The 57,671-nt window shown below is 47.4% G+C and carries 50 protein-coding genes, 1 tRNA gene and 3 pseudogenes (2 of these 54 cut by a window edge); 26 read left to right on the top strand and 28 right to left on the bottom strand.

The window, feature by feature from the left end; translation table 11 throughout:
• Positions 1-165, top strand: the 3' portion of a protein-coding gene (gene fadE, locus B0X70_RS05925) for an acyl-CoA dehydrogenase FadE (protein WP_217471119.1). It extends 2,271 nt beyond the left edge of the window; 165 of the gene's 2,436 nt are visible here — the last part of the coding sequence; its start codon lies beyond the left edge, outside the window; it ends in the stop codon at positions 163-165.
• Positions 166-1,098: 933 nt separating this feature from the next.
• Here fadE and B0X70_RS05920 read toward each other — a convergent pair.
• The 3 genes from B0X70_RS05920 to lysA form a co-directional block, all read right to left on the bottom strand.
• Positions 1,099-2,244, bottom strand: a complete 1,146-nt coding sequence (locus B0X70_RS05920; protein ID WP_336246314.1) for a DUF3396 domain-containing protein — start codon at positions 2,242-2,244, stop codon at positions 1,099-1,101.
• A 14-nt stretch (positions 2,245-2,258) separates the two neighbouring features.
• On the bottom strand, positions 2,259-3,620 hold the full coding sequence (locus tag B0X70_RS05915; RefSeq protein WP_217471118.1) for a VRR-NUC domain-containing protein: 1,362 nt from the start codon (positions 3,618-3,620) through the stop codon (positions 2,259-2,261).
• A 408-nt stretch (positions 3,621-4,028) separates the two neighbouring features.
• Positions 4,029-5,321, bottom strand: coding sequence for a diaminopimelate decarboxylase (lysA, locus tag B0X70_RS05910; RefSeq protein WP_036814721.1), 1,293 nt, complete (start codon positions 5,319-5,321; stop codon positions 4,029-4,031).
• Between the two features lie 124 nt (positions 5,322-5,445).
• Between lysA and B0X70_RS05905 the strand changes: the two genes are divergently transcribed.
• Positions 5,446-6,381: a LysR family transcriptional regulator gene (locus B0X70_RS05905; protein ID WP_036776880.1), complete on the top strand. Its 936-nt coding sequence runs from the start codon at positions 5,446-5,448 to the stop codon at positions 6,379-6,381.
• On the opposite strand, the gene B0X70_RS05900 is transcribed toward B0X70_RS05905, so the two are convergent.
• Entirely contained in the window at positions 6,364-7,278 is a 915-nt protein-coding gene (locus B0X70_RS05900) for a LysR family transcriptional regulator (RefSeq protein WP_046396561.1), read from the bottom strand. The two genes, B0X70_RS05905 and B0X70_RS05900, sit on opposite strands and share 18 nt — an antisense overlap.
• Before the next feature lie 105 nt (positions 7,279-7,383).
• Here B0X70_RS05900 and B0X70_RS05895 point away from each other — a divergent pair.
• A pseudogene (locus tag B0X70_RS05895) lies at positions 7,384-8,266 on the top strand (MBL fold metallo-hydrolase).
• Between the two features lie 31 nt (positions 8,267-8,297).
• Positions 8,298-8,939 (top strand): DsbA family protein, encoded by a 642-nt coding sequence (locus B0X70_RS05890; protein WP_217471117.1) that lies wholly within the window; start codon positions 8,298-8,300, stop codon positions 8,937-8,939.
• Positions 8,940-9,005: 66 nt separating this feature from the next.
• Here the strand turns inward: B0X70_RS05890 and B0X70_RS05885 are convergent, their stop codons facing one another.
• Positions 9,006-9,662 carry a prepilin peptidase gene (locus tag B0X70_RS05885; RefSeq protein ID WP_217471116.1) on the bottom strand — a complete coding sequence of 219 codons (657 nt, stop codon included), beginning with the start codon at positions 9,660-9,662 and terminating at the stop codon, positions 9,006-9,008.
• A gap of 293 nt (positions 9,663-9,955) precedes the next feature.
• Between B0X70_RS05885 and rsmE the strand changes: the two genes are divergently transcribed.
• The 4 genes from rsmE (at position 9,956) to ruvX (ending at position 12,739) form a co-directional block, all read left to right on the top strand.
• Positions 9,956-10,687 (top strand): 16S rRNA (uracil(1498)-N(3))-methyltransferase, encoded by a 732-nt coding sequence (rsmE, locus tag B0X70_RS05880; RefSeq protein ID WP_217471115.1) that lies wholly within the window; start codon positions 9,956-9,958, stop codon positions 10,685-10,687.
• A gap of 9 nt (positions 10,688-10,696) precedes the next feature.
• Positions 10,697-11,647: a glutathione synthase gene (gene gshB / locus B0X70_RS05875; protein WP_217471114.1), complete on the top strand. Its 951-nt coding sequence runs from the start codon at positions 10,697-10,699 to the stop codon at positions 11,645-11,647.
• 108 nt (positions 11,648-11,755) lie between these two features.
• The gene (locus tag B0X70_RS05870) at positions 11,756-12,319 is read left to right on the top strand and encodes a YqgE/AlgH family protein (protein ID WP_036814730.1); all 564 of its coding nucleotides are present in this window, start codon (positions 11,756-11,758) and stop codon (positions 12,317-12,319) included.
• On the top strand, positions 12,320-12,739 hold the full coding sequence (gene ruvX / locus B0X70_RS05865) for a Holliday junction resolvase RuvX (protein ID WP_036776891.1): 420 nt from the start codon (positions 12,320-12,322) through the stop codon (positions 12,737-12,739).
• A gap of 51 nt (positions 12,740-12,790) precedes the next feature.
• Here the strand turns inward: ruvX and B0X70_RS05860 are convergent, their stop codons facing one another.
• Positions 12,791-13,828 (bottom strand): type IV pilus twitching motility protein PilT, encoded by a 1,038-nt coding sequence (locus B0X70_RS05860; RefSeq protein WP_217471113.1) that lies wholly within the window; start codon positions 13,826-13,828, stop codon positions 12,791-12,793.
• Positions 13,829-13,849: 21 nt separating this feature from the next.
• On the opposite strand from B0X70_RS05860, the gene B0X70_RS05855 reads away from it, so the two are divergent.
• The 7 genes from B0X70_RS05855 (at position 13,850) to B0X70_RS05825 (ending at position 20,250) form a co-directional block, all read left to right on the top strand.
• Complete coding sequence (locus tag B0X70_RS05855) at positions 13,850-14,545, top strand: YggS family pyridoxal phosphate-dependent enzyme (protein ID WP_214040503.1); 696 nt, start codon at positions 13,850-13,852, stop codon at positions 14,543-14,545.
• A 25-nt stretch (positions 14,546-14,570) separates the two neighbouring features.
• The gene (gene proC, locus B0X70_RS05850; protein ID WP_036776894.1) at positions 14,571-15,392 is read left to right on the top strand and encodes a pyrroline-5-carboxylate reductase; all 822 of its coding nucleotides are present in this window, start codon (positions 14,571-14,573) and stop codon (positions 15,390-15,392) included.
• An 18-nt stretch (positions 15,393-15,410) separates the two neighbouring features.
• Complete coding sequence (locus B0X70_RS05845) at positions 15,411-15,959, top strand: YggT family protein (RefSeq protein WP_036776895.1); 549 nt, start codon at positions 15,411-15,413, stop codon at positions 15,957-15,959.
• 26 nt (positions 15,960-15,985) lie between these two features.
• On the top strand, positions 15,986-16,579 hold the full coding sequence (locus B0X70_RS05840) for an XTP/dITP diphosphatase (protein ID WP_217471112.1): 594 nt from the start codon (positions 15,986-15,988) through the stop codon (positions 16,577-16,579).
• Complete coding sequence (gene hemW / locus B0X70_RS05835; RefSeq protein ID WP_217471111.1) at positions 16,572-17,702, top strand: radical SAM family heme chaperone HemW; 1,131 nt, start codon at positions 16,572-16,574, stop codon at positions 17,700-17,702. Before B0X70_RS05840 ends, hemW begins: the two co-directional genes overlap by 8 nt.
• Positions 17,703-18,423: 721 nt before the next feature.
• Positions 18,424-18,957: a hypothetical protein gene (locus B0X70_RS05830; RefSeq protein ID WP_246593451.1), complete on the top strand. Its 534-nt coding sequence runs from the start codon at positions 18,424-18,426 to the stop codon at positions 18,955-18,957.
• Positions 18,958-19,209: 252 nt separating this feature from the next.
• Positions 19,210-20,250: an IS630 family transposase gene (locus tag B0X70_RS05825; RefSeq protein WP_217470325.1), complete on the top strand. Its 1,041-nt coding sequence runs from the start codon at positions 19,210-19,212 to the stop codon at positions 20,248-20,250.
• A 377-nt stretch (positions 20,251-20,627) separates the two neighbouring features.
• Here B0X70_RS05825 and B0X70_RS05820 read toward each other — a convergent pair whose 3' ends face one another.
• From B0X70_RS05820 to trmB, 5 genes are all read right to left on the bottom strand, one after another.
• Positions 20,628-21,593: a siderophore ABC transporter substrate-binding protein gene (locus B0X70_RS05820; protein WP_046396572.1), complete on the bottom strand. Its 966-nt coding sequence runs from the start codon at positions 21,591-21,593 to the stop codon at positions 20,628-20,630.
• A gap of 117 nt (positions 21,594-21,710) precedes the next feature.
• Positions 21,711-22,433 (bottom strand): YggN family protein, encoded by a 723-nt coding sequence (locus tag B0X70_RS05815; RefSeq protein WP_217471110.1) that lies wholly within the window; start codon positions 22,431-22,433, stop codon positions 21,711-21,713.
• 47 nt (positions 22,434-22,480) lie between these two features.
• Positions 22,481-23,407, bottom strand: coding sequence for a glutaminase B (glsB, locus tag B0X70_RS05810; protein WP_036776900.1), 927 nt, complete (start codon positions 23,405-23,407; stop codon positions 22,481-22,483).
• Between the two features lie 206 nt (positions 23,408-23,613).
• Positions 23,614-23,940, bottom strand: a complete 327-nt coding sequence (locus tag B0X70_RS05805; protein ID WP_036776901.1) for a YggL family protein — start codon at positions 23,938-23,940, stop codon at positions 23,614-23,616.
• On the bottom strand, positions 23,940-24,659 hold the full coding sequence (gene trmB, locus B0X70_RS05800; RefSeq protein ID WP_036776903.1) for a tRNA (guanosine(46)-N7)-methyltransferase TrmB: 720 nt from the start codon (positions 24,657-24,659) through the stop codon (positions 23,940-23,942). The genes B0X70_RS05805 and trmB overlap by 1 nt, the downstream gene beginning before the upstream one ends.
• Positions 24,660-25,038: 379 nt before the next feature.
• Here trmB and mutY point away from each other — a divergent pair, with 379 nt between their 5' ends.
• From mutY to B0X70_RS05780, 4 genes are all read left to right on the top strand, one after another.
• Entirely contained in the window at positions 25,039-26,079 is a 1,041-nt protein-coding gene (mutY, locus tag B0X70_RS05795; protein ID WP_110086611.1) for an A/G-specific adenine glycosylase, read from the top strand.
• Between the two features lie 29 nt (positions 26,080-26,108).
• On the top strand, positions 26,109-26,381 hold the full coding sequence (locus B0X70_RS05790; RefSeq protein WP_214040508.1) for an oxidative damage protection protein: 273 nt from the start codon (positions 26,109-26,111) through the stop codon (positions 26,379-26,381).
• 63 nt (positions 26,382-26,444) lie between these two features.
• A complete protein-coding gene (mltC, locus tag B0X70_RS05785) occupies positions 26,445-27,518 on the top strand; it encodes a membrane-bound lytic murein transglycosylase MltC (protein ID WP_036814749.1) in 1,074 nt (357 codons plus the stop codon).
• 160 nt (positions 27,519-27,678) lie between these two features.
• Positions 27,679-27,754, top strand: a tRNA-Phe gene (locus tag B0X70_RS05780).
• Positions 27,755-28,138: 384 nt separating this feature from the next.
• Here B0X70_RS05780 and B0X70_RS05775 read toward each other — a convergent pair.
• The 12 genes and pseudogenes from B0X70_RS05775 to B0X70_RS05725 form a co-directional block, all read right to left on the bottom strand.
• Positions 28,139-29,140, bottom strand: a pseudogene (locus B0X70_RS05775) (tyrosine-type recombinase/integrase).
• Between the two features lie 78 nt (positions 29,141-29,218).
• Positions 29,219-30,736 carry a conjugal transfer nickase/helicase domain-containing protein gene (locus tag B0X70_RS05770; protein WP_246593450.1) on the bottom strand — a complete coding sequence of 506 codons (1,518 nt, stop codon included), beginning with the start codon at positions 30,734-30,736 and terminating at the stop codon, positions 29,219-29,221.
• A 315-nt stretch (positions 30,737-31,051) separates the two neighbouring features.
• Positions 31,052-31,180, bottom strand: a complete 129-nt coding sequence (locus B0X70_RS25570) for a hypothetical protein (protein ID WP_256448170.1) — start codon at positions 31,178-31,180, stop codon at positions 31,052-31,054.
• A 66-nt stretch (positions 31,181-31,246) separates the two neighbouring features.
• A pseudogene (locus B0X70_RS05765) lies at positions 31,247-32,173 on the bottom strand (DUF1281 domain-containing protein).
• A gap of 129 nt (positions 32,174-32,302) precedes the next feature.
• A complete protein-coding gene (locus B0X70_RS05760) occupies positions 32,303-32,491 on the bottom strand; it encodes a hypothetical protein (protein WP_217471108.1) in 189 nt (62 codons plus the stop codon).
• Between the two features lie 88 nt (positions 32,492-32,579).
• On the bottom strand, positions 32,580-32,912 hold the full coding sequence (locus B0X70_RS05755; RefSeq protein ID WP_046975216.1) for a DUF3085 domain-containing protein: 333 nt from the start codon (positions 32,910-32,912) through the stop codon (positions 32,580-32,582).
• Positions 32,913-32,977: 65 nt separating this feature from the next.
• Positions 32,978-33,889 (bottom strand): hypothetical protein, encoded by a 912-nt coding sequence (locus B0X70_RS05750; protein WP_217470279.1) that lies wholly within the window; start codon positions 33,887-33,889, stop codon positions 32,978-32,980.
• A gap of 101 nt (positions 33,890-33,990) precedes the next feature.
• Entirely contained in the window at positions 33,991-35,949 is a 1,959-nt protein-coding gene (locus tag B0X70_RS05745; RefSeq protein ID WP_246593449.1) for a TA system toxin CbtA family protein, read from the bottom strand.
• Between the two features lie 70 nt (positions 35,950-36,019).
• Entirely contained in the window at positions 36,020-36,493 is a 474-nt protein-coding gene (locus tag B0X70_RS05740) for a hypothetical protein (RefSeq protein ID WP_217471106.1), read from the bottom strand.
• A 76-nt stretch (positions 36,494-36,569) separates the two neighbouring features.
• Positions 36,570-36,866, bottom strand: coding sequence for a hypothetical protein (locus tag B0X70_RS05735; protein ID WP_217471105.1), 297 nt, complete (start codon positions 36,864-36,866; stop codon positions 36,570-36,572).
• Complete coding sequence (locus B0X70_RS05730; RefSeq protein ID WP_217471104.1) at positions 36,866-37,243, bottom strand: hypothetical protein; 378 nt, start codon at positions 37,241-37,243, stop codon at positions 36,866-36,868. Before B0X70_RS05730 ends, B0X70_RS05735 begins: the two co-directional genes overlap by 1 nt.
• A gap of 13 nt (positions 37,244-37,256) precedes the next feature.
• On the bottom strand, positions 37,257-37,478 hold the full coding sequence (locus B0X70_RS05725) for a hypothetical protein (protein WP_021324418.1): 222 nt from the start codon (positions 37,476-37,478) through the stop codon (positions 37,257-37,259).
• A gap of 61 nt (positions 37,479-37,539) precedes the next feature.
• On the opposite strand from B0X70_RS05725, the gene B0X70_RS25565 reads away from it, so the two are divergent.
• Positions 37,540-37,668: a hypothetical protein gene (locus B0X70_RS25565; RefSeq protein ID WP_256448169.1), complete on the top strand. Its 129-nt coding sequence runs from the start codon at positions 37,540-37,542 to the stop codon at positions 37,666-37,668.
• 28 nt (positions 37,669-37,696) lie between these two features.
• Here the strand turns inward: B0X70_RS25565 and B0X70_RS05720 are convergent, their stop codons facing one another.
• Positions 37,697-38,104, bottom strand: coding sequence for an antirestriction protein (locus B0X70_RS05720; RefSeq protein WP_051560679.1), 408 nt, complete (start codon positions 38,102-38,104; stop codon positions 37,697-37,699).
• Positions 38,105-38,642: 538 nt separating this feature from the next.
• Complete coding sequence (locus B0X70_RS05715; protein ID WP_217471103.1) at positions 38,643-39,533, bottom strand: integrase domain-containing protein; 891 nt, start codon at positions 39,531-39,533, stop codon at positions 38,643-38,645.
• Positions 39,534-39,959: 426 nt separating this feature from the next.
• Here B0X70_RS05715 and B0X70_RS05710 point away from each other — a divergent pair, with 426 nt between their 5' ends.
• From B0X70_RS05710 to B0X70_RS05695, 4 genes are all read left to right on the top strand, one after another.
• Positions 39,960-40,151, top strand: a complete 192-nt coding sequence (locus B0X70_RS05710) for a hypothetical protein (protein ID WP_131817520.1) — start codon at positions 39,960-39,962, stop codon at positions 40,149-40,151.
• Between the two features lie 855 nt (positions 40,152-41,006).
• Positions 41,007-42,671, top strand: coding sequence for a ShlB/FhaC/HecB family hemolysin secretion/activation protein (locus B0X70_RS05705; RefSeq protein WP_217471102.1), 1,665 nt, complete (start codon positions 41,007-41,009; stop codon positions 42,669-42,671).
• 48 nt (positions 42,672-42,719) lie between these two features.
• Positions 42,720-52,061, top strand: a complete 9,342-nt coding sequence (locus tag B0X70_RS05700) for a two-partner secretion domain-containing protein (protein WP_246593448.1) — start codon at positions 42,720-42,722, stop codon at positions 52,059-52,061.
• A gap of 6 nt (positions 52,062-52,067) precedes the next feature.
• Positions 52,068-52,457: an SMI1/KNR4 family protein gene (locus B0X70_RS05695; RefSeq protein ID WP_217471100.1), complete on the top strand. Its 390-nt coding sequence runs from the start codon at positions 52,068-52,070 to the stop codon at positions 52,455-52,457.
• Positions 52,458-52,535: 78 nt separating this feature from the next.
• Here B0X70_RS05695 and B0X70_RS05690 read toward each other — a convergent pair whose 3' ends face one another.
• From B0X70_RS05690 to B0X70_RS25020, 3 genes are all read right to left on the bottom strand, one after another.
• Complete coding sequence (locus B0X70_RS05690) at positions 52,536-52,778, bottom strand: SymE family type I addiction module toxin (protein WP_217471099.1); 243 nt, start codon at positions 52,776-52,778, stop codon at positions 52,536-52,538.
• Between the two features lie 103 nt (positions 52,779-52,881).
• Complete coding sequence (locus B0X70_RS25025; protein ID WP_246593447.1) at positions 52,882-53,124, bottom strand: hypothetical protein; 243 nt, start codon at positions 53,122-53,124, stop codon at positions 52,882-52,884.
• The gene (locus B0X70_RS25020; protein WP_246593446.1) at positions 53,094-53,267 is read right to left on the bottom strand and encodes a helix-turn-helix domain-containing protein; all 174 of its coding nucleotides are present in this window, start codon (positions 53,265-53,267) and stop codon (positions 53,094-53,096) included. Before B0X70_RS25020 ends, B0X70_RS25025 begins: the two co-directional genes overlap by 31 nt.
• 101 nt (positions 53,268-53,368) lie before the next feature.
• On the opposite strand from B0X70_RS25020, the gene B0X70_RS05680 reads away from it, so the two are divergent.
• Both B0X70_RS05680 and xerC read left to right on the top strand, forming a co-directional pair.
• The gene (locus B0X70_RS05680) at positions 53,369-56,686 is read left to right on the top strand and encodes a CHC2 zinc finger domain-containing protein (RefSeq protein ID WP_217471097.1); all 3,318 of its coding nucleotides are present in this window, start codon (positions 53,369-53,371) and stop codon (positions 56,684-56,686) included.
• Positions 56,673-57,671: the 5' portion of a site-specific tyrosine recombinase XerC gene (gene xerC / locus B0X70_RS05675; RefSeq protein WP_217471096.1), read on the top strand. The gene runs 114 nt beyond the window's last position; only the first 999 of its 1,113 coding nucleotides appear in the window; it begins with the start codon at positions 56,673-56,675; its stop codon lies beyond the right edge, outside the window. The genes B0X70_RS05680 and xerC overlap by 14 nt, the downstream gene beginning before the upstream one ends.

Here is a 57,671-nt window from a genome sequence, read left to right as displayed (position 1 = left end):
CTGGCAGAGCGCGCACTCGCAGAACGTAAGATCACGCCAGACGAAGCCGAAATTCTGAAACGTGCCGAAGCAAGCCGTCTACGTTCTATTAACGTTGATGAGTTTGAACCAGAAGCACTGGCTGTCGCAGCCCCGGTCGAAAAGCCGAGAACAAAAGCGGCCTAAAACTGACGATTAAAGAGAATTAAGAGCTAAATTAATCATGGGGCGATATCTTAAAGTATCGCCCCAGATTGTTGGATAACCCATTTAAAAAACAAGGGATGTTTTCACATCATCGAAAATTTCAGATAATGTGTTGTCGTTTATTGGCTTTCTCCGATGCTTTAATCGCATTAACAAAGGTGAAAGGTCTGACAGATTAATGTAAGTGAAAGCAACCAACGCAGCAGTGATTTAAAGAATGAAGAGAATAAATCAACCAGTAAATAACCTGATGATATAAAAATACCCTCTTATATCTTTTCGAATAATCAGATCTTTTTCAGGGCTTAAACCCGGGTAAATTAACCGTTTTATCTATTCTTTATTGCGCTATTTTTTTATGACTTACTTTGTAAAATAACGACTAGAAAACTTTTTAATACCCGTAAACTGATAATTAAGTTTTCTCATTTTTTCTTTCTGTATGTAATTTTTTTAGGTTTAAAACCAGCGAGGATAACAGATGAGCTAATGGTATTAAAAACAACATTCACTTCTTTAATAATCTTTAATGCTTTTTAAGTGTTTTTGTGCTTTTTAACTGATAATTTGTTTAATACGGTTAATCCTGTTAAATGTTTTAATATAATCGCACGTTTTTGTTATTGGGTTAATGTTATTATTTTGTCACCTTATTAATTCAATCTCAAACCCGTTTTTCTTGATGTTTTTCTTCCAATGTCAGAAGAGTATCGAATCTTTTACTCGCTTTAAAAAATCTTTAATCACTGCTTTTTACTTTTAATGATTAAATTTTTTACCTGTTTTCTCATGGTACTCTGGTTTTGTTTTCCAGATTTTAAAACCATATTGACAGACGAAAAATGGCTTTCCTTAACCATTTTTTATGAAAATTGTGTAAATACCTATGATTATCAGGCAGTGGACAATCTGTTATTCCCACATATTTTCCGCTTCCCGTATCAAATGCCAGAGGGTTGTGCCCGGTTTTGTACCTGGAACATCAAAAGACATCGTACCCTGAGCAAAGAAGTACTGTTTGCCCGGCAGGCTATCGGTTTGCCAGATCCCGCTGACCAATGCAGGGTGGTTGCCTCTCAGAGGAGTCACTTGCAGCGGTCCCCGGTCATAACGGGCATACCAGGCCAGGGTGGAAGTTGAATTAAAATGACCCTCACCATAGAAGTGCAATGAATGGCCTTCACGAGGTATCACCCGTATCGGACGTATCAACTGGTTAATGGCAAAATAACTCTCCGGGACACTGCCCGGCAGTGGCGTTAAGTCCGGGTATTGACCGGCACGGATTATCAGGCCATCACGGTAAGAACTAATCACCACATCCCGGTAGGGGCGAAGCACCTGACGTATCCAATATTCCCCACCCAGTCGGTTTACAAATCGTTTGGACAGCAGGGTGATCCAGTTAATGCCCCGGATGGAATGTTCATACTGTAATTTAGCTGTGTGCACTGCGGAGTTCACTTGTAGGGAAGGGTAACGTTGCGCCAGTTGATACTCTAAAGGAAAGTAATCATGGTAATCTCTGGGGATGACCAGGCTGTAGCCACAATCCCCACTGTCCGGTTCGAGTTGTTCACATAGAAACTCCAGCCAAGCCATAAAACGAGCCATGCCGTCTTGTTCTTTTAGGTAATCCCAAGGAAATGTCAGGCTTAGGTAAGAGCTACTATCGTCACCATCAGCTTCATCGGAATCAAGGTAACGCATCAGATAGCGAGGGGCTTCATAGAGATTTTTGGCATCACTGACTACCCAACTAGAGGGCTGGTTTTTTTTTCCGATTAAGAATGCCTTCTTCAACTTTGGCAATATTTTCTGGGGAATATTTTTTAATCCCTCCAGCGAATGACGATGAAAACGCAGGTAGGTACCAAATTCTTCGCGAAAGCGCCGGTAGCAGGCCAGAATGCGCTGTTTTTTCTCCGAGGTGTAGCCTTGTTTAAAAAACAGGGTGATAGAAATCCCAAGACGAGAAACGGTCAGCCCATCGCCATTGAGGAAGGTAAACGCAGTCAGTTGTGATTTCAACTGGGCAAAGTAGTCTGAAGTTTCCATATTTTCTCCGTTAATTATGAAGCGGTGGCGAATGTCACACTCGCCAATATTGCCAAGACAGAGGCTAACGCTGCGGCGCTCACTGCGGCGGCGGCAGCTAAAATTTCCACCAGTGCAATCAATGCGGCAGCGACGGCAAGGGTGACAAGAATAACAACGGCAACACCGGCAATAATCACCACCATTTCCAGCATGCTTTCACCCACCTCTTTCAATATCTGCATCCAGCTAATATTTTTTAGCTCTTCCAAGGTGATATCTGAACCCTGCTGCACCGTCTGCCAGCGGGCTTTTATCTCACTCTCCGTCCAGGTCACGATTTTCCCCGTTTGTTCACTGACCCAGGAAAATGCGTAGCTGACCTGATGGCTTATCGGGTCAATAATCTCTTCACACACCCACTTGCCGGTTTGATTGAGCCATGAACCAAACTGGGCAAGAAGCTCCCGGGTACTGTCGCGGACATAATTCAACCCGTTTTCAGCCAGACTCGCCACTTCCTGCCCGAGGATAACCCAGTCTTCATAGCTGGGTAAAAACGACCAGCGGGAAGTGCTGAGAAGTGGTGGATTTTTTGTCAGGGGTTGCGGAATGGTCCCCGGCACACCTTCTTCAGGAGGTGTGGGGGGAGGTAAAGCATCATCAGGTGGTGAACCAGATGGCAACGGGGCCAGTGGTATGGGATTTTTATAGTGTTGGGAACTGGGTTGATAATGTTTTCGCCACGCTTCATCATACTGTTTTTGCTCTTCTGTACGGTTATCGATGATACGCATCACACCAAAGCGGTCTCCGGTCGCAATCTGGATATAATCTATTTCTTGATCGTCAGAGAGATCATCCCCCGGAAATTTCACCTCAATCAACATTTTCAGATTATCGGGGTGCACAGAACCATCAAAGTAGGTGGCATTTCTGCCCGGCCAGCGAAGAACCTCATTTTTAACCAGAATAATATCGGGGCGCCGAATACGTTTAACCCCAAATTTCTCCGCGTCTTCGGCAGAAGGTCGGGCAAACGGATTACTGGATTGCGGTAAATTATCACCATAACGCTGCTTAGAGTCTTGACTGGTCGCCAGCATGGGTAAGGGGACATCTTGCTCTCCTCGGATAGCAAACACCACTTCCGCTTTATAGGGCCACAGGAAGTCATGTTTGAGTTCCTCAACCTTAATCAACCCACTCATAATGACCTGATTAAGAAAGCGAATAGCCCCCAGTTTGGTGATAATCATTGCCGGCAGACGCAAAGCGTATTCGGCTTTTTCCGCCAGATAACAGGGGTCTTCATCGGCGGGAAAGACCCCTATTTCCATCGTACAGGTGATTGATGTGACAGCCGGGCACATTTTGCCGCTATTGGATATTGCCATACTTACTTCTCCATAAATCCCATAATACTCTACCAGCGTGTTACCACCGGCCCGGTTGCAGATTTTCGTCAGCCTCGTTCTGTCCGGTCAGGGTTCTGCCCATCGTGTCGGTTCTACCTGAGATGGCCTTACTACTAACCAGTTAATATCTGATTAATAGTGCAACAGATTTAATTTAAAAATATATAGGAATATTCCGAAAGTTATAAAAATAAGTGTGTTTTATAGCCGAAATTTAATAATTTATATTCATTAATTTAACATTTTAGAATACAAATAAATTTGCAACCAATAGTGGTATCGGTTTTATATATCACATGCTTTTTAAGGAAATGCTGTCAGACTGACAGGATTAAGGGATAGGTTTATCAACAGACAGGACGATACCTTAAAGTATCGCCCCATCTTTTATGGTGTAGAGGGACAGGATACTTCTTCCAACGCTAATAACTCTTCAATTGTTTGGCGACGGCGAATTAATTGGGGGCTACCATTAACAAATAACACCTCAGAGATCAGCGGGCGGCTGTTGTAATTGGAAGACATTGACGCACCATAAGCACCAGTATCATGAAAAACCAGATAGTCACCAACCCGAACCGGCGGCAACGCTCTTGGCGCAATGCCTCCCCCCTCAATCTGTGTAAAGATATCGCCAGATTCACATAACGGCCCCGCAACTAATGTTTCTTGCAATGAAAATTGCTCAATCTTACGTCCATCAGCAGGCAAAACTGAAATATGGTGATAACTGCCATACATTACCGGGCGCATTAAGTCATTAAATCCCGCATCCACCAGCACATAATTACGGTTCCCCATCTGCTTAACCGCCCGCACTTCTGTCATCAAAATGCCAGATTCCGCTACCAAAAAACGTCCCGGTTCAATTTCCAGCTCAACTTTATGACCTAAATGCTGCTCAATTCTTTTACGCGCATCATCCCACAACCCAAAATAATGAGCGATATTGATTTGCTCATCTCCCTGATGATAAGGGGTCGATAAACCACCGCCGGCTGAAATCGCCTGAATATCTTCACCACAAAGAATAACCTGTTCAACCATCGCATTGCATACACTGGAAAGATGATGATAATCAACACCAGATCCAATATGCATATGTAAACCAAGCAATTTCAATCCATAGTGGCGTATTTTCTCAATCGCTCGTGGAAGATCCTGATACCAAATACCATGTTTGCTGTTTTCCCCTCCTGTGTTCGTCTTCTGGCTATGACCATGACCGAACCCGGGATTAATCCGCAGCCATACCGGATGCCCTTGTTTACATTGACCAATCTGTTCCAACATATCGATAGAACCCGCATTAACCGGAATATCCAATTTGGTCACTTGTTGCAACGTCGGCACATCGATTAAATCAGCAGTAAAAACAATGTCTGACACTTCTTGCCCTGGACAAAATCCGGCCCGCAAAGCACGCTCAATTTCCCCTAGCGAAACAGCATCAACTTTCACACCATACTCACGCATCAGGCGCAAAATATGAGTATTAGAACAAGCTTTCTGAGCAAACCTGACGACATCAAACTGACATAATAATTTGATTCTTTGGATAATTGTTTCACTATCGTAAACCCATAATGGAGTACCGTACGTTTCTGGCAGACGACTCAAATTCTCCGCTATCAGATTAGGACAACTATTGCAGGTAAAATTGCGGGTAAAAGTACTCATCAGGGTTTCTCTCACAAAGTCAGCAGATAACCCATTATTGACAGCAAAAAACAGGAATAAAAATATCCATTTCGTTATAGTCTATTCATCTGTGATATAGAATTATCATTTGAAGGAACAATTTATGTCCTCTTGTTCATGGCGCCATATTGAAATCTTCCATGCGGTAATGACGACAAAAAACCTGACAGAAGCGGCTATTTTATTACAAACATCACAACCAACCGTCAGTCGTGAATTAGCACGATTTGAGCATCTGATAAAATTCAAACTATTTGACCGAGTAAAAGGCCGCCTGCATCCGACAGCACAAGGATTACGCCTTTTTGAAGAAGTTCAGCGCTCTTATTACGGACTCGAAAGAATAATGAATGCGGCTGACAATATACGTAAATTTCAACATGCTCAGCTTTCCATTGCTTGCTTGCCGGTATTTTCTCAATCACTGTTACCGAAAGTTTGCCGCCACTTCACCCGTCAATATCCTGATACTAATTTAACCATCATTCCACAGGAATCACCGCTACTGGAAGAGTGGCTTTCAGCTCAACGCCATGATCTGGGTTTGACAGAACATTTGCAGACACCACCCGGTACACAGAGAGAAACATTGATCACACTGAATGAAATTTGCGTATTGCCCGCCGAGCATCCTCTCAGTCATAAACCGCTATTGACTCCCGAAGATTTCAGCGAGCAAAATTTTATCAGCCTTTCAATAGCGGATAGCTACCGGCAGCTCATTGATGGCATATTCGCAGAACACCATATTCGCCGCCGCCTGATTATGGAAACTCACAGTGCTGCATCAGTATGTGCAATGGTGCGCGAAGGCATTGGCGTTTCTATCGTCAACCCACTGACCGTACTCGATTATCTGGACAGCCACGGCAAATCTGAAATATGCGCTCGCCCATTCAGTATCGATATTCCTTTTACTGTCAGCCTGATAAAGCCCATTCATCGCCCTTCTTCTGCCCCAGTAGATACTTTTATTGAACACCTAAAAGCACAAATTGCCCTGTTTCCTCAAAAACTAAAGTCAGCTTTTCAGCATTAGTGCTTGCCAGTACGGAGAAGAAGCAAACCACTGAACCAGAAAATCCAGTAATGCTCTCAACGTTGCTGGCATATTTTGACGACTGGCATAAATACCATAAATTCCCATCGCCTGAGGTCGATAGTCTGGCAACAACTGAATCAATTTTCCTGACGCCAAATGCGAAGCAACAGAATAATAGGGTTGCATGGCGATTCCCGCCCCTTGCAACGTTGCCTCCATTAATACAACCGATTCATTAGCACTTAAAGTACCGCTAACAGGAACAGAATATTTTTCCCCTCGGCGTTCAAATAACCAAAGACTTTTACCAAAGAAGTTATAAGTCATACAGTTATGCAAAGCTAAATCAGCAGGCTTTTGCGGAAGCATTTTTCCTGCCAGATAAGAAGGAGCGGCACAAACTACAGAATGGCATGTTGATAACGGTCTGGCGATCAAATTCGGCTCCAGATTATTCGTGATGCGTAACGCTAAATCTATCCGTTCCTCGACCAAATTTATTGCCTTATTACTCATTTGCATATCAATAGCTATCTGAGGGTAAATCTGCATAAACTCAGGAATCGCCACAGACAATGCGCTCACCGCCAGAGATTGAGAACTGCTTATCCGCAAAAGACCACTCAGTTCCTGTGCTTCTACAGGTTGATGAACCGGTATCTCTTCCGCCAATTGCAATAATTTACGACTGCGCTGATAGGCGATCTCTCCTGCCGATGTCAGGCTGATCTTTCTCGTTGTACGATGTAACAGACGTACTCCCGCCCATTTTTCCATTTCAGCCAGATAGCGAGATACCATTGCCCGCGACATATCTAACCGTTCCGATGCGGCAATCATGCTGCCTTGTTCTACAATTATAGTGAACACTTGCGCAGCAGTGACTCTATCCATCAATTAGCTCGATTTATGCAACAAATAATTGCCAATTATGCGGTTTTTTCATCGAAAAACGCAACTTATTATGAACCTCATTGACACAACATCAGGAATTCAATCATGACTCGCAAAACAACACTAAATATTGCGCTGGCAGGTATCCTTTCCTTGGGTACCATTTCTCTGGCACAAGCCACTAACCTAAAACTGGATGTTTTCAATCCAGGTGAAAGAAGCGTATTTCCCGTCTCTTCTGAGCTCATCATCGGTGATAGAGAAGTTGTACTGATCGATGCTCAGTTCCAAAAAAATGACGCTGAAGCACTGGCCAGAAGAATTAAGTATACCGGCAGAAACTGACAACTATCTATATCAGTCAGTCTGATCCTGATTTCTATTTTGGCCTTGATGTACTGACCAAAGCGTTCCCTAACGCAAAAGTCATTGCATCACCAGAAACCATTAAAGAAATCAAAAAGACCAAAGATGGCAAACTGGCTTATTGGGGAGGTGTTCTGAAAGAACAAGCCCCAAAAAAGTTATCGTGCCGCAACCGTTGGAAGGTAACACTTTTACGGTTGACGGTGAGAAGTTAATCGTCGAAGGTCTTGATGGCCCCGCGGCTGACCGTACTTTTGTTTGGATACCAAAATTAAAAGCGGTAGTAGGCGGTGTCACCGTTTCAGGCAACATTCATGTCTGGATAGCAGATACACAGACTAAAGAGTCCCGTAAAAACTGGATGCAGACATTAGATCGTATAAAAGAGCTGAAACCAACTATTGTGGTTCCAGGACATTTCATTGGTAACACGCCAATGACGTTGGAATCCGTTCATTTCACGCAAAAGTACCTGACTATTTTTGAGAAAGAGCTGGCAAAAGCGAAAGATTCAAAAGCGCTAATAGCCGCAATGGAAAAGCACTATCCAAAACTTGCAGACAAATCCAGTCTCGAGTTAAGTGCCAAAGTGCTGAAAGGCGAAATGAAGTGGCCCCAATAAGTAAATTAACTCTTTTTCAGGAATAAGTAATATGCCCGGAATGACTCTGCATTATATCTACGATCCACTATGTGGCTGGTGTTATGGCGTTTCCTCTCTGATACAAGCAGCAAAAGAGGTCGCAAATGTGAAAATTGAATTGCATGGCGGCGGAATGCTGACAGGGGATAACAGACGCCAAATAGACAGCACATGGCGTGATTATATCCTTAGTCAGGATAAACGGATCGCAAGCCTTACCGGGCAAATTTTCAGTGAACAATATGTCACACTGTTAAATGATAAATCACTGATTATGGATTCATTACCACCAATATCAGCCATTCTTGCAGCAGAAGAGTTGGCTGGTAAAGGTGTTGAAATGTTACTGGCAGTACAAAAAGCGCATTATGTTCGTGGATTAAAAATCAGCGAAACTGAAACATTATTGAATTTAGCAAATGAGTTACAGCTTGATTCAGAACTGTTTCAGCAAGAGCTGACACTGAATAATGAGTCAGAAAGTCTCCAACATATTAGGAAAAGCCGTGAACTGTTGGCAGCCGTTGGCGGCTCAGGCTTCCCTACATTTATTTTAGAAAATAACAGAAACGAGCTATCTATTATTTCTCTTGATAAATACTTGGGACAACCCAAACGTTGGCAAGATGCGCTGATTCACTATCAGTTTTAATACCACCGTTTTAATACCACAATTTTAACTACTGGCGCCCATACATTTTCAACTATCGGGCGCCATTCACAATAACCCATCCATTCCCAATAAGTGCATATAGATCATGATGAGCGCAGAAATGGCTATATAGGGGCCAAAAGCAACAGATTCTTGGTAATTTTCTCGTATTCTCCACATCCAAAAGTACCCAATAAGACCAAACAGTGAGGATAAAAACATTAATAAAGGAATTGCACCAATCCCCAACCAAGCACTAACCGCTGCCATTAACTTAAAATCACCATGTCCTAACCCTTCTTTATGACAAATTATTTTGAATAACCAATGGAGTGACCATAAAATCAAATAACCCACAATAGCACCGACTACAGCTTGTTCAATAGGCACAAAAGTTTGATTCAAATTCAATAATAATCCTAACCATAAAAGTGGATAATTTATTATATCTGGCAATAAATTAATTTTTACATCAATAAAAGAAAGTATAATTAGCATCCAAGCAAATATCAAAACCGCATATAAATGGAAATTCAATGAAAAACAAATCATAAAAAAAGCAGTTATAAACAGCGTTACTAATTCAACCTGAAAATAACCAAAATCTATTTTTTCATATCCATAAATAATTTTAGGAAATACCGATATCATTTTATTCAAACTTATTCCTGCCACTATCCCAACAAAAATAGCCAAAATAACGATTTTAATGTTAAAATCCATTTAACAAAGCACCTCCAACATTATTCCATTATGAATATTTTAATTAACTAAAAAAACAAATGTCAATTATATTTTCGACATAAAAATATAGTAATAAACAATGACGTTTTAAAACAACAAAATAAATATAAAATAGTCAAATTAAATATAAATATGCGAGCAGACTCGCAACATTTATTCAGAGATAACAATCCGTATCGAGATAGCTTGATAATTTGATTAAGCCTCCCTTATCATACCCTCCATTATTTATTGTCTTATGTATATCTATACCCCGCTGGAAGGAAAAAAACATGCGCATACCCCGCATCTATCACCCGGAATTACTCTCATCGAATACTGAAATTTATCTGAGTGATGAGGCGGCTAACCATGTCGGGCGGGTTCTCAGAATGACTCATGGCCAACAGTTGCAACTGTTTGATGGCAGCAATCAGATCTTCAACGCTCAGATCACCGAAGCTAACAAAAAATCTGTCAAAGTACATATCAGCAATAGCGAACTTGCCGATAATGAATCGCCACTTAATCTCCATCTAGGCCAAGTCATATCCCGGGGTGAGAAAATGGAATTCACCATTCAAAAATCTGTAGAGTTAGGGGTCAATGTTATTACGCCTTTAATTTCTGAACGTTGCGGCGTAAAGCTGGATGGAGAACGGCTGGCTAAAAAACTGCAACAGTGGCAGAAGATTGCTATTGCCGCCTGTGAGCAATGCTGTCGCAACCGTATACCTGAAATTCGCCCAGTGATGCAACTCGAACACTGGTGTGCGGAAGATGATGGCAGTTTGAAATTGAATCTACATCCACGAGCCAGCCAAAGCATCAATACTCTGCCTTTACCCGTAGAAAAAGTGCGTTTACTGATCGGCCCGGAAGGTGGATTATCGATAGATGAAATTGCTATGACAGCTAATTACCAATTTACTGATATCCTATTAGGACCACGAGTGCTGAGAACAGAAACGACAGCGCTCACCGCAATTACCGCATTACAAGTGCGTTTCGGCGATTTGGGTTAAGGAGAAAGAATGATCAAACTCGGCATAGTGATGGACCCCATTTCATCCATCAACATCAAGAAAGACACCAGTTTTGCCATGCTATTGGAAGCGCAACGCCGCGGCTGGGAGCTCCATTATATGGAGATGAGTGATCTCTATCTGCACCAAGGGGAAGCCCGCGCACGTACCCGCTTATTGCAGGTAGAAAACAGTCCACAGCAATGGCATCAGTTCAATAGAGAACAAGATGTGGCACTGGAAACATTGGATGTCATCCTGATGCGTAAAGATCCACCATTTGATACTGAATACATTTACGCCACTTATATTTTGGAACGTGCGGAAGAGAAAGGCACTCTCATTGTCAATAAACCACAAAGCCTGCGCGATTGTAACGAAAAACTGTTCACAGCTTGGTTCCCTGATTTAACACCAGATACATTAGTGACTCGCAATGCCGTTCAGTTGCGAGAATTCCACCAGAAACATGGTGATGTCATCTTTAAACCACTAGATGGTATGGGCGGCGCATCGATATTCCGCCTGAAAAAAGATGATCCAAACGTTGGGGTTATCATTGAAACCCTGACGGAACATGGCAATCGTTTCTGCATGGCGCAAAATTTCTTACCGGCCATCAAAGAAGGCGATAAACGGGTATTAATTGTCGACGGCGAACCCGTTCCTTATTGTCTGGCTCGTATCCCTGCCCAAGGTGAAACCCGTGGTAATCTTGCTGCGGGCGGCCGTGGTGAAGCTCGCCCGCTTTCAGAAAGTGACTGGGCTATCGCCAGAGCTGTTGCTCCGACTTTACAAAAAAAGGGGTTGATTTTTGTTGGCCTGGACATCATTGGTGACAAACTGACTGAAATTAATGTCACCAGTCCGACCTGTGCACGCGAGATAGAAGCCGCTTTCCCTGATATTTCAATCATCGGCATGTTAATGAATGCGATTGAAGAACGGTTAGAGAAATAAAAAATTCTTTTTGCGAATTTGCCTGTCAGGGTTTGTCATTTATACTTTTAGCCCACATACTGTGGGCTAAATAATCCTTACATAGCAAGGTTAATTACTAGAAACAAAATGAATCTACAGCACCATTTTCTTATCGCCATGCCCTCATTATCTGATCCCTATTTCAAACGCTCAGTTGTTTACATTTGTGAACACAATGAAAATGGGGCTATGGGATTGGTGATAAATAAACCTATTGAGCAAATCTCCGTTCGGAAAGTTTTACAAAAGCTGAAAATATCACCAGAAGATCGGGATGAAAGCATTAGTCTAAACAAACCTGTCATGACTGGCGGCCCACTGGCTGAAGATCATGGTTTTATATTGCACACACCAAGACCAGGTTTCAGTTCAAGTATCAAAATTTCCGATGACACAATGATCACCACATCCAAAGATGTTCTTGAAACCTTGGGTACACCACGCCAACCAAAACAGATATTGGTCACATTGGGGTATGCCAGTTGGGAAAAAGGCCAACTTGAAAAAGAGATAATGGAGAATAGCTGGCTAACAGCAAACGCTGATCCACATATTATTTTCAACTCCCCCATTGCGGACCGCTGGCGTGAAGCTGCATCTTTACTCGGTATCAATATCTACAATATTGCGCCACAAGCAGGACATGCGTAGATGAGTAACCGTACAATAATGGCTTTCGATTTTGGCACCCGCAGCATCGGCGCAGCCATCGGGCAAGAAATCACGGGTACCGCTAGAGCATTAACCTCGTTTAAAGCTACAGATGGTATCCCCAATTGGCAACAAATCGAAAAATTACTTCAAGAGTGGCAACCCGATTTAGTTATCGTTGGTCTTCCCCTTAATATGGATGGCACTGAGCAATTAGTCACAGCGCAAGCACGTAAATTTGCAAACCGGCTGCATGGCCGGTTTGGCGTACAAGTTCAACTCCAAGATGAACGCCTGACAACTGTTGAAGCCCGTGCTCATCTGTTCGACCGAGGTGGTTATAAAGCCTTAAGTAAAGGAAAAGTAGATGCTACTTCCGCTGTTATTATTCTGGAAAGCTGGTTTGAACAGCACTATTAAACGTTATTAATAGCGATCAACTAACAGCAATCGTATAACCGCGATTCTCGATTAACTGATAGCATTTTCTTTAATCTTCCTCTCCGTTTGCTCTGCCAGTAATCCCTGCAATTTACGCTGCTGCCAGCCTTGCTCATAGGTTTGCATCCCACTGGCAGCGCCCGTCTGCATAAGCGTTGTTATTTGATGATTTTTTCCTTCTCGTATCAAATGGCTCACAGCCTGATTAACTACCAATATTTCATATATAGCGACTCGCCCTCCTCCCTGAGCAGAAACTAATTGCTGGGCTATCACCGCTTTCAAACTGCCTGCTAGCTGACTACGTACCCACCCTTTTTCTTCGGCAGAGAAAATATCTACCAATCGGTCAATTGCCTGTACAGCACCTCTGGTATGCAAAGTCGACAATACCAAATGCCCAGTCTCTGCCGCAGTTAACGCCAAGCGTATTGTCTCCTTATCCCGCAACTCCCCCAACAACAATACATCAGGATCTTGCCGGAGCGCCCCTTTTAGCGCTGCCTGATAACTGGGCGAATCCAATCCAATTTGTCGTTGTTGTATCAGACAATTGCGGCTGTGGTGGATAAATTCAACGGGATCTTCCAATGTAATAATGTGCTGACAACTGTGGCTGTTCAGCATATCCACAATGGCAGTTAACGTTGTCGACTTCCCGCTGCCTGTAGCGCCAGTCACCAGAATCAACCCACTCTCTTCCCGCAAAGCCATTTTACGGATAATTTCAGGCGCTTTTAGCTGTTCCAGAGTTGAACACTGAGCGTGAATTAAACGCAAAACGGCTGACAACCCGGAGTGCTGACGAAAGATGTTGCCTCTCAATCGTTGGCCATTTTCTGTCTCCAACGCAAAATCCACATGTCCACCAGTTAATAGCTGTTGTCGCTGATTTTCTGATAAAAATTGTCTACTCCACTCTTCCAACAATAGATTATTTACAGATGGCAGTTGAGTTTGTGGGCAAAGCACTCCATTTATACGTAATACGGGAACTTGTCCAACACAAAGATGCAGATCTGAAGCATTATGCTTTACACTAAGGGCTACTAGCTTATCCATATTCATTTTTTAATCTCCTGAGTCACCATGAACAATATTGAACAAAATTTACAAGATGTCAGGACCCACATAGCCATTGCCGCACAAAAATGCGAACGCGCTCCAGAAGAAATTACCTTGCTTGCAGTCAGTAAAACCAAACCTGTGGAAGATATCGAAAAAGCAATCGCTGCCGGGCAACGTCATTTTGGTGAAAATTATGTGCAGGAAGGTGTAGAAAAAATTGCTCATTTTGCCAATCATAATGATTTGATATGGCACTTTATCGGTCCGTTGCAGTCTAATAAAAGCCGTTTGGTGGCAGAAAGTTTTAACTGGTGCCATACCATTGACCGCTTAAAAATAGCACAACGCCTGAACGAGCAACGCCCGAAGGGAATGGAACCGCTGAATATTCTTATTCAAATAAATATCAGTGATGAAAAGAGCAAATCAGGTATTCAACTTGATGAGCTACCTACTCTGGCTGCCGAAGTGAACAAACTACCAAACGTAAGGCTTCGGGGTTTAATGGCAATCCCAGCGCCGGAACCTGACTATGAACGTCAATTGGTGGTTTTCAGGAGAATGGAGCAAACCTTCCTTAACCTGAAAACTAAATATTCTCAAATAGATACCCTCTCAATGGGGATGACTGATGATATGGCTGCTGCGATTAATTGTGGTTCCACATTAGTACGAATTGGAACAGCAATTTTCGGTGCACGTCAGTATCACAATTAACCATTTCAACACTACGAGGTATTTAATGGAAAAACGTAAAATTACCTTTATTGGTGCAGGTAATATGGCTCACGCCATCATCGCCGGATTAGTAAAAGGAGGGTATCCTGCTGAACTGATTAATGTCTGCGCACCAAGTAATACTCGCCGTGATGCACTAGCAAAAGAGTATGGCGTTAACAGCGGTAGTGACAATATTCACTACGCACAGGAAGCCGACGTTGTTGTTCTGGCGGTAAAACCGCAAATGATGGCAGATGTTTGTCAGACTCTGCAAGAAAAGGTAGATTTCAGTAATAAGCTGATTCTATCTATCGCCTCAGGTATTTCCGTTGCACGCTTTGATGCTTTATTACAAGACAAACTCAATATTATCCGTATCATGCCAAACACACCGGCGTTAATTGGTCAGGGGTTGAGTGGATTATTCGCATCTGAACAAGTCAGCCAGTCTGACCGTAATTTCACTCAAGCATTAATGAACAGTGTCGGTAAAACTTACTGGGTAAAAGATGAAAACGGCATCAATGACATTATCGCCGTAGCAGGCAGTGCGCCCGCTTATTTCTTCCTATTTATGGAGTCAATGCAACAGGAAGCAGAACGTTTAGGTTTTGATAGCCAGACAGCCCGTGAAATTGTTTTGCAAACGGCAATAGGTTCTGCGGCACTGGCCGCATCAAACGTAGATCTCCCTTTTGCAACCCTGCGTGAACAGGTAACATCTAAAGGCGGTACTACTGCGGAAGCATTACGTATCTTTTATGAAGGCAAATTGCCGGAAACTGTATCCAACGCTATGCAGGCGGCTATTCGCCGGGCGCAGGAAATGGAAAAACAATTTTAATTTTATCAAGGCTGCTAAATGCAATTTTTACACTTTATTCTATCCACAGTTCTGGATTTATACATCGCTGTTTTATTACTTCGTGTATGGATGCAATGGGCTCGTTGTGATTTTTATAACCCATTTGCCCAATTTATTGTGAAAATAACTCAACCGATCGTTCGGCCATTACGCCGGGTCATACCGGCTATTGGTTCGCTTGATACTGCCTCCATTGTTGTCGCTTATGTTCTGGTAGTATTTAAATTTATCATGCAACTTTGGTTCAATACCGGTTCGCTTGCTTTCCACACACTTTTCCTTCCTGTCGGGTTAATCGAATTGCTGACAGCAGCAGGTAAACTGGTATTTTGGTTAGTGCTGGCTCGTGCTCTACTAAGCTGGATAAGTCAGGGGCGCAATCCGATTGACTATGTTTTGATGCAACTGACAGAACCGTTGATGGCGCCTATCCGCCGTATTATCCCAACAATGGGCGGCCTTGATTTTTCAGCAATGATAGTCATTTTGATCCTCTACGCCCTGAACTATCTTCGCGCTGATGTTCTTTCATGGCTGATACAGTAAATAAGAATTAAATTGGATTCAAAATAATGCAAAAAGTCGTTCTGGCAACCGGCAACCCCGGAAAAGTTCGTGAACTGGCACAATTACTGGCTGATTTTGGACTGGATATTGTTGCTCAAACTGAATTAGGCGTAGATTCAGCCGAAGAGACTGGGCTGACATTTATTGAAAATGCCATTCTTAAAGCTCGCCACGCTGCACAAGTTACCGGCCTACCGGCGATTGCGGATGATTCTGGTCTATCCGTAGACATCCTTGGCGGCGCTCCAGGTATCTATTCAGCTCGTTATGCCGGTGAAAACAGCACCGATCAGCAAAATCTAGAAAAACTGCTAGATTCGATGAAAGATATTCCTGATGATCAACGTCAAGCTCAGTTTAACTGTGTGCTGGTTTATATGCGCCACGCGGAAGATCCAACACCACTGGTATTTCATGGCCGCTGGCCGGGGATTATCGCACGCCAACCTGCCGGTAATGGTGGGTTTGGTTATGATCCTATCTTCTACATACCGGAATTAGGTTGTACTGCCGCTGAATTAACGGGTGAACAAAAAAATGCCGTTTCGCATCGTGGTCAGGCACTAAAGATGATGTTGGATACACTACGTAATGCTTAAACTCCCACCACTCAGTCTTTATATCCATATTCCGTGGTGTGTACAAAAGTGTCCTTACTGTGATTTCAACTCTCATGCATTGAAAGGTGACGTTCCGCATCAGGAGTATGTTGACCATTTATTAGCAGATCTGAAAACGGATCTGCCAATGGTCAACGGACGGGAAATTACCACTATATTTATAGGTGGTGGAACCCCCAGCCTGCTTAGCTCACAGGCAATGCAACAATTGCTGGATGGTGTTCGTGCTCTCCTACCGGTATCGCCGCAAGCTGAAATTACTATGGAGGCCAATCCGGGTACTGTGGAAGCCGATCGTTTTAGTGGTTATCAGCAAGCGGGGATTAACCGAATATCCATTGGCGTGCAGAGTTTCAGCCCGGATAAACTGGCACGCCTTGGCCGTATTCACGGGCCGGATGAAGCCAAACGGGCAGCACATTTAGCCGCTAGTCTGGGGCTACGCAGTTTTAATCTGGATTTGATGCATGGTTTACCGGACCAAAGCCTTGACGAGGCACTGGATGATTTACGTCAGGCAATCGCGTTATCACCACCGCATCTTTCATGGTATCAGTTGACTATTGAACCTAATACCAGCTTTGGCTCTCGCCCTCCTATTCTGCCCGACGATGACGCTTTATGGGATATCTTTTCACAAGGTCATCAATTGCTGACAGCAGCAGGTTATCAGCAATATGAAACTTCTGCTTATGCTAAACCAGGCTATCAATGCCAGCATAATCTCAACTACTGGCGCTTTGGAGATTACCTTGGCATTGGCTGTGGCGCTCATGGAAAAATCACATTTGAAGATGGCCGTATTCTGCGCACAGTGAAAACCAAACATCCCCGTGGATATATGCAAGGACGCTATCTGGATAAACAACATCAAGTAGAAAATGAAGATCGGCCATTTGAATTTTTTATGAACCGATTCCGTTTACTGGAAATGATGCCAAAACAAGATTTCAGTGATTTCACTGGGTTATCTGAGACCTCAATCCGTCCTCAAATTGAACAAGCCTTAGCCGCGGGTTATCTCTCTGAAACAGCAACACATTGGCAAATTACGCAGAAAGGGAAGCTGTTCCTAAATTCATTATTGGAACTATTTCTCTAGCACAGAAATTGCCTTTGGCAAATTCAGCTCCGTAAAGATTATCTTTGCATAAAATTGATACCGCCATTGGTTTCGTTTCTATTCATAATACATTTCCCCCACTGAACTTCAGTGGGGACTCCATTAGACGGTGGCGACTGATTGCCCCATGTTGGATTCCTGTTCCTTTCGGAGGAGTGATTGCACCCCAAAACTTAAATAATATATAAGTGACAAATTAACCAAGGCATTAATATTGAAATAATAATTCACAATCTAATTTTCAATGATAAAATCCCAATATGTAAAAAAATAAATTAACAAATACACCACAAAAAAAATAATATAAAAATTTATTAATCCACCTACCCTAAAAATATATTTATCCATGTAGATAATAGTTAATATCGACCATCAATAAGAGTATTAATTAAAATTTAATAAAACCATATTTTACACAAGATTAATTTTAATATATGTGAATTACGCTGCAATAATATCACTTAAATCATCTCAAATACGACTATATTTAATTTGTTCTTGGTTGTATTTCTATTGATAAGCACAAACATTTAAAAAATCATTTTTAATTTTTCTTTGATTGGGGTGAAAAATGAACATTGAAAATAAAGAAATGTTATATACTTTATCCAAAGAAAACCGCGCTACAGCACTGACGCCGTATTATAAAGATTTTTATGATCAACTTTCCGATCATCAAAAATAAAATATTAGTTTTGACATGGTTGTAAATGATGCTTACAAGAGATTGCATTTTAATAATTCAGCTCCAACTGACACTGATGGAAGATCAAAATTAATAGAGTACGCAGGTGTATCTCTATGCACTCTTGCAATTGGTACAGTTGTCGCAGGTGCTTTTAAACTTGCATTTAAATTCATGGGCATACATGAACCCGAAAGAGAATCAGCCACACAGATATTATTGAAAAAATTAGGTCATGAGGCTATACATGAGTTATTGACTATAGTTCATGACCTTAAGAATTCGAATTCTATTACTGATAAATCAAAGAATACCTGGTCATTAATTGCTAAAGTTAAGGATGATATAGGTATTTCTGGAATAACTAATTGCTTAAAGGAGTCAATGCATTGGTACGACTGGGTTATTACTGGAATAACTGCAATAGCACAATTAACTATATGGTTTTCTACAGATGGAGCTGCATTTATTGTAGAAATAGCACTGGCTGGTCCTGCTATAGCTAGATTGGTATTTGACTCTGTAGACGCGGTTAATACTTGTTCATAAAACCTTTATCTGTAATCTCATTTAATTATCAAGGAACTTATTATTTATTATAAGTTCCTTTCAATATAAATATCATCCTTCATATTATAAACTCGAATAAATCAGACGCTAAAATATAAAACAAATAATGTTTTCACCTTGTAAATTCAATAAATAAATTTTCAAAATAATAGATCACTGGAAGGGAACTCAGTCCGATTTTTGCGATCTGATCAATTGCCAAAAATCCCAAACCTCAACACGGACTGAGTGATGCCTATCATAGCACCCATACCTCAAAATGAATGCCAGAAAATGAGAAAACTTATCCACAAAACCCGTGATAAGAACTATTCCCGTCGATTGACGGCGTTATTGATGCTCAATGAGGGATTGACGGTGACTTATGTCGCCAAAACCCTTCATGCCGCACGCTCTTCCATCAATCGTTGGGTTGAATGGTTTACATTATATGGACTCGAAGGACTCAACAGTTTACCGGCTGGCCGACCTGCTGTCTGGGATCTCACCCCTCTCTATAGCCTGTTGCTTTTCTTATTACAGCAATCTCCCCAAGAATTCGGCTATCTTCGCTCTCGCTGGAGCCTTGAGCTTATGACTCATACTCTTAATGAATTACTCAACCTCTCTCTGACACAAAGTGTCCTCTATCGTTATTTTGCTCAGGTGGGAATTGTCTGGCGCAGAGCGGCGCCCACGGTAAAACAACCTGATCCTGAACATGAGGAGAAAATGGCAAAGATCGCAGAAGCCAAAGCGAATATTTCAGAAAAACATCCCGTTTTCTATGAAGATGAGGTGGATATTGATTTCAACCCGAAAATCGGCGCGGACTGGTGTTTCAAAGGACAACAAAAACGGGTTATCACCCCGGGAAAAAATGAAAAACATTACCTTGCGGGTTGCCTCAATGCTCAGACAGAGCAAGTCACCTATGTTAAAGGAATAAAAAAGAACTCTGATTTATTTATCAAAATGTTAGATGAACTGAATCATCAATATCCCCATGCGGAAACTCTCACATTAATCTTAGATAACTACGGTATTCATAAAAGTCAGAAGGTAAAGGAGTGGCTGGCACGACATCCCAAATTTACCCTGTTGTTTTTACCCGTCTATTCACCGTGGCTAAATAAAATAGAACGGTTATGGCAATCGCTCCATGAGACAATAACGCGAAATCACCGTTGTCAATTTATGTGGCAGTTGCTTAATTATGTTGATGCCTTTTTGGCATCGTTTTCATCACAGCAAAAACCAGGAAGACAAAAAATGAGTGTAGCACTATTATGAAATCTTATTTATAATAATCACCATTAATATCTACAAATAATTTCTCTGTCCAATTATATATAACAGAAATACATTTATTATTTCTTAATAACAACATTAGTTTTCACACCATTATTATAACAGATTAAATTTTTATTTTATGAATAGATAAGACATTGTTTTGAATAGAAAAGATTTGTCTATCTTTTAAATTATTAATACTGAAAATACGAATAATAAGCCAACTACTCATAGAATATTGCCCCAATCGGGCAAGATTTAGACCAAAAACCTGACAGTCACCAGCATAAAATAACCGATAACTGTCAGACCAAATCTAAAACAATCCATTGTGGAACTTCAATCACTATTCAAATTCAAAATGGCGCATGACCTGATTAAAGGGCATCAGCTACAGCATTAACTTGTGCAGTTAAGCTTTCCAAACCACCACCCGATAAATACCACAAATCAGATTTCAGGTAAGTGATTTTGCCATTCTTATACGCCGAAGTAGATTTTATTTTATCATCTTCAAATTTTTCTTTGTTCAGCTTACCTGCGCCAATTGCTTCACTACGGTCAATAATGAGAATCACATCAGGATTGGCTTTAGCAATCATATCAGAAGTCACTACAACGAATTTGTTTTTATCTTCACCAGCAGGAATAGATAATTCTGCTTTCTGTGCCTTAACCACGTCATACACTACGCTCTGGTTGTTCAGCACTAATTTACCTGCGTTATGCAGCAATACTAAAACTTTTGCGCCAGAAGACTTAGCTTTATCCTGAGCTTTAGCAATGGTTTTTTCCAGCTCAACAAGCTGATCTTTTACTTCACTCTGTTTATTAAACAATTCACCTAATAACGTTATGTTACTTTCAACTGAAGCCAGATAATTTTTGCTATCAGTTCCCAGATTAATTGTCGGTGCTATTTTTGACAACTTTTCATAGGAAGAAGTTTGACGCCCGCTAATAACGATCAAATCAGGTTTAATTTGCGCCAATTTTTCCAGATTTGGCTCTTTCATACCCCCCGCATTTTCTACCCCTTTAGGTAAGCTATTACGGAGATATTCAGGCGTATTACCAGTAGGTAATGCAACAACCCTATCTGATAAACCTAATTTAACTAATGAATCATAAATACCGAAATCAAATGAAACGACTTTCTGAGGATTTTTTTTGACTTCAGTTTCACCGGAAAGGTGCTTAACTGTGATCTTATCATTAGTCTGAGCTGTAACTACATTTGGGGTAACTATATTTGGTGTAACTACAGAAGATTCCTGACTAAATGCGGAATGGCTTGCAACAGCAAATAACGATACCAGAACGACAGGGATTATCTTTTTCATATATCGCACTCCAAGAAAGGATATTTAGTAAACATTTGCATTCTAGGTAGCGAAAAAAATATGTCAATCTAAATAAGAATCAATTTCAAATTGATTCTTATTTGTGATTATTAGCAATTATTTAATAGAATTCAGTAACTCAATTCTTTGTTGCTCAAGGCCACTGACCTTACCGCAAACCTCTTTGCCAAAACGCTGGAAATCTTCTTCCTGAGTCCGCCATTCAGCTTTCAAATTATTCTGCAATCCACCCAAACTACCAAGCAACGATTGTAATGCCTGATTGTTATCACCATTTAGGCTAAATTGTTTATTGCCAATCTCATTAATACTGTCCTGTAACACCCCACCAAGACTTTGCTCAATTAAGCTACGGCTATCTTTTTCAACCTGCTTAATTGCTTGATGGTGGAATGCCATACCATCAGAGCGAGTTTCAATAATTCGGTCTATTTGCTGGTTAAGCCCTGACTCAAGCTCAGACAACCGATTACGCACATTGCTATCCTTGCCGATAGTATCTACTACCACTTTATCCAAGGACTTACGGGCTGTTATCAGGTGTTTTCCGGTTTCTTGTTTAATCCAAGGCAAATCCTGTCGTAAAGCCTGCTGATAATGTTGTGCTTTCTGACGCTGTTCAGTATTTAAACTTAAGTTCTTACCATCGCGAGTTACTGAACCATCCGGTGAAATCTGGAGATTGCCACTTGCCCCCACAACCTGAACTGATCGAGAAGTAATAATAATGTCATTCTGTGGATTTACCTGGCATTCATAACCTGCCTGAGCCTGAGCAACAAATAGCAAAGATGCAACAGTGATAATTTTGCGTAACATGTTTTCTCCTAAGAAAATCACCTGAGAATTAAAAAATGGATTGAGAGTTAAAAAACGGATCGCCCAACACGATCGGCTAACAATTCTAGGGCAGCACAACCCGCCAAAGAGTTCCCCGATCGATCCAATTCCGGTGACCAGACAGCAACAGTAAACTCTCCCGGCACGACACATACGATCCCACCACCAACGCCCGATTTTCCTGGCATGCCAATCCTGAATGCAAACTCGCCGGAACCATCATACATACCACAGGTCATCATCAGTGCATTAATCTGCCGGGCCTGACGTGGACTAAGGATTTGCTGCTCAGAGCCTATCGTACTCCCCTGATTCGCCAAATAAATAAAACATTTAGCAAGCTCAATACAGTTCATTTTCAAAGCGCAATAATGAAAATAAGTTTGCAGTACCGCGAGCACATCATTATCGAAATTACCGAAGGATTTCATCAGATAGGCAATCGCCGCATTGCGGTGAGAATGTTCCATTTCAGAACGGGAAACTTTGCTGTCGTAACAAATATCAGGGCAACCAGCAAGTTTGCGCACCACTTCTAGCATACGCTGTTTAGGCGCACTCAATCGCGACTGCAACATGTCACAGACAATTAATGCACCCGCGTTAATAAAAGGGTTACGGGGTTTGCCTTTTTCCAGTTCCAATTGAACTAACGAGTTAAATGGCTGACCTGAGGGTTCCTGCCCGACCCGTTGCCAGATCTCTTGTTCCTGATAACGCGTCATGGCTAAAGTCAGGCTTAATACCTTAGAAATAGATTGAATCGAAAAACGCTTCTCAGCATCTCCGGCACGGAATATCTGCCCATCGATGGTACAGATGGCTATTGCCAGGTTATCAGCAGGAACTTCCGCCAATGCAGGAATATAATTTGCCACTTTCCCTTGGCCAATCAGGGGACGAACTTGTCGCAAAATATCCGACAATAACGTATTAGAGAACGTTGTACTCACTGATTTTACTCCAGACAGGGGCACTCATTAATCACCAGAGACCCCTGTTGTAATTCATGCAAGCTATTTTATAGCGATATACCCGTTATCTTTCAAGTTGCCTCTTTGTTGGCTGTACTCACCCCGGTCACATAGTTCTCTATGCTCCCGGGGATTCGCTCCCTTGCCGTCGCTATCCATCTTGAAATCCATAGGGTATAGATTAATCAATCCCACCAAACATCAAACAATTCGGAAGTCATGACATCTTCCATACCGCGATCCTTCAACCACTTTTCAACCAATTGGCGATGCTCTTCTGTACACATACCAATTTTTTGCAAACAGATTAAACCTTCCCAATGCAGATAACCGCTGGCATCCAATGCTAAGCCATTAGATTCAATCAGCTCATCAATAAATGCATCAACAGTGCTATCGATAACATCTACAGGTGTATTAGATGGGAAACTCCACTTAACAGAAAAACCTAACTCCTTAAATTCATCAATATGCATCTTCTTACGCAAACGACGACTGCGGTTTTTAGCCATTACTTAATCCTCTTAAACATTATGTCCCACACGCCATGCCCCAACCGCTGACCGCGCAATTCAAATTTCGTTATCGGGCGTGAAGATGGACGCGGTACATAATCACCATCCTCAGACAAATTAAGGTAATTATCTACGCCATTCATCACTTCCAACATATGCTCAGCATATGGCTGCCAATCAGTCGCCATATGGAATACGCCACCCACTTTCAACTTGCTTCTTATCAATTCAGCAAATGGCGGCTGTACAATCCTGCGTTTATTATGACGTGCTTTATGCCACGGATCCGGAAAGAAAAGCTGTACCATTTCCAAACTATTATCCGGGATCATGTTTTCCAGCACTTCAATCGCGTCATGGCACATCACCCGCAAGTTACCGATATTTTCATCTTCTGCGGAAGCCAGACAAGCGCCAACGCCAGGCGCATGAACTTCAATCCCAAGAAAATCTTTTTCTGGATTCTGACTTGCCATTGTGACAAGGGATGCCCCCATGCCAAAGCCAATTTCCAACACCACAGGGGCTTCTCGCCCAAAAAGTGCTGCCAGCTCCAGCTTTTCTGCCTGATACTCAACACCTATTTTTGGCCAGAGATTATCAAGTGCTTGTTGCTGACGATTAGTTAACCGGCCCTGACGACGAACAAAACTCCTAACACGGCGCAACGCCCTGCCATTTTCATCAAATTCCGGCGAAATTACGTTATTTATCATGGTATTTCTGTCAGTTTTAAAGGCATTTATTCAGCCGCTTATGGCTGCTTTACCAGCAAACCACCTATCCCCGTCATCTTTCAAGTTGCCTCTTTGTTGGCTGCACTCACTCACCCCGGTCACATAGTTACCTATGCTCCCGGGGATTCGCTCCCTTGCCGTCGCGATGCATCTTGAAATCCATTGGGTATAAAAGAGAGCGCATTATCCAAAGATGGGCGATTTTAGCAAGTCCGATCGTGACAAGTACAATTTTAATACGGAATTTAATACGAAATTGCGTAGCGCTGCGAAAACAAAGTTCCGGTTTACAGCGAGGTTACACTATGTTGCAATCCTATTCACGAAACACTGATTTTCCCTAAAGACAATTATCCCAATGATGGAAGCAAAGCAATTCTCCGCAGTGGTACTAGATTGGTACCATCGTTACGGTCGTAAAACCCTGCCCTGGCAATTGGAAAAGACCTCTTATCACGTCTGGCTTTCAGAAGTGATGTTGCAACAAACTCAGGTTGCGACGGTCATTCCCTATTTTCAGCGCTTTATTTCACGTTTTCCCGATGTGACTTCACTTGCCGCAGCCCCCCTTGATGAAGTCCTACATTTGTGGACCGGCCTTGGTTACTACGCTCGCGCTCGTAATTTACATAAAGCAGCACAACAGGTTGTGGAGTTGCACCAAGGTCAATTCCCAACAACTTTTGAAGATGTTGTCGCCCTACCTGGCGTTGGTCGTTCAACAGCGGGGGCAATCCTTTCACTTTCTCAAGGTAAACATTTCCCAATTCTTGATGGCAACGTTAAACGGGTATTAGCCCGCTGTTATGCCGTGGAAGGTTGGCCAGGTAAAAAAGAGGTTGAAAGCAACCTTTGGCAAATCAGCACCAATGTAACGCCAGCGCAAGAGGTGGAATATTTTAATCAGGCGATGATGGACTTAGGCGCAATGGTTTGCACTCGCAGCAAGCCGAAATGTGAAATCTGCCCATTAAATCAAGGATGTATCGCTTACGCTAACCATAGCTGGACCAAATATCCAGGTAAAAAACCTAAACAGAGCATTCCTGAGAAAACAGCTTATTTCCTGCTGATGCAGAATAATGATGCTGTCTGGCTGGAACAACGCCCACCAACGGGGATCTGGGGTGGTTTGTTTGCGTTTCCTCAGTTTGAGAGCATGGATTTGCTAAATGGCTGGTTAGAGCAATCAGGTATTTCTCATAGTAAACATGAACAACTCACCGCATTCCGCCACACATTTAGCCATTTTCATCTAGATATTGTGCCGATAAAAATAAATATTTTATCCTTTACTACCTGCATGGATGAAAATAAAGGACTTTGGTATAACTTACAGCAACCCGCGACTGTTGGGCTGGCAGCACCAGTTGAATATCTATTACAGCAACTAAGCTAATCTCATACCCACTATTTTGAGGATTTATTATGAGCAGAACTGTTTTTTGTACTTTCTTACAACATGAAGCCGAAGGACTGGATTTTCAGCTTTATCCGGGCGAATTGGGCAAACGCATTTTCAATGAAATTTCCAAAGAAGCATGGGGACAATGGATGAGCAAACAAACCATGCTGATCAATGAGAAAAAACTCAACACCATGAATCCGGAAGATCGTAAATTGCTTGAACAGGAAATGGCTAAATTCCTGTTCGAAGGTCATGATATTCAAATTGATGGATATACCCCACCAGAAAAATAATATTTAGCTTTCATCAGAGCCAGCGGCTCTGATGTTGTATTCAATACCAGATGGCAATGTAAGATGAAAAAACTGTTAGCACTGTTTGTTATTGCCCCAATTCTTGTTTCCTGTACCAGCAACAAAAATCGTGAATACCGTGAAGAATATATAAAAGATACCAATGGTTTTGATATTTTGATGGGCCAGTTTGCTCATAACATTGAGAACATTTGGGGGTTGCATGAAGTATTAATTGCAGGCCCAAAAGATTACGTAAAGTATACCGATCAATACCAAACTCGCAGCCATATCAATTTTGAAGCTGGAACGATCACGATTGAGACAATTTCCCCAATTGACCCTACGACCTATCTACGCAAGGCCATTATCACGACCTTATTAATGGGTGACGATCCAGGTTCCGTTGATCTCTATTCTGATACTAACGATATTCAGATCAGTAAAGAACCCTTTCTTTACGGACAAGTTATGGACAACAACGGCCAACCGATTCGTTGGGAATGGCGAGCAACACACTTTGCAGATTATCTGATTGCCAACAAATTACAAAAACGCCAATCTGGTTTACATGTCATTTGGTCTGTCACTATACAACTGGTTCCAAACCATTTGGACAAACGTGCTCATAAATATCTGCCACTGATTCGTCAAGCTTCCATTAAATATGGCATAGATGAATCCCTAATTTTGGCAATTATGCAAATAGAATCCAGCTTCAATCCCTATGCAGTCAGCCGTTCTGATGCACTTGGGCTGATGCAAGTTGTACAACATACTGCTGGCCGTGATGTCTTTAAGATGAAAGGTAAATCAGGGCAACCAAGCCGTAGTTATCTATTTGATCCAGAAAATAATATCGATGCCGGCACAGCATATTTATCGATATTACAAAACAGTTATCTGGGTGACATCACTAATGCAACATCTCGCCGTTACGCGGTAATAACGGCTTACAATGGTGGTGCAGGTAGTGTATTACGGGTATTTTCCAGCGATAAGAAAAAAGCGGCTCAAATTATAAATAAAATGGCGCCGGGTGATGTTTATGAAACCCTAACGACCAAACATCCATCGGCAGAATCACGTCGTTACCTGATGAAAGTCAATACTGCCCAGAAAGTCTATCATCATTAAGACATTAAAATATTAAGAAAATAACGGGGAGCAATTTTTCTACTCTCCGTTATTATTTTGCCTATATTTCTGGCTAATCGAATAATTTCAAAGCACAAATCACTATTCCCAAAGAAATCTATTGACGAGCTCTACCGAATACGGTTTAATGCGCCCCGTTGCCCGGATAGCTCAGTCGGTAGAGCAGAGGATTGAAAATCCTCGTGTCGGTGGTTCGATTCCGCCTCCGGGCACCAATTCAAGGTGCGTTGGTTGAGAGATGAGAAAACTCAACAAGCGCTCGATACCGGGACCTAAAAATGCATCGCGTGGTATTATTCAATCATGCAATATTTCGATGTTAATCAAAGGGGTTCCAGATTCAGGATATCTGAGAAATCAGATGTCCCTTTTTCTTTCGAGCGCAATATTTACAAGTTCTATTGCAACTGTCAAGCCATCCAAACTAAAATCAATGAATTAATTAACACGATGTTGTATGTTGGTTACTCAACTTTCCTCATTGATCAGAAGAAAGTTAATTATGGGTGATGGTATCAGTTCAAAAAAATTCCCTATCCTGCGACAGGGAATTTGTAATAGATTAAGACAAGTTCAATCAATAGCAGGCATATTCTGTTTTATCCGATTAACGTTTCGCCTCTCTCTGGTTCAACATCGGTATACAGCATTAATTCACGCTCCAGCGTACGCCCGGCAGTATCCAGATTGATATCAATATATTCCATCGTAGTAGTAATACTGCGATGCCCCAATAATCCGCGTACCATTTGCAAATTACGATCAGGCGCTTTCATCAGTTCAGTTGCCAATGTATGCCGGAAACGGTGTGGACCCACATCAAATCCACACTCTTTTGATAAGCGCCGAAAGAATGATTTTATCGTCTGTAACGGGTCGGTTTCACTTCCTCTGTCTGTTTTGGCGGTAAAATAGTTCACACAGAACAGAGGATCACTCAGTTTTGCCCCAGCCGCCAGGGCACGTTCCAGCAAAACTTCCAGTCGCGGATACAACCATTTCACCACCGGCACCAAATGTTCATAATGGTTCTTACTCCCCTCGGAGCAAAGAATAATCCGGCGTTCTTTCAGATCAACATCTCCAAGCCGAATATGTAATAGCTGATTTTGCCGCATCCCGGTATAACGCAATGTATCCAGTACCGTCAGCCAATACCAGGTCGGATATAATGCACAGCGGGCACGATGGTTATCCCCTGCCTGTCGCTCCCGCTCTTCAAATTGCCCCATCGTGAGATACAGGGCTGTCAGCTGTTTTTTGGTTAATGTTTTCTTTTTCTTCTTGTTTGCATTAACCACGACACCATTAAATGGGTTTTCCGTTTGAGGCAGTATTTTTTCTTTTATCGCCAAATTAAACAACGCCCGCATATGCGCAATCTTACTGTTCCAGGTCACACCTTTCCGTCCGGACTGATGCAACACATATCTGCGCTACGCCAGCACCTGTTGTCGGGTCACTTGAGCAGGCCGATTGTCCACACCTGCAAACACCTGGAAGGTATTCACCACCTTGCGATAACTTGACTCCGTATCCGGCCGCAACATTTTGGCAAAGAAATACTCATCCAGCAGGTTATCCCAGGTCATACTGTCCATCTCTACTTCCTCACTTCATCAATTTAAAAACCCATTGCGGGGCGCAGAAAATAACATATTGTTATTAAAGATGCTTTCTCATGAAATCATGAGAAAAGGGCTATCCTCTGGTACAGAACGGTCACGATAAAGCAACGTGTTTTTGATTAAGTAGCCATGAATACGTTGATAGGAGCCAGTCCGATCAGCCGAATCATAAAGATGACAACAACAAAAACACTTTCCACCACTGACTCGATGTCGTCCCAACCGCTCAAATGCGGTTTGTACCCGTTTCCATTTTTGGCTAACCTCTTTGCCATCCGCCTGCTTCTTCTCACTGAGAAACTGGAAGAAAATGGCCGGCGCACTCACAAACACAAAACCACTGACCAGATGTATCCGGGCTTGCGGCGTATTAATGGTCATCACTCCATGCCTTAACCCAGCGGACAGCCAGTCCCAGAATTGCTCTCCAATACAGGATGTCTCAATAACATTTTCATGCTGCAATGTTGTCTGAACTGCGTGTTGTGAAGGCACCGGCGTGTATGGCGGTATGATTTCTGCTTCACTGGCCACAACCTGTTCTGTCACTGTGCCCGCGACATTTATCCCCATTAATGACAATAGCTGTTGCGTGCTCCCATCCGACGGTACCCCCTTCTCCGGCGCGACTGTCATGATGGCAGAAGAGATCGCATCAACCGGCCTCACGGCTGATGAAACAATTTCAGTCATCGTGTTATCTTCCTGCCGTCTCTGAGAAGGCAGAACACTGTCCATTGTTGTTGATAAAGGCGTAGCAGAAACATCAAGGTTTCCTGAAACAATCATTTGCGGTGATGCCGCCGTGACAGAGAATATTTCTGATATTGTCGGCGCGCCCGCTTTATTCAAAGCTGCTGTCATTATCTGATTGATTGCGTCATCTTCCTTCATATCACCGGATAAAATACAGAACAGCGCAGGCAAGGCATGAGGTACTGACGCCAGCCAGGTCAACGCCTTAGCCGGCAGCAATCGTCCGGCGAGTAACACCCCGAAATGACAGGCAACCCTCGTCTCCACTGGAGGAGTTTTGAACCGGAAACGATACGGCCCCTGCGGCACAACCAATCCCGGGTACCAGGGTTGGCCTTCATCCAGTTCTCCGTCAAACTGGGCCAAAACAGGTAAAAAATGAAATAACGCAGCGTAAAACACCACCGTGCTCCATATCACACTTTGTTCTGCCTGCGTCTCAGGGGCTACACCCGGCGGTAACATCTGTCCTTTCGCCAGACGTACGGCAAATGCAGTACATTGCAAAGTCACATCTATCAAGCCACCCAAGTGGGCATAAGGCCCCTGCGATGCCGCCGGAAGTTGTTGCATCAATGCAACACACTCATGTAACGGGGCCAGCCACAATGCCTGATAGTGTGTTTTAGGTAATGCGCTATTGTCCCACAGACACTGTAAACTCTGCCGTCGCCGGGCAGTATCCAACAACAGTCTGGGCTCAGACGGCAAAAAGTAGCCTGCTTTGACCGTTTCTGGGATGGCGGTGGGTTGTGGAAGTAACTTTTTTCCTGCGGATGTTCCCGCCAGCAGGATGTTAATTTTTTTCAACACGATTAATCTCCTCTTTTTTCCCAAAACCCTAATACATCCTCTGACAGGGACAAGGCAAAACTCTTTTCCGGGAATAAAAATTAATCGATGAAAACCGCACGCAATGATTCAAACGTTCCCAATTCCGTCACGGGTAAACGAAGCGTGTATCCGGTTATTTCGTTGAATCAGTCATGATAAGTACAAAAGGCACATGGCGGCTCATGCAAGAAAGGATTAAGGGAAATAGAATGTGTCCAGTGCATCTGGGAAGCACTATCGATTCAGACCAAAACGTGTCAGAGATGAACAAAACAGCCTCAATCGATTTATTTCTCATCTCCGTCCTGTTGGATAAAACTCCGGCCCAAGAGCCGGACACTCCCCCTCAGAGGAATATTCCCCCAATGGGTAAATCGCCGGCGTCATATCCGCCGGCAGTAGTGTTATCAGACGCTCAGGCAAACCTGAACCTGTTTTTTATGTCAATTCACCACAGGAATTTCCCTGCGGGATAACATTGTCAGCGCACTAACATCCGTCATGTGAAATATTGCCGAGAATGTAGGCCGGCCCGACCACTTTACGGATACCGCCCTCACCTTCCTCACCAAATTCCAGCTCATCAAAGCTGCCAGCTTCCCACTGCCCATTCTGGTACTTGTCGTAACCACAAAAGCCACAGACATCCTCAAAATAATGGGTAATATGGCAGTGATATTGCCTGGATAAAGGCACCATAATTTTTTCATACCATGGCTCCCAGGGTGCTGTATCAAAATCCCCGGTCAGACTACCATCATCATTGTACTTCCAGGCTATTTCATAACCTCGCGGCCGTGCCATATCGTACAATCGGAAATACAACTCATGAGTCGTTTCGTGATTCCTTAACAATCCACCGCAAAATCCATTGATTTCACTCGCAAGACGGGTCGGTATCAGCAGAAACAAGTCACAAGGAACTTTCTCTGTCAGCCGGTCATCAAGATGAGACCACAGCATTTCCGTGTCACGCTCTCCGTTCCAGTCAACCAGACCGAACCAGTCGCAGGACTTTTGGTTAAACAACGCTATGATGGTTTCCTGCGCTACCGGGAGCAACGTCTCCCATTTTCGCGCGGCCAGACCACTTTGTTGGTATAGCCTGTCAATCTGTTGGCTGGTGACTTCATCAAGCGCAACATTATCTTTTAACAAGGCCAGCCATTGCTCAAACGCCCGGTTTTCCGGTGAGTCTACCCCTGTTCCTTTCGCTACCAGCGCCGGATAAAGTGGGTAATCTGTCGTTTCAGTGGGTTGCAGGAGACCGGCACAGCCCGCGACAAACAGCTTAATACTTTGATGGATAGCCTGCCCGTAATAGGGAATGACGTCTCCCAATCCCCATTATTGCAGAGCCTCCAGTTGGTCAGGTTGACCCGTGATATGCAAACGATTAGCGTACCCCTTCAGCATAGTAGAAAATCCTCTTTTTTTACCTGAAACAGGGCTTACCCTGTGGAGGCAATACCCCCACAGGCAAGTGATAAGTTCAGCGATGTGAAAAAAGGCTATCCCACTTTCGGATAGACCTATCCGAATTATTTATAGCCGGACAGCCGGTCTCCACAATTTTGTGGCCTGTACATCAGGGCACCTTCTTTTTCCAAACGCCGCGATAATCCTGCCCGTCATCACCCGGTACAAATCAGGCCGGAAATGCCTGCCATGACGACGGGCGACTTTATTCTTGCGGACAGTTTTTGGGGCTGTTTTGGTCTTGATCTTTTTCATCAGTAACGCTCCGAAATAAAAACGGGCGTTATCCCCTGACGGGAAATAACGCCCGTCAGGGTGAAAACGACTGCCGACATCCCGGCAATCAGGGGTAAAATTGTGTGATAATTTGTGTGGCTGTCAGCGTCACCTTCAGATCACATTTGTCATTCAGTAACCGGTTGAGTGTTAATACGGAGAAACCCAGCTTTTCCGCAAAATCATCTCCGCCCACCGCCTCCCGGGCACGTTCATACCAGCCTTCGTCCTTCTCTGGATGATAACCGCACGCATAAGCGACAAGATACCTGCCGTTTTGCATCGTACCCATATCAGACATGATATAAATACCCTGATCTTTGACCAGCAACACGTCACACTGATGGGCTATCGCTTCCCGCAACACGGGTTTCAGGTCTTTAGCCTTAAAAAGTAACATCGTCGTTCTCCTGAGGAGAAACGTTCCCCTTGAGGGAACATTTCCCCCAATGGGTTAAATTTTAGTTATGCTGCCAGCCTCTGTACTGGCGAAGACAGGCTCACTGAACGGGTTTTCAGCACAAACTGCTCATCTACCCAGGTGATTGCCTCATCCACCACATCCCGATAATCTCTGACTGTTGGGTTGTTAACATCTTCAATGTCTACATCTGATCGAAAACTCTCTATCACACGATCATTTTTGTATACCACATCAACCCGAAACTGGACGGGCGTCATAAATCCATCGGAGACCTCATCGATATAGTCTTCGAGATACCCTGACTCAAATTCCTCTGCATCAATATTGTGCAAATCCTGTGGCCCCATTAATACATCGATGTAACCGATAGCGGAGGAAAAACGCCGGATTAAACGGGGTTCAACCTGTAAGTAACGCAGAAATTGACCCAAACGTTCAAAACAATACAGACACGTTTCTGTCAACTGCTTATCCAAATAGTCCATAAAACGTGTCCAGTACTGTTGCGTTTTACTGAACTGTTCCAGCGTGATTTGTTCCTCCTCCGGCAAGTTATCCTGTGCCGTCAGACGGAGAAACTCCTCCGCCGACATATTCAGCAAAACGGCTGTGTCGGGTCTGATAAGGGTATCCACACGACCACTGCTTTCCGGATGGGTATAGGGCATCAGCATCGGATCCTGATAAGCATGAGATATCGCATCCATTCCCCGTATCCATAACGTCAGGATACGCTCACTATTTCTGCATCTGGCCCGGTTTGCCGGATCCTCAGACAAACTGTCCAAAAGATGAGTCATGATGGGCAAAAGTAACTCTTTGATAAACTTTATATAGGTATTGATGTAATCTCCCTGGCTCTCATGAAACAGATAGAAAATAGCGTCGTCATCCAGCTCCAGCCCCATTCGCTCTGCGAATTGATGCCGAATATAAAAACGTAATAAAGACATAAGGGAAATCTCGTGATTGACGGGGTTCCCCCTGTAGGGGATATCCCCTATCGGGTTAATGTGATGCCACCCAATGGTGACTTTGAATTAAAGATGTGATGTCAGCCAGCCTTGCGCATCACTATTTCGTCTTCAGCTTCCTGACGCTGACGTTTGAACTGCCAGAAGCCTAAATGGTACATTGGCGTCACCATTTGCTGAGACATGACATGAGTGAGTGAATTGCCTACCGTGACCACGGCCGGGATGCCCAGCAATGACAGTTGGATATACGTCATCATCGCGGCAACCGGGTCGATATCGACACAAAACGCCAACATCTGCCGCTGAGGATTAAACCCCGCTTCCAGCATGGCCTGATGCATCGCAATAATCATCCCGCCGGCGCCACAAGCCGGGTCAGACACCGTGATATATTCATGCTCTCCGGATCCCAACCTCGTCAAGCCTTCAGCGAACTGCATTCTGGCCATCATATGGCTGACAGGAAACGGCGTAAAATACTGGCCAGCCTGGTCATTACCTAATTCCAGCGCCATGAAAATAGACCCCAGAAAATCACCGACCTCATACTCCAGTCCCATAATAACTTCACTCAGCAAACGACTCAGCCGGAATGCATCTTCACGGGAATAACGTTTAACCCGCTGCATATAGTCCGCTTCAAATTCCTCATTTTGCAATAGCGCGTTATACAATGAACAGGCTGCCATATGCACAAAATCACAGAACACCTGCCAGCGGTTTTCATGGGGCGCAATCTGGTTAAACAGTCTGATAAAAGCCTGTTTATGTGGATTCGGTTCCCGGTAAGTTGCCGCTAATGGCAGCGCCACAACGTTATCGTCAGGCGGATCATTATCTTCATCCGCATAGCCACGGTCAGACGCCACCGGCGGTAACAACAACTCCTCAGCGTGTGATGATCTGTCCGGCTCGCCAGTATCCGCGGGTTCTGCCACCGGGATCCGAGCATAGTTCAGACACGATGGCTGGCTGGCAAATAACGCCAATGCCTCGCTGGCCTGCCCCAACTCTTCCGGGAACAACCTGCCTTCTGGCTGGTCATGCCGTTCCCAGTGATATATTCGGGCTAAAGCACTGACAGCCATCAGCGGCGTGATACCCTGATCAATATGGCGCTGAACCACCTCATCATATTCCAGCATGGTGTCATTCAGCGGCAGACCATAGTGCTCACTGAGCAACACGGCAGCCATCTGCTGCCACAATTCCACCTGGGTCGGTAACTGCTGTCTGCGGTCTTGCAAATAATCCATAGCACGGCGGGCATCATTAGCCACCTGAAATAACCACCACGGATCTGAACCCAAAGCGTGTTCCCAATGTACTGTATTATCAGGATAGACCGAGTTACCCCGGACACCGGTTAATGCCGCCACAAACGCCGCGCCCAATGCTGTCACCCATTGTTCCCGAGCTTCATCTAACTCACTTTGGGTTGTCAGGCCAAAGCGGTTTAACCGGGACGGATGGCCAGTGGCATAAACCAGTTGATGCAACAAGTCATGCCAGTATTGTAAATCTTCAACGTAGTCCCGCCGGACAGGCAGCTCAATACGGTCATGAAATGGTCGGTAAACGGGCACGATGCCCGACCGATGAACCACCGGGATCCCACTGGCCGTCACCAGTTGCTGAACAGCGGTAAAACCGGGAGCCGGACGCGGAGGTAAAGGAAAACCGGGTTGAAGTTCTGTCGGCAGTCCTTCACATTGTTCCAAATTAATGACACGTATCAGCGACATTGAAGGCCGGTAACGGACGATGGTTGTCGGTTTTTCACCGTTGACCACCCATCCGCCTAACGCTCTTAAATCATCACCGGTTAACCAGCGGTTAGATATCAACTGCCGCTGCAACATAGTTTGCCAGAGCAACAGCACATTGATACCGCTAAACGGTTGTCCGGTCAGCGCATGCTGCGGCAAACCGTACTCACTGGCCGCTTGCCAGGGCGCCCATCCACTTTCCAGGCTGTCTGTAAGACGTCGGGTTATTAACCGGCAGATATCATCCGGTAGGTAAGAAAGGGTCATCATTTTTCCTGTCTAAAATTAAGGAAGAGACCCTTCCACAGGGAGTCGTCTCTCCCCGGGGGATAAATAATTAGCGCATGAAATAATGCGCTATTTTGGCCGGTAACGCAGTCAGCCAGTGATAAACTGCTGACAAGTCAACCTCGTAAGCGTGAAGCATCAAATACACGCCTGTCACCAGCGACGTCAATGCTATCCCGGTCAACAGCCAGCGACGACGCTGCCTGAGTTTTTTCTCCTTTAGCTGAACCTGTTGATACAGGAACAGCCCCAGCGTCTGCAACTCACTGAACCGGTGAAATTCCTCACGCCGTAAGGCTTCACAAGCCTCATCGTAACGCTCAAGCTCGGTCGGATGATGACGAGCAAGAAAACAGCGATAACCATGATTTCTCAGCGTGTGATAGTGATTGTCGAATTGCGCCTGCAGCCACTGATTAAACCGGCTACGGGTTTTTCTGAATATTTCCGGTTCAGCCAGCGCCTGCACTGACAGGGACTGGGACGGTTCCCGAATGTGTTCTTTCGTCGTCATTGTACTCATAGGGTTAACTCCTGTTGTAAAAAAATGACTGACGGAGTTAACCCTCACGGGTTTCCCCGTCAGGGTAATCAATCCATTAGGCGTCCAACGCAATCAGCAACCGATCAGATTCATGTTTAAGCCGCAGCGCTTGCCATAAGGGGGCCCTCATGTCGCCGTCATGCGGCAAACAGAAAAAACCAAACGTCACCTCACACGTTCCCGGCTTTGCTGCCGACCAGGCTTTGAACGCCTGGTAAATCAGTTGATGAAACCGTTCGGTTTCATATTCCGGCGCAGACGGATAACTTACCATTCGCAGCCAGACTGGCTCTTCAATCGCCACAGCCGACATCACCGACCAGGTAACGGCAGTCAACGTCTCATTGACCATTATGCAGCCTCATCATAAACCTTTGACAAACTACGCTGTCTCAACAGACGCGTGAGCATCTGTTGCGCCGAATCCACCGCTTCCGTTTCGTCGATAAGGTACCGCTCGCCATAAAACGGCTCCGAACTCTCCTCACCGAAATATAGTAACTCGACACCCGGTTTGTAGCTGTGCATATCTCTCACCACCACTGGTCTCCCGCACGACTTGGCGTCGTCAGAAAGTTGCCATTTACCGGCATACACCGTGTGTCTTCGCGCATGAGCTGCCGGTAACCTCACCGGTTTTCGCCGTAACAACCAGGACAGCACATGGTAAAACGACAAAGAAATCCAACGAATCACGCCCCAAAGCACTGTCACAAAGATCATTAGCATCGTTCGTCTCCTTTTATCCCCATAACAACCGGAAAACCAGTAACAACACACCCAGCGTTAAGATCCCTGCAAATTTAAGCAGCGTTATCACGCTCAAAAGTTTGAAGAGTGCGTCACGATCACGGTAGTCACATTCATCACGGATCAAATCGCGGATGAGGGATTGTTGTTTCGGGGTTAATGTCTCTGAAGCCGGCAGGATTGTCGGATCAGAAGGTGAATGAAAAGCAGGCATTAACAGCTCCTGTTACTGGAACCCGCCCTTGACGGGGACAAGCCCCGGGAAGTGAAAAAAGATGCTCGTCAAGAACATCATGCAAAGTGAATCAATCCGTCAGGTCAATCCTTATCAGGACGCCTTTAAGATACGGGAACTGGCCCTGTTATCGCCAACCCGGGAAACACGCCTCACTTGGGTTAAATAAAAATTCAGTTCGAATAAGCAGATAATATTTAATCAATAGCCGCGAGTATTTTTTCAGCTTCTGAATGCCCACGAGCATAACCATACAAAGCATGAAAGGCTTTAATATCGTCGTCCTGCTCACTGAAATCTGCCAGTTCATACAGAGAGAATAGCGTCACCGTGATGCCAAAAGCCTCCGCTGACATGATCCCCTCAAAACCATTATCCTCAACAAACACACGGTATTGTTGTTGAAACGTCGGAACGGCATAAAAAATGCCATTTGACAAAACACGGCCCTCCCAGAAATCGCCCTGATACCCGGGACATAACCGAATGGCCCGGCGAAAAAACATTTTCTTTAACAACGCCTCAAGCCAGCTTTGTGTCGAAAACAGTTCTTCAAACCGGACAGATTTCACCGATATTTCCGTTGATAACGATAAAGTTTGCATAATATTTCCTCGAATGAAAAAAACGAGGAACACTCTCCCTGTATCAGGGAAAAGTCTTCCCCGTCAGGGTGGTAGTCAGAATGGGTATCACGGTATTAACCGCTTATCCGGCAGGTAGAAAATCTCATGACGCCAGTCACCGCAGTAATTATCATCACTGCTGTCAACAGGGGTCAAACAGGTTTCCTATACGTGGTTCGCTTGTACGGGCAGACTCGTGAGTCTCAAAGCCGCGTTTTATATTTCCTATTAGCAATCCTCCTGATTACTGAGGAAGATTGTCACCCATCGGGAAACTAAACGCCTCCACTGGGTCAGTAAAATTGCACCTTCATCACTGATGAGTGATACCCGTTTTCAAAGGATAAACGGGTGTACCGCCCAAAGGCGCCACTTTGCAGGCTACAGTGGCATTACAGGTCACTCGAAAGCGTTCCTCTCAAACTGCAAGAACATTGACAGTTGTTCAAAAACAACAAATAAGCCAATCTATGCTAAACAGAATGCTTTTCTTATTCAAGCTAAATCCAAAAACAGATTAATCATGGCCACCCTGTCTATTATACACACGGGCAACATAATGCCCGCGTCCATCCCCATGCCCTAAATCCATCGAAACCATCGCTTCCGCTTCTTTTCGACTTAATCCTTTCGATAAATGATAATTTATGGCCTCAACAGCATAAGCATAACGCAAACTGTGTGGCGAAGACTTTCCGGTTAACCCCGCTTCCCTGACGATATTCCGGTAACGATCAATGGCCGAATGTAAATTCGGTTTATCAATCAAACGACCCTGATTTTTATTGGCATACTTTATTGCCACCCTGACTGCCTGGATCACTTTATCCCGATCAACCACCGTCGTGTCACGGGGACGTCCTCCTTTTGTACCAAACACCACCCTCACTCTTTCATCCCCACGCAATAAAGCTTTTTCCCACGTTCTTAATGACTTTGCCGCCTGAACCGCTTCTTCCGTTCGCAGTCCCAGATAACGAGAAAGTTGCATAGCCGCAGCTACCCCTTCATCTTTCCCCCGGACCACAACAAGCGTCGTGTGATAACGCTCATCCGAAATCGCCATCTTAGTCCCCTCCCGGCTGGCGCCAGATAATCCGAGCGCATGATTACTTAACCGTTTGTGATGAGGGTTAGCTAATTGAGATCTTCCCGCCATAGCGAATATCGCCCGAACAGCCGCCATCTCATTTTGTAACGTGCGCTTTGAAATATTCTCTGACTTTCGGCTATCAATATATTTTTCAATATGATTAATTTTCATATTCTTAATATCACGGATTTGAATATTTAATATCGCCATGCTTTCTGCCAGACGTTTGGCTATTTTCATTCTGTCTGAAACGGTTTTAAAACTGCCGCCAGCCTGACGGGCCAATGTGACTAACTGTTTACTCAACTTTGACATTCAAACGATTTCCTTTTTAACCCACACGACACCACCGCTTGTAACCTGACGGAGGCAAGCAATACAAAACAGTATTCTGAATGTCATCTCTCAACCCCAACGGCACGGTTTGATTTGCGCTTCCTGCGGCTCGACTGATATCTGTGCATCGGGGTGGCGAAATGTTGAGTTCTTACGAGGCACCCCAGCTCTCTGAGCTGTTCGCGGTTTACACCGTCCTGACCGTTGTCAGACTACCTCCAACGTCAGTTTTCACTGACGTCGCCATCAATATCGAGTCGATTGTTCTCCTTCTTCTGAATATAAAACGTCAACATGATTGTTTTTCACTCAAGACGTTAGGGTAAGTGGCAGTCTTCAAACTATCCTGACCCATGTACTACGTGTCGATCAGACAGTAGGAGACGTGGGGAAAGCTTATATTACGTGGCTTGGCAGGTTGTACGCTGGCAGCGTCACTTGGTTTTCGTTATCACGCCAACAAGTGACGCCGCCCATTTCTTCTGGACCCAATGCGCTGTCCGCAAGATACCCAATAACCTGTCAAATCTGGCAACAGTCATCCAGACTGCTGAACGAAACCACCCAGGCAAGCGTAGAAAGCAAAATGAACCGTAGGTTGTTGTTTGAGGATACTGGCAAGTCGGAAAACTGTCTGTGAAATTGCACCTTCATCACTATTGTTAGTGATACCCGTTTTCAAAGGATAAACGGATTTGCCGTCCGAAGACGCCATCTCTCAGGCTACAATGGCATTGAAATCAGTCACCCGAAGGCGTTCCTCTCAGACTGCGGGAACATTAACGATCGCTTACGCGACAACGAATACTGCCTTAAATTAATCAAGGTCCATTTCAACGTCAAGAAAGCTTTTCATACTGTATAGAATAATCATTTATGCCTTTCAAAAAGTGAGCAAAATGACAGGCCGAACAGTTGACACAAAGCAAGACTGGCATAAATCCGCACTAGCGATCTTTGTCTCCTTAAGGTTCATGATTTTTTCCACTCTGTAAATGAATTACGAACACCTGCTTCTGATGATTATCTCCCAATCCGCAATAGCGTAGCGCCTGTTTTGCCAACTGAGCTAAAAGTCATCATCCAACCTAATCATAAAAGGTCATTACTTATCACAAATTAAAAATAACTGTCACAGTTCAAGTAATTCAATGCTGAAATCAATCATCGTAAATGTGATGTAAATCACACCATAAAAACAAAAGAAGTAAAATTAATTTGAAATTATTAATACTGGTTATTAAATGATTAATATTAATCTATTTTTTATACAATACTGTCACAAAATAATCACATTGGCCTGTTTTTTGCTTTGTCATATAACTCCTTGTTTTTGCTGCTATCTTAACCAATCCCCTATTTTAGTTGCCCGGTTGATAATCAACCCTAAATATTGATCGTTAAGCTAAATTCGTGGTTAATGCTGTTTCGACATTGTGGAATAGAAAGTCAATGAAAAGCAGTATTTTGGTATTAACGGTCTTTTGTAGCGTAGCCTCAGGCAGTCAAGCCGCCGACATCGCAGATCAACAACTCATTCATCAACAGGCTCGTCAGCACGCTCTGGAGGCGCAATTAGCCCCGCCGCCTGCGGAAGTTCACCTGTCGGTACCGGAAACCGGGGAGTCAGCCACCTTTGCGGTGGAAACCCCCTGTTTTCCTGTCACCCATGTCGTATTGGCCGGCACCGAAAATTTCCCGCACTGGCTACCGTTCCGGCGTGTCGCTCAACAAGGCGAAAACCATTGCCTGGGCGATAAAGGCATCAGCCAGCTGATAACCCAATTGCAAGATCAGCTCATCAATCATGGCTATGTCACCAGCCGGGTTCTGGCTCCTCCCCAGGATCTGCGTACCCAAACCTTAAAACTGGTGATGATACCGGGCAACATCCGGCATATCCGCTATACCCCAGACAGCGGGAACTATATCCAGCGGATAACCCCCTTTCCCGCGCGTGAAGGCAAATTACTGGATTTACGGGATATCGAGCAGGGATTGGAAAACTTGCAACGTTTCCCGACCGTGCGGGCGGAGATGAACATTGTCCCGGCAGCGCAGCCGGGGGAGAGCGATATTGTGCTGGACTGGCGTCAGTCCCGCCACTGGCGAGTCGCCACGTATCTGGATGATACCGGCTCCAAAAGCACCGGGCGTTATCAGGGCGGACTCACCTTTTTTCTGGATAACCCGCTGGCGCTCAGCGACCTGTTCTATCTCTCCGGTGGGCGCGATATTCACTCATCTGCCGGGAAGGGCAGCCAAAATGACACGCTCTATTACTCCCTGCCTTTCGGCTACTGGATGGCGAGCGTGACGGCCAGTCATTACGATTATACCCAGACGATAGCCGGGCTGAATCAGGCGATCCAATACCGGGGCAAAAGCCAAAACCTGGCGGTCCAGCTTAGCCGGGTGCTACACCGTAACGCCGACCAGAAAACCGGGCTCAACGGTGAAATTTATCGCCGGACTTCGCGCAATTTTATTGATAAGACCGAAGTCGATGTTCAACGCCGGGAAACCGCGGGCTGGAAGCTGGGGCTGTCTCATCATCACTTTATCGGCAGCGCGACGCTGGATACCACAGTGACTTACCAGCAGGGCATGCGCTGGTTTGGCGCACAACCGGCGCCGGAAGAGTACCGCAATGAAGGGACCGCCTTGCCTAAAATCACCCAGTTCTCGGCGACGCTGGCCGGGCCGTTAACACTGTTTTCTCAGCCCTTTTCTTATCAGACCCAGTATCTGCGACAGATAAGCGCCAGCCCATTGACGCCTCAGGATCGATTTTCAATTGGTGGCCGCTGGACGGTGCGCGGCTTTGATGGCGAGTTGACCTTATCCGCTGATCGGGGCTGGTACAGCCGCAACGAACTGGACTGGCAAACCCCGCTGAAAGGGCAGTCGCTGTATCTGGCAATGGATTATGGCGAAGTGGGCGGCCGGGGCAGCGACGCGCTGCTCGGAAAACACCTGGCGGGGAGCGCCCTGGGCTGGCGCGGCAGCCTGAAAAAGGTGAGCTACGACCTGTTTGTCGGCGTCCCGCTGTCCAAACCCGCCGGTTTCCAAACTTCCCCCGTCACGGCCGGATTCAACCTGTATTGGCAGTATTAATTCAAATAACAAAACTGCCAGTGGGTAGTGTTGTGTGGAGCAAAAATCATGAACAAGCAGTTATATCGTATTATCTTTAATCAATCTCGCCAGCTGTGGATGGTGGTGGCAGAAATAGCGCGGGCCGGACGGGGAAGAGCCGGACGCCGCGCTCATCGCCCCTCTTCACCGCAGCGTCGTTGCCGACTCACCGCGCTACGGTTTGGGTTGTTGTTAGCCCTTGGCGGGATTTCGCTCACCGCGCAGGCGGCGATTGTGGCCGATGGACAGGCGCCGGGACGTCAGCAGCCGACCATCATTCGCAGCGCCAACGGCACGCCTCAGGTTAATATCCAGACCCCCGGCGTCGACGGCGTTTCCCACAATACCTACCGTCAGTTTGACGTGGATAAACAGGGAGTTATCCTCAATAACAGCCATCAAGCCACCCAGACGCAACTGGGGGGTATGGTAGCGGGCAATCCGTGGTTAGCCAAAGGGGACGCCAGCGTTATTCTTAACGAAGTCAACAGTCGTGACCCCAGTCAACTCAATGGCTGGATTGAAGTCGCCGGGCATAAAGCCGAGGTGATTATTGCCAATCCTTCGGGCATCACCTGTAACGGTTGCGGTTTCATTAACTCACATCGCACTACGCTCACCACCGGACAGGCGCTGATGGAACAGGGTCGGTTGAAAGGGTTTGATGTCAATCAGGGGGAAGTGCGGATTGACGGGCGCGGCATGGACAGCACACAGCAAAGTTACACCGATATTATCGCCCGCTCCGTGGCGATTAACGCCAAATTACACGCGCAAGACCTGAAAGTGACCACCGGGCGCAATATTGTCGATGCGACGCATCAGCAGATTAAGAAAAAATCGATTGACGATGAAAAGCACCCGGCGTTTGCGCTGGATGTGGCGGCACTGGGCGGCATGTACGCCCATAAAATCAGGCTGATAGGCACCGAAGCGGGGGTGGGGGTGCATAATGCCGGCAATATCGGCGCGTCTGCCGGCGAAGTGCATATCACCGCCGATGGCCGGATAGAGAATCGCGGCGCTATCAGTAGTCGTGACGCGTTGCAATTAACTTCGTCTGCTAATGTTTCGAACACCGGTAAATTGCTGTCACAGTCGGCACTGACCTTGCGGGCTGGCGGCGCACTAGATAATCAGGGCCGGGTGGAAGCCCGCGGCGATACCACCGTTACCGCCGACACGATACACAGCAGCCATGACAGTGTATGGGCAGCGGGGATAGATGATAAAGGTCGTACCACTTTACCCGGCTCCTTGACCCTGACGGCCAAACAACACGTTCAGGCCAATGGCAAAAATCTGGCCGCCGATACGCTGGCTATCCACAGTCAACAGATTGACCTGAGTGACAGCCAGACGGCGGCCGGACATATCCAATTGACTGCCAGTCAATCGGGCATCAGTACCGCTCGCGCTACCGTCAACGCCGACCGTTTTAGCGCGAAAACCCCGGGCCAGTTTAACAACGACAGCGGCCAGTTAGTGGCGCGGGAAATCCACCTCACGACCCCGGATATCTCTAACCTGAAAGGAAAAATTAACCAGACCGGGACCGGTGAACTGGCGCTTAACACCCACGCCCTGAATAACCATGAGGGGATGGTATTCAATCAGGGGAAACTGACCCTCACCACAGACCGGCTTAATAACCGTCAGGGCACTATTGCCAGTCAGGGCGAGGACCTGCATCTGACCGCGCATCAGGCCGATAATACTCAGGGCACCGTGCAACTGGCGGGCAACGGTCAATTATCACTCAATACCCAACGGTGGCTGGGCAATCAGGGCAAACTGCTCACCAATGGCGCCCTGACGATACAGGCCGGTGAACTGCAACTCAACCACGCCGAAACTCAGGCCGGGCAGATAACCGTCAACGCCGACACCCTGAGCCATCAAGGCGGCGTGATGCAACAACAGGGCAAAGATACGCTGTCCCTCACCACTCGGAGGCTGGATAACCAGCACGGCACCCTTGCGGGCAACGGCAACCTGAACCTTAAAGCAACAACCGTCGATAATCGTCACGGCAACATCGTGGCCGCCGAAAAAGGCTCGCTGACACTGGCGGTCAAAGACACGCTGGACAATCAGGCTGGCCGACTGGAAGCCGGTCACGCGCTCCAGCTCAGCGCGACTCAATTGGATAATCGCCGGGGGAGCATCGTGGCAACCGGGGACAGCGCCACCCTCACCGTGGGCAAAACTATTCAAAACGTTAACGGTCATCTTGAAGCCAAAACCCGACTGACCACGACCAGCCAGACCCTGGATAACACCCAAGGCGTGTTGCTGGCGCAAGACATTGACAGCCGGACGACAGGCCATCCCTTCACCAATATCGCCGGACAGGTGATAGCGGAAGACACCCTGACCTTAAACAGTGGTCAACTGGATAATACGGCGGGGCTGTTACAGGCTGGCCGCGAGATATCTATTGATACCCACGGGCAGAGGCTCACCAATACCCACCATGCCGACCAAAAAGCGGGCCGGGTGTTAAGCGGCGGGCAGTTAACCCTGCGCGTCGGCGATGTTGATAACACCAGCGGGATAATCGCCGCGGACGGTAAAACCACGCTGACCAGCGCCGAGCTCACTAATACTCAAGGACAGATTGCCGGGAATGGCGGGCTGGACATTCACAGCCGACAACTGATAAACCGTGAGGGGACCTTACAATCCGCCGACGCCCTGACTCTGGATACCAACGGGCAGTTACTGGATAACCAGCAGGGCCAGATTATTGGAGCAGGAAAAACCACAATCACCAGCGGTCCACTGGACAATCGCCACGGTCATCTTCAAGGCGGACAGTTGGCTATCGATACCCGACACGCCGCGCTGGATAACCGGGACGGCAAACTGTTGTCGACAGAGACACTCAACCTGAAAACCCAGCGGCTTGACAATCGTCACGGTCAGGTGCAGGCGGTGGGCGACACCACCCTCAATGTTGACACCCAAACCGATAACACCGGCGGCCTTATCCGTGGCGGCGCACAACTGACCCTGAACACCGCTCATTTGATTAACCGGGAAACAAAGCAGGCGGATAACGGGCTAGAAGCGCAAGACCTGACGGTCAACGCCCAACGGGTAGACAACACTCAGGGCGCTTTACGGGCAGCCAACCATCTGAAAGCGAACATCAGCCAGACCTTGAATAATACTCAGGGGCTGGTCTCCGCGGGCAAACAGCTCACTCTCAAAAGCGAGGCCCGGCAACCGCATCTGGTGATTAACAACCGGCAAGGCACGCTGATTGCCGGGGAGCACGCCACGATTAACGCACACGGCCTGAGCGGTGACGGCCAACTGTTATCGCAGGGCGATATGGCGGTCACTTTAACTGAGGATTTTCACCATACCGGCAACACGGCGGCCAATGGCAATCTGACCCTGAAAACGACCGGCAATCTTATCAATGACCGCCAGATAAAAGCCGGTCGGGCGCTGTATCTGGGCGCACAGCATCTCACCAACAGCGCCTCCGGTAAAATCAGCGCCAAACAAACGCAAATCCAGGCTCACGATACGCTGAACAACACCGGACTGATTGACGGCGGCTTGACCCATATTACAGCCAACACCCTGAACAATACCGGCACCGGGCGCATTTACGGTGACCAAATTGCCCTCCAGACGGGCACGTTGAATAACACCGCGCAGGACGGCAAAGCCGCCGTGATTGCGGCGCGGGACCAACTGGATATCGGCACCGGAACACTCAACAACCAGCATCATGCGCAGATTTACAGCGTGGGCGACATGCACATCGGCGGCCGGTTGGATAACACCCTGACGGCCACCGGTCAAGCCCGTGAACTGAATAACCACGCGGCGACGATTGAAGCCGGGCGCCACTTGAAGATTAATGCCGACCGGATTAACAACACCAACGCCGGGTTGGTCACTCAGGTCGTCGAAACAGAAAAGTCTCAGCATCACGACGCGGTACTGAGCGGCCAGACCACTCGCTATGACTGGTCACAGGTGGACACTTCCCACCGCAATAAATACAAAGTGCACGATGCCATCATGCCGGATGGCAGCCGCAGTAATGACTTTTACGAATATCAGTACACCCGCACCGTCAAAGAAACTCAGGTCAAACAGAGCGACCCCGGTAAAATTCTGGCCGGGGGTAATATCACGCTCAACAGTGCGCAGGTCACCAATCACGACAGCCAGATTGTCGCTGGCGGCACGCTCGGTGGTGAAATTGGTGAACTGCACAATATCGCTACTCAGGGGGAACGCATCACTACCGATGAAGGTCGCCAGACCCGCTGGTACGCCAAAAAGACCAGAAAGAAAAAGTTCGGATTCGGAGGGACCAAAACTTCGCAGGGAAAAAGCCGCAGTCGTTATGCTCCCGCGCCGGTAATAGAAACGATTGACCTGAAAACGCTGGCCTGGCAGGCGCATACCCGTCCACAGGGTACCGATATCACGATTACCGACCGACAAACCGGTCAGATACATTCTGCCCCCACAGCGGTCACGCCGGTGAACGGTATCAACAATCAGCCACTGGTCTTGCCGCCCGGTCAGCCGTTTGAACTGAGTTTGCCCCCGGAGACCGTCAAAGGGCAAACAGTCGACCCGGTGATACGCGTGGTGACGCCCGATACCCGCCTGCCGAATAACAGCCTGTATACCGTGCAACCGGGCAGTGACAGCCACTATCTGGTCGAGACCGACCCGAAATTTACCCAGTATAAACAGTGGCTCGGCTCGGACTACATGCGGCAACAGTTAACGCACGACCCGGCGCTGGTTCACAAACGCCTGGGCGATGGGTTCTACGAACAGCGTCTGGTGCGTGACCAAATCACCCAACTGACCGGCCAGCGCTATCTGCCGGGCTACAACAACGACGAAGCCCAGTTTAAAGCGCTGATGGATGCGGGTATCGCCTTTGGCAAACAGCAGCAATTAACGCCGGGCGTGGCGCTGAGTCCGGCGCAGATGGCGTTGCTGACCTCGGACATTATCTGGCTGACCAATCAAACCGTGACCCTGCCGGATGGCACTACCGAGGTGGTGACTGTGCCGCAGGTTTACGCGCGTGTCCGTCAGGGCGACCTGCGCAGTGACGGCGCTTTGCTGGCCGGGAATACCGTGGCGCTCAACAGTCAGGGCGATATCACCAACAGTGGCACGATTAGCGGGCGTGACGTCACTCAACTGACGGCCAACAACCTGACCAACAGCGGCTTTATTCGCGGCGGCAAAGTGGATGTGACGGCCCAACAGACGCTCGCCAACCGGGGCGGCCGGATTCAGGGGGATGACCGGGTAGCCTTGAAAGGCCGGGATATCATCAGTGCATCGACCGTGCGCGGGGATGAGGCTAACCGCTGGCTGGACCGTCCTGCGGGCATCTATGTGCAGAACGATAACGGCGCCTTATCGCTGAGCGCCATCAACAATGTGCAATTAACCGCCAGTGACGTCAAGAATGCCGGTAAAGAGGGTCACACCGAGATAACGGCAGGCCATGACCTGACGCTGGACGCCTTAAGCACACGCCGCACAGAACAGGGCGACTGGGGGAAAGATAACTACCGTCATCTGACCCAGCAACAGGATATCGGCAGCCAGATAACCGGCGCCGGTGAGGTGACCCTGCAAGCCGGGCAGGATTTGAACGCCACCGCCGCTCACGTCAACGCCGGTCAACAACTGACGGCGCAGACCGGCAATAACCTGACGCTGACCACCGGTACCGCATCCTCAGACTTAGTGGAGCACAGTAAGCAAACCAGCAAAGGCTGGCTGTCGAAGTCGTCAGTGGAAACCCACGACGAAGTGCATGACCGGCAGGCCCTGAGCACCACATTCAGTGGCGATAAGGTCAATCTCCAGGCCGGTAAAAACTTAAATATCAGCGGCAGCAATGTCGCCGGTACGCAGGATGTCAGCCTGAGCGCCGGTCATCAGCTCACCGTCACCACCGCAGCCGAAGCGCACGATGAAACCCATTTGCGGCAGGAGAAAAAATCCGGCCTGATGGGGACCGGGGGGATTGGCTTCACCTTAGGCAAAGCCAGCCAGAAAGTCACCACCGACAGTGACAGCCAGCTGAGCAAAGGCAGCACGGTCGGCAGCAGCCAGGGCAATGTCACCCTCAACGCGGGAGAACAGCTCCGGGTTCACGGCAGCGAGGTGATTGCCGGTAAAGACCTGACGCTGACCGGTCAACAGGTCGATATCACCAGTGTGGAAAACCGCCATCACACCACGACAAAAACCGAACAAAAACAGAGCGGCTTAACCGTGGCGCTGAGTGGCGCCGCAGGCGGGGCCGTTAACAGCGCGGCGCAAACCGCCAGAGCCGCTCGCAATGAAAGTGACCCGCGAGTGAAAGCGCTGCAAAACACTCAAGCCGCCCTCAGCGGCGTGCAAGCGGTGCAGGCCGGCCGACTGGCGGCGGCTCAGGGCAGTGACGACAAAGGCAATAATAATCTGGCCGGGGTGAGCCTGTCCTATAGCCGCCAGTCTTCCCGTTCAGAACAGCAGCACCGCCAGACCACTCAACAGGGCAGCCATCTCACTGCCGGGGATAACCTGACCATAACCGCCAAAGGGGATGGCAAAGGCGCATCAGGCCAGAATGGCGATATCCGTATTCAGGGCAGCCAGTTACAGGCGGGTAAAGACCTGCAACTGAATGCTCACCGGGATATTCAGCTCTCCTCCAGCCAGAACACCGAACAGACCACCGGCAAAAACAGCAGCCACGGCAGCTCGCTGGGCGTGGGCCTGACTGTCGGGCCGGGGGGCACCGGCCTGAGCGTCTCAGCCAATGTCAGTCGGGGCACCGGCCATGAAAACGGCAACGGCGTCAGTCACACTAACACCACGTTACAGGCGGGACAGACCGTCGGGCTGAACAGTGGCCGGGATACGACGCTGAAAGGGGCTCAGGTCAGCGGCGAGCAGATTACCGCCGACGTAAAACGTCATTTGACATTAAGCAGCGAGCAGGACAGCCAGCGCTATGACAGCCAGCAACACAACGCCAGCGCGGGCGTCAGCGCCACCGCAGGTCCCCTCACTAACGGCACAGCGAGCCTCAATGCCAGCCGCAATAAACTGCACAGCAACTATGACAGCGTGCAGGAGCAGACCGGGCTGTTTGCCGGCAAAAGCGGCTATCAGGTTAACGTCGGCGACCACACCCAACTGGACGGCGCGGTGATAGCAAGTACCGCCGACAAAGCCAACAACACCCTGAACACCGGAACGCTGGGCTTCAGGGACATTCACAATCAAGCGGACTTTACTGTTGAGCAGCAAAGCGCGGGCGTCAGCCTCGGCCAACCCACCGCCGGTCAGGTCCTGAATAATCTGGCGGTCAATGGGCTGAGCGGTTCCCATAACCAGGGCCATGACAGCAGCACCACGCACGCCGCCGTCAGCGACGGCAACCTGATTATCCGGGATAAGGCGCACCAGACGCAGGATATCGCCACCCTCAGCCGCGATACCGATAACGCCGCGAATGTCCTCAGTCCGATATTTGACAAGGAAAAAGAGCAGCAACGACTGAAACAGGCGCAACTGATTGGCGAAGTCAGCGCCCAGATGACCGAGATAGCCAGTACCGAAGGGAAAATTATCGCCACCAAAGCGGCGAAAGCGAAGCTGGACCATATCAGTGAACCGGACAAAGCCGCAGCCAGAAAAAAACTGGTCGACAGTGGCAATCCACACCCGACTGCGGCGGATATCAATAAGCAAGTTTATGACACCGCTTACACACAGGCGCTGAATGACTCGGGCTTTGGGACCGGCGGAACCTATCAGAAAGCCCTACAGGCGGCTACGGCAGCGATTCAGGGCTTAGCGGGCAACAATCTCGGTCAGGCGCTGGCCGGGGGCGCTTCACCGTATCTGGCGGGCGTGATAAAAGAGCTGACCACCGACCCGAAAACCCATCAGGTGGATATCGCCACTAACACGCTGGCCCATGCGATTTTAGGCGCGGTGGCGGCGGAAGTCAGCGGCAATAATGCCTTGGCGGGAGCAGCCGGTGCCGCGTCCGGTGAACTGGCGGCTCAGGTCCTGATTAAGCAGCTTTACGGCGACGGGGCCAAAGTCAGTGAGTTAACGGAAGAGCAAAAACAAACTATCAGCACCCTTTCCACTCTGGCGGCCGGACTGGCCGGTGGTATTGCCGGTGACTCCAGCGCCAGTGCCCTCACTGGGGCGCAGGCAGGGAAGAATGCAATTGAGAATAATGCGCTGGCCTCCCGAAATCTGGGCGATTGCCGCACGCTGTCACCGGAAGCCTGTGGTAAGGCCAAAGAACTGAGCCAGCGGATTCTGGATAAAGGTCTGCCGTCGGTTGAAGACATGCGCGGTAAACTGGCATCGTGTCAGGATGACCGTTGCCGTAAAGGGGTCTGGGCAGAATACCGGCAGGCCAGTGATGCGACCATCAACAGCCTGAAACAGATGGCGTTGAGTGGTGAGTTGAGCCGCGAAGAACTGGCATTCATCAACCATGAGCTGGGTAAGGAGCTGGCTGTTTCAGGTTACCGTGCCAATGACAAGCTGGGGCGTTCAGAGCAGAGCAGTTGGCTAAATGGCGGCAGCGGACCCCTCTCCGGGTTCTTTAACACGGAACTGCGCCAAAAAGAGCTGGAAAACGCCGGGTTATCCAAAGCCGATGCGGCGCAGTACGTGCAGGAAGAGCAGCGTAACCTGTTGCTGCTGGAGACTGCGGTCGGAGCTATTGGAGGCGCAGCCAATAATAAGATTCAGGCGAAGCCATCACCTGTATCATCAAAAAATAATGTTGATAAAAGCGTCCCGGGGGAAGCTACTCAAGTACAGCCTAACCAAACTGCTAATGTGGGAGCAAAAGGAAATAACGCATCTGCAAATCAGCCTAATAATGCGTCAAAAGGTGCGACAGGCAACATCTCGACGTTTAATCCTAATGAAATCAGATTCTCACAGAACACGGTTTCATATAATAAAACCGAAAGAGGAAGTGGTGTGAAATACAGTTATGATGATCTTGTTTCAGGTATGAAAAAAGATGGTTGGAAAGGGGACCCTGTTGATGTTGTAAAAATGCCTGATGGGAAATTTACCAGTATGGATAACACTCGTATAACTGCTGCGAGAGAAGCGGGTATTGATATTAAGGCTAATGTTCGCAGCTTCGATGATAAATTAACTCCAGCAGAATCAATCAGGTTTTCTGACCCCAGAAGAGGACTTGAGCCTAAAACTTGGGGAGAGGCAATAACAGGACGGATTAATAAGCAAACTGGTGGTTTTAGTAAAAATAACCCCTATGGTTCTGATGCTCCCCCTAGAATAACTGGAAAATCAAAGGATTAATTTATTATGTCATGTTACTTATATTCACCAGAAGAGCTACCAAAAGGATTTAATTTTCCATCGCATTTTTTGGAAATAGTAACTCAAGAATCTATTTTGGATTTAGAACCTTGGTGGTTTTTGTGCGAATTTGAAAAGTTCGCTAAATACTGGTTGTCTGAAATGAATACGCAATTTCCAGAAAGGCAACTCATACCATTTGCAAAAATATCTTATTCTGATGATATTGCTTGCTTTGATGGCTTTGATGTCTCAGGTGATCCAAAAGTATTTTTTATCCATGCTTTTGCGTCAACTGGGTGGGAAGATAGAGGGAGCCTTAATAATTTTGATGAGTGGCTAGAATTAGCAAAGGAAGAATCAGTGCGTTATAAAATGGATCAGCAAGCAGAGTAACAAGTGAGGCTTTGCTAATTAAGGTTGTATAAATAGCGTTAAGATCCCAGCCAAGCGCTGGGATTTTCCCTTTAACGGTTAGCTGTTCTCAACGAGCCGGATAATCAACTGTCCGTGCTCAACACTGACCTGCACTGGCTGCCCGGTCACAAAGCCCGCTTCTTCCAGCCAGTTACCTTTAAGATGCAAGCTGGGATGCTGGCTGTAATAGCGGGTCATGCCGGTGTTCCGGTCAGCGTGACATCGGCTGATATAGCCGACCTTATAGCGGCGTTGCGCTTTCGAACTGCCTGAATTTACATTACAATCGCGTTCAGCCATAGCTAACTACCTCTGATAGTGGGTTGTGGTTAGCAGCGTTATCCGGGTGGCAGCCCGGTAATGCTGCGTCGATAAAAGTCGTCTCTTCTGTAGCAAATGCCTTCTACGATGTCAGTAACTGCGTCATCTTTGAACGTTTAAGTAAACTGTCCATTAACACAATCAGCGCCTGCTGATCTTCATCCGAAAGCGAATCCATCTGAGTCACGAGCGCCTGTAAACGGGGATTATGTATCTGTGGTGGTGTCATCGGTTCCAGCCCGACGAGTGCATCCAGGCTACTCTGTAATACCTGAGCGATCCTGACCACAGCATCTAGTTGGGGAACAGAAGCCCCCGTTCCCAACGGTTATACACCCGGCGATCGACATTGAGCAGTTCAGCGAGTCTGGCCTGTGTCATTTTACGGGCTTCTCTGGCTTCCTTTAGTCGCTTGGCAAACAGTTGCATATCTTCCTCACAAATCCAGTTCGGTAATGAGATGTGCATTGTAAGCCCTCCTTTTTAATTGCTTGACTCAATGGCTATATTATAGTCTCATATTAATGCTACTACAATGTCTATTGACAGGTTTTTACAGGAGGTCATTGATGACCCGCATTCCCGATACCGATTTAGCCCGTTTAAAGCAAACCGTCTCGTTGCTGGGGCTGGCGCGTAAGCAAGGCCGTGCGATGAAAAAACGCGGTGAGGATTATGTGCTGCGCTGTCCGTTCCATCACGAGAAAACGCCCTCAATGGTGATATCGCCTGCCAAGAACCTGTATCACTGCTTTGGCTGTGGCGCCGCGGGGTCGGTACTGGACTGGGTGATACAAACGGAAGGGGTGACGCTGAAAATCGCTATCCGCCGGCTGCGGGAGCTGGCCGGGTTGCCGGATATGGACAATGCAGTTATGGCCGCTTCTTCTTTAGCCGCCCCGCCGGGATCACAGGCGGCCCCCCTGCCGCGCCCGAAACTGGCCGACCTGGACGATGACGGGCAGGCGCTGTTGCATCAGGTGATTGATTTTTATCATCAGAACTTACTGGCATCACCGGAAGCCCAAGCCTGGCTGGCACGACGCGGACTGCATCATCCTGAACTGGTCAGTCACTTTAAGCTGGGGTATGCGGGCCATCACGGTATCAGCGGTTCCGCGGGGTTGTTGCCGTCCAAAGACAGTCAGGAAGGTCAGCAGTTGCGCGGCAAGCTGTCGGGGCTGGGCGTGTTGCGTACGACCACCCGGCAGGACCACTTCCGGGGCTGCGTCGTGGTGCCAATAATCGGCTGGGCCGAATCGGCCAGTGTGGCCAGCCGCGGGCGGGTGCTGCAACTGTATGGCCGCCGAACCCAGCCGGATTACAAAGTCCTGAAAGACAGCCCAAAGCATCTGTACCTGTCCTCACCCCTGGCCGGGGTCTGGAATGAGGCAGCGATGAAAGCCGCTGCGGAAATTATCCTGTGCGAAGCGCTGATCGATGCCATGACGTTCTGGTGTGCCGGGTTCCGCAACGTGATTGCCGCGTTCGGGGTGAACGGGTTTAACCGTGAGTCCCTCGAAGCCTTGCAGTATCACGGCGTGAAACGGGTGCTGATTGCCTTTGACCGCGATGAGGCCGGAGACCGTGGCGCGGCTAATGTGGCGGCTGATTTACTGGAAGCCGGTATCGAGGCATGGCGGGTGCAGTTCCCGCCGGGCATGGATGCCAATGACTATGCGCTGAAAAGCGGCAATGCCGAACATGCGCTGGGGCTGGCGTTGCAACAGGCGGTCTGGCTGGGACAGGGAACCGCGCCGGGCGCGGTGTTCAGCCATGAGCGGCCCGTCTCGCCGAGTGTGACGGAAAAGCCCCAAAGTGCCGGTGTGGCTGAATCCTCTTCTTTAGCCGCCCTGCCTGAGCTGACCGTTGCACCCGTGCCCTGTGAGCGCACGGCCTGCGGTGAACTGTTGATGAAAAGCGGCCCCCGGGTCTGGCGGGTACGGGGGATGAAGAAATCGCCGGTACCCGATGTGATGAAAGTCAATGTGCAGGTGCGGGATGAAACGTCCGGCCTGTTCCATGTGGATACACTGGACATGTATCACGCGCGGCATCGTCAGAACTACATCAGCACGGCGGCGCAAGAGCTGGAATGCGAGCTGTCGGTCATCAAACGCGAAGCCGGGCGGGTCTTGCTGATGCTGGAGCAGCAACAGGATGCCGAGCAGCGAGCGGAGGCCGAAGCCTCAGGGACAACGGCCGTCACGGTCAGCGCGGAAGACGAAGCCGCCGCGCTGGCGTTGCTGACATCGCCAAACCTGACAGAACAGATTATCCACGACATGGCCGCCTGTGGCGTGGTCGGCGAATCCACCAATCTGCTGACCGGGTATCTGGCGGCAGTCTCGCGCAAACTGGATAAACCGCTGGCCGTGTTAATCCAGAGCAGCAGCGCGGCAGGCAAGAGCAGCCTGATGGAGGCGGTGCTGAACCTGATGCCGGAAGAGGAGCGTATCCAGTACTCGGCAATGACCGGGCAGAGCCTCTACTATCTGGGAGAAACCAGCCTGCAACACAAAATACTGGCGATAGCCGAAGAAGAAGGCGTGCGGCAGGCGGCCTATGCCCTGAAACTGTTGCAGTCCGACGGCGAGCTGAAAATCGCCAGCACCGGCAAAAACGAACAGAGCGGCGAGCTGGTGACGCGGGAATACAAGGTACAGGGCCCGGTGATGCTGATGTTAACGACGACGGCCATTGATGTGGATGAAGAGCTGCTGAACCGCTGTCTGGTGCTGACGGTCAACGAATCGCGCGAGCAGACGCAAGCCATCCACGCGATGCAACGGCACCGTCAGACACTGGCAGGGTTGCTGGCTGACTCGGAGAAAAGCTATCTGACACAGTTACACCAGAACGCCCAGCGCCTGTTAAGGCCGCTGAAAGTGGTCAATCCTTACGCCCATCAACTGACGTTCCTGTCAGACAAAACCCGGATGCGGCGCGACCATATGAAATACCTCACCTTGATACAGGCCATTGCCTTACTGCACCAGTACCAACGGGAAATCAAGAAAACCACGCATCGCGGGCAGGTGATTGAATATATCGAAGTGACGAAAGACGATATCCAGCTCGCTAACCAACTGGCACATGAAGTTCTGGGGCGCACACTGGATGAAATGCCGCCGCAGACGCGTAAGCTGTTGTTATTAATACAGGAGTGGGTACGGGAAACCGCCGGACAACAGGCGGTCAGGGTCGATGAACTGCATTTTACCCGGCGGGATATTCGGGCCGCTCTGCACTGGGGCGATACGCAACTGAAAGTGCATCTGGCGCGGTTGCTAGAAATGGAATACCTGTTGCTGCATCGCCGCGGGCTGACCTACGAATATACGCTGCTGTGGGATGGTGAAGATACTGGGCAACCACATCTGTGCGGGTTACTGGAGATGACGGAATCCCAGTCAGAAACGGCAGGTGATGCGTTCCGGTCGGGGTCAGAGGATGTTCAGTCGGGCACAGGTCGGGGCAGGGTCGGCAGTCAGTCGGTCAGTCAAAATCCGGCCTCAGGGCAGGCAACACCAGACTTATCGGCGGAAGTGGCCGGGGTAAAACAAAAAACGGCTATTAAGGCAGAAAAAAAACCGGCTTCAATCCCCCTGCCCGAAGAAACAGAAATGGCGAATGACGCTGTTGCGGGCAAGGCGTTCCGGTCGGGGTCAGAGGGTGTTCAGTCGGGTACAGGTCGGCCCCAGGTCGGTACACAGCCGGACAGACAAAATCCGGCCTCAGCACAGACAGCACAAGGCTTAACAACAGAACCGGGCGGAGCCGGAAAGAAAACGGTTAACAGACATAAAACGCAAAAGGCCCCACCGCCCGCTGCCTCAGCCGCCCATTCCCAATCCGAAACGGAGGTTAATCATGGCAAACCGTAAACCGCGCAAAGGAAGTCTCCTGACCGTCGATGACGTCTACCGTCAGCCTGTCGGTCCGGCACATGACCCAAAAAGCCTGTATGCGCTGCTGCTGCGCTTCGTGGCATGGCGGCAGGAGCGGAACTGGTCGGAAACCACGCTGAAAGTACAGACCCATCACACCTATCGCTTTATCCTGTGGGCCACGGAACGGGGCCTGTACTATGCCGCGGATATCACCCGGCCGATACTGGAGCGTTACCAGCGTTATCTGTACCAGTACCGCAAGACCAACGGAGAGCCGCTGAGCATCCGCACCCAGCGCACGCAGTTGCAGCCGTTACAGGTGTGGTTCAAATGGCTGACGAAACAGAATCTGATACTGGCGAACCCGGCAGCGGACATTGAGTTGCCGCGGGAAGAAAAACGGCTGCCAAAGTATATCCTGAGCATTGATGAAATCGAGCATATCCTGTCGCTGCCTGACCCGCATACGTTGCAGGGCGCGCGCGACCGGGCCCTGATGGAGCTGCTCTGGTCAACGGGGATACGGCGCAGTGAAGCGGCCCGGCTCGATATCTACAGCATTGACGGGTCACGCAAAACCGTGACCATCCGGCAGGGCAAGGGCAATAAAGACCGGGTGTTGCCCCTCGGCGAACGGGCTTTAAGCTGGCTCCAGTTCTATCAGCAACAGGTCCGCCCGCAACTGCTGGTCACCCCGGACCTTCAATCGCTGTTCGTGGCGATGGACGGTCTGGACGGGTTGCAGCCGAACGGTATCACGAATGCCGTGAGCGGCTATATCCGGGCCGCCGGCATCGAGAAAAAAGGTGCCTGCCACCTGTTCCGGCACGCGATGGCAACCCAGATGCTGGAGAACGGGGCGGACCTGCGCTGGATACAGGCCATGTTAGGCCATGCCAGCGTGGAATCCACCCAGGTGTATACGCAGGTCTCTATCCGGGCCTTGCAGGCGGTACACGCCAGCACCCACCCGGCGGAG

The sequence above is a fragment of the Photorhabdus akhurstii genome, from assembly GCF_019090985.1.
GTDB lineage: Bacteria > Pseudomonadota > Gammaproteobacteria > Enterobacterales > Enterobacteriaceae > Photorhabdus > Photorhabdus akhurstii.
This window is presented reverse-complemented; position numbering and strand designations above follow the sequence as displayed.

What these genes read in the sequence shown, in the direction of transcription:
- B0X70_RS05805 (WP_036776901.1), bottom strand. Translation starts at nt 23,940, where the DNA reads ATGGCTAAAAACCGCAGTCGTCGTTTGCGTAAGAAGATGCATATTGAT.
- B0X70_RS05870 (WP_036814730.1), top strand. Translation starts at nt 11,756, where the DNA reads ATGAATCTACAGCACCATTTTCTTATCGCCATGCCCTCATTATCTGAT.
- B0X70_RS05715 (WP_217471103.1), bottom strand. Translation starts at nt 39,533, where the DNA reads ATGTCAAAGTTGAGTAAACAGTTAGTCACATTGGCCCGTCAGGCTGGC.
- B0X70_RS05700 (WP_246593448.1), top strand. Translation starts at nt 42,720, where the DNA reads ATGAACAAGCAGTTATATCGTATTATCTTTAATCAATCTCGCCAGCTG.
- B0X70_RS05755 (WP_046975216.1), bottom strand. Translation starts at nt 32,912, where the DNA reads ATGTTACTTTTTAAGGCTAAAGACCTGAAACCCGTGTTGCGGGAAGCG.
- rsmE (WP_217471115.1), top strand. Translation starts at nt 9,956, where the DNA reads ATGCGCATACCCCGCATCTATCACCCGGAATTACTCTCATCGAATACT.
- B0X70_RS05820 (WP_046396572.1), bottom strand. Translation starts at nt 21,593, where the DNA reads ATGAAAAAGATAATCCCTGTCGTTCTGGTATCGTTATTTGCTGTTGCA.
- B0X70_RS05900 (WP_046396561.1), bottom strand. Translation starts at nt 7,278, where the DNA reads ATGGATAGAGTCACTGCTGCGCAAGTGTTCACTATAATTGTAGAACAA.
- B0X70_RS05760 (WP_217471108.1), bottom strand. Translation starts at nt 32,491, where the DNA reads ATGAAAAAGATCAAGACCAAAACAGCCCCAAAAACTGTCCGCAAGAAT.
- B0X70_RS25020 (WP_246593446.1), bottom strand. Translation starts at nt 53,267, where the DNA reads ATGCACATCTCATTACCGAACTGGATTTGTGAGGAAGATATGCAACTG.
- lysA (WP_036814721.1), bottom strand. Translation starts at nt 5,321, where the DNA reads ATGAGTACTTTTACCCGCAATTTTACCTGCAATAGTTGTCCTAATCTG.
- B0X70_RS05890 (WP_217471117.1), top strand. Translation starts at nt 8,298, where the DNA reads ATGCCCGGAATGACTCTGCATTATATCTACGATCCACTATGTGGCTGG.
- gshB (WP_217471114.1), top strand. Translation starts at nt 10,697, where the DNA reads ATGATCAAACTCGGCATAGTGATGGACCCCATTTCATCCATCAACATC.
- B0X70_RS05885 (WP_217471116.1), bottom strand. Translation starts at nt 9,662, where the DNA reads ATGGATTTTAACATTAAAATCGTTATTTTGGCTATTTTTGTTGGGATA.
- B0X70_RS05695 (WP_217471100.1), top strand. Translation starts at nt 52,068, where the DNA reads ATGTCATGTTACTTATATTCACCAGAAGAGCTACCAAAAGGATTTAAT.
- B0X70_RS05815 (WP_217471110.1), bottom strand. Translation starts at nt 22,433, where the DNA reads ATGTTACGCAAAATTATCACTGTTGCATCTTTGCTATTTGTTGCTCAG.
- B0X70_RS05720 (WP_051560679.1), bottom strand. Translation starts at nt 38,104, where the DNA reads ATGCAAACTTTATCGTTATCAACGGAAATATCGGTGAAATCTGTCCGG.
- B0X70_RS05790 (WP_214040508.1), top strand. Translation starts at nt 26,109, where the DNA reads ATGAGCAGAACTGTTTTTTGTACTTTCTTACAACATGAAGCCGAAGGA.
- mltC (WP_036814749.1), top strand. Translation starts at nt 26,445, where the DNA reads ATGAAAAAACTGTTAGCACTGTTTGTTATTGCCCCAATTCTTGTTTCC.
- B0X70_RS05690 (WP_217471099.1), bottom strand. Translation starts at nt 52,778, where the DNA reads ATGGCTGAACGCGATTGTAATGTAAATTCAGGCAGTTCGAAAGCGCAA.
- B0X70_RS05830 (WP_246593451.1), top strand. Translation starts at nt 18,424, where the DNA reads ATGGTTGTAAATGATGCTTACAAGAGATTGCATTTTAATAATTCAGCT.
- B0X70_RS05855 (WP_214040503.1), top strand. Translation starts at nt 13,850, where the DNA reads ATGAACAATATTGAACAAAATTTACAAGATGTCAGGACCCACATAGCC.
- B0X70_RS05730 (WP_217471104.1), bottom strand. Translation starts at nt 37,243, where the DNA reads ATGCTAATGATCTTTGTGACAGTGCTTTGGGGCGTGATTCGTTGGATT.
- B0X70_RS05740 (WP_217471106.1), bottom strand. Translation starts at nt 36,493, where the DNA reads ATGAGTACAATGACGACGAAAGAACACATTCGGGAACCGTCCCAGTCC.
- B0X70_RS05725 (WP_021324418.1), bottom strand. Translation starts at nt 37,478, where the DNA reads ATGCCTGCTTTTCATTCACCTTCTGATCCGACAATCCTGCCGGCTTCA.
- B0X70_RS05840 (WP_217471112.1), top strand. Translation starts at nt 15,986, where the DNA reads ATGCAAAAAGTCGTTCTGGCAACCGGCAACCCCGGAAAAGTTCGTGAA.
- B0X70_RS05915 (WP_217471118.1), bottom strand. Translation starts at nt 3,620, where the DNA reads ATGGCAATATCCAATAGCGGCAAAATGTGCCCGGCTGTCACATCAATC.
- proC (WP_036776894.1), top strand. Translation starts at nt 14,571, where the DNA reads ATGGAAAAACGTAAAATTACCTTTATTGGTGCAGGTAATATGGCTCAC.
- B0X70_RS05705 (WP_217471102.1), top strand. Translation starts at nt 41,007, where the DNA reads ATGAAAAGCAGTATTTTGGTATTAACGGTCTTTTGTAGCGTAGCCTCA.
- mutY (WP_110086611.1), top strand. Translation starts at nt 25,039, where the DNA reads ATGATGGAAGCAAAGCAATTCTCCGCAGTGGTACTAGATTGGTACCAT.
- B0X70_RS05860 (WP_217471113.1), bottom strand. Translation starts at nt 13,828, where the DNA reads ATGAATATGGATAAGCTAGTAGCCCTTAGTGTAAAGCATAATGCTTCA.
- B0X70_RS05845 (WP_036776895.1), top strand. Translation starts at nt 15,411, where the DNA reads ATGCAATTTTTACACTTTATTCTATCCACAGTTCTGGATTTATACATC.
- B0X70_RS05735 (WP_217471105.1), bottom strand. Translation starts at nt 36,866, where the DNA reads ATGGTCAATGAGACGTTGACTGCCGTTACCTGGTCGGTGATGTCGGCT.
- B0X70_RS25565 (WP_256448169.1), top strand. Translation starts at nt 37,540, where the DNA reads ATGCTCGTCAAGAACATCATGCAAAGTGAATCAATCCGTCAGGTCAAT.
- B0X70_RS05680 (WP_217471097.1), top strand. Translation starts at nt 53,369, where the DNA reads ATGACCCGCATTCCCGATACCGATTTAGCCCGTTTAAAGCAAACCGTC.
- B0X70_RS05750 (WP_217470279.1), bottom strand. Translation starts at nt 33,889, where the DNA reads ATGTCTTTATTACGTTTTTATATTCGGCATCAATTCGCAGAGCGAATG.
- B0X70_RS05905 (WP_036776880.1), top strand. Translation starts at nt 5,446, where the DNA reads ATGTCCTCTTGTTCATGGCGCCATATTGAAATCTTCCATGCGGTAATG.
- trmB (WP_036776903.1), bottom strand. Translation starts at nt 24,659, where the DNA reads ATGATAAATAACGTAATTTCGCCGGAATTTGATGAAAATGGCAGGGCG.
- ruvX (WP_036776891.1), top strand. Translation starts at nt 12,320, where the DNA reads ATGAGTAACCGTACAATAATGGCTTTCGATTTTGGCACCCGCAGCATC.
- B0X70_RS05825 (WP_217470325.1), top strand. Translation starts at nt 19,210, where the DNA reads ATGCCTATCATAGCACCCATACCTCAAAATGAATGCCAGAAAATGAGA.
- B0X70_RS05745 (WP_246593449.1), bottom strand. Translation starts at nt 35,949, where the DNA reads ATGACCCTTTCTTACCTACCGGATGATATCTGCCGGTTAATAACCCGA.
- hemW (WP_217471111.1), top strand. Translation starts at nt 16,572, where the DNA reads ATGCTTAAACTCCCACCACTCAGTCTTTATATCCATATTCCGTGGTGT.
- B0X70_RS05920 (WP_336246314.1), bottom strand. Translation starts at nt 2,244, where the DNA reads ATGGAAACTTCAGACTACTTTGCCCAGTTGAAATCACAACTGACTGCG.